Origin of the sequence: Acinetobacter brisouisimilis, from assembly GCF_000368265.1 — a bacterium.
In the GTDB taxonomy this organism is placed as follows: Bacteria; Pseudomonadota; Gammaproteobacteria; order Pseudomonadales; family Moraxellaceae; genus Acinetobacter.
Window position 1 is genome coordinate 2,091,495 of sequence record NZ_KB851219.1, and the last position, 57,671, is coordinate 2,149,165.

A 57,671-nucleotide genomic window follows, 5' to 3' on the forward strand; every position below is an offset into this window, starting at 1 on the left:
CTGACCCTGATGACCTGATCCGTATGGGTGCTAGCCAACAGGATGTGAGTGGATTAAATTTCTTTGTACGTCGCACGGGCGCAAGTAGTGGCGTGATTGTCATCACTTCATCTCAACCCATGACCAATAAAAATATCAACCTGATTGTAAAAGTCCAAGATGCCGATGGGGCACATTTACAACAAATTCAAAAAAATCTGGGTGGAAATAATCCCCCTAAAGCACTCATAGCCAAAGCAGGCCCGATTAAAGCCTCAACTCAAGAGCAAGTCTTGGTTCCAAAACAGATTGTCAGTGAAAAAGATATTGCACTTAACTTACCTGAGAGCAGACACTACACAACAACAATTGCTCCAGCAAATAATCCACCAGCACCTAGTCATCTTTTAGCAATCAGTGTTGCTGCGCCACCAAGCCTAACCACAGCAACACCAAACAACCGAACTAGCATAGCAACAAAACCGACAACAACGACTGCCGCACCTGCCAAACCTGTAACGACAGCTGCATCTGCCGCCAAGCCTGCTGCAACAGTATCTTCACCTCAGCCACTGCAAAAGCACAGTCAACCACAAGCTACACCAGCAACAGCTCAAACATCGGTAGAGACCAAAAAACAAATACCTGTTGTACACCGAACTCCTGTAAAACCTGCACCTGTTGCCACAACTAAAGAAGCTGCGAAGAACAATCACTATGTGGTGCAGCGTCAGGATTCTTTATGGAGTATTGCAGCACGGATTTCCGAGCAAAGCCATCAGCCGATTGGCGAAGTGATGAAACATATTAAAGCACTGAATGAACATGCCTTTGTTGGTGGAAATATCAATCGCTTAAGAGAAGGAACCAACCTGAACCTAAGTAATGCACCTCTCCCTACTCATACAGCGAACACGACAAAAACAACCTCAGCAGGAAAATATGCGACGAAATATCGCCTAGACCAAGCAGAAATGAGACTCGTGACCGAAAATACAGATACATCTTCGAGTAAAATGGGAGGTAATAGTCAAAATGCCCAGAAAACTGCGCCTGAATTATCATTAAAAGTTATGACAATTCGTAAAAAAACCGTTACATTACAAAAAAATGTAGTTCAATTGGATTTGGCTCTGCAACAAAAAGACCATCAAATTCAATTATTAAATGCTCGACTTGCGCAATTACAGCAACAGTTGCAACAGCAACAAAAAGCCAACAAGCCAAGTCATTAATGAGAACTGTTTTTAGCCTGAACACATTGTTGCGAATGCAAGGATAAAAAAATGTTGCTATATATCATTCCATTTGTTCTATTACTCGTTGTAGCCATTGTGCTTAAAAAACGAGGCTCGGGGCAACAAGATACTGATTCTAGTCGATCAAAAAGAAAATTTGAGTCGAGAAAGAAAGCAAAAGCACGTTATGGTACGGCAACAACAGATATAACTGACACACAGGACATACTTTCTGTTGAAACAACACCAAAAGAACTTGATCCTGATTTACGTCGCCAAATTGAAAACCTGATTCGTGATAAAAACTTTAGTACAGCTGAAGCAATCATTAATCAGGCACTCAATGCAGATAATGCACAACACGATTTGTATTTGTTACTGCTACAAATTCATATTGAGCAAAATGATCAGTTTTCTATTAATCAGCTATTATCTCATTTACGTTCACTGAATTTACATGATGTTGTACGAGAAGCAGAAAACCGTATTGCAGAAAAAAAAGAGCAAGCAAGAACAGATTCAATTCAGTTCACACCTATTCAACTTCCAGATGAAGCGCCTGCTACTGCTGTAGTTGAACCTGAAAAACCAGCAACTCCTCAAGTAAAAGCAGTTGATTTTGATTTACTTAAAAATGATTTAAGCGATGAAGCACACAGCGAACCTGAACCGACACATAGTAGCTTGTCTTTTGATAAATTAGAACAAGAATTACACAGTGTATCCACGACTGCTCAGGAAACAGCACCTGCTTCAAAAGTAGAAGAACACAAGCCTCTTGAATTTAGCTTTGAAGACTCCAGAAAAACTGAAATTGATGAGCCTGAATCAGCAGCAACCAAGCATGTTCACCTATCTATTGAACCACGCACAATAGAAAGCAAAGGTCCCGAACATTTTGCCCAGAAACTTGATTTTGGTAAAAATGAGGATGTCATTCCTGAAGTTGCTAAAACAGAACATCGTGAAGCAGCCTTCCAGCATCAGCATGAAACACCACATACAACTCAACTTGAACATGTAGAAGAAGTACAAGAAGCACCTGTTCTAGAGTTTAAATTTGACCTTACCAAACCTGCTGTTTCCCAAGAGAAACAGCCAGAACAAGAAGTTAAGCCAATTCAACAGGTTGATATCGCATTTAACTTTGAAGCAGTCAATACTGAAGTTCAAGCTGAACCACAGCCTGTGGTAGAAAAACAGGAAATAGTGTTTAGCTTTGACAAGCCAGATGCTCAGCCCGAAATTGAACCTGAAATAGTCATAGCTCCTACTCCTACAGTTGAAGTTGCAGCAGAGCCTCTCTCTATAACCAGTTTCGATACACTACCAAGCAACACTATAGAATCAACTGTTGCAACTGTAGAAGAACCTGCTCCAGAAACAGCAAAAGCAGCTGTAGATTATGTAGTTCAACAATTCCCTGAATTGGCTGCACTCAGCGATACTAAACTCAACTTATCACTTGCAGAACAGTACATTCGTTTAGGTGCATTTAGCTCGGCACGAGCTTTATTAGAAGATTCACAAGTGCAATATCATGCTGATGAATTAGATCGCGCCAAATATTTATTAAATCAAATAGCATCTTAAAGCAGTTCGTTTTACCATAAGCAGTCGAATTCGGCTGCTTTTTTTATCATGTCTAAAATTGCTTTAATTTATATGGGTGGAACATTCGGCTGTGTAGGTGAACCCTTAAGCCCAATGCCAGAACATGACTTTTTACCTTGCCTGCATGGCTATTTGCCAGACAATTTGGCAATAGAATGCTTTGCTGCTCCTGAGATTAAGGACAGTAGCGCCTATACAGCAGTAGACTGGCTCAAACTGGTACAGTTTATTCAACAATTACAACAACAAAACTTCCAGCATTTTGTCGTAATTCACGGCACGGATACTTTAAGTTATGCCAGTGCAGTGTTGGCACGTATGCTCGCCAAATCTTGCCATGTGATTATTACAGGCAGTCAATTCCCGTTACTCACGGTAGATGGCTCAACGATTCGTGAACAGACCGATGCCCGAGACAACCTGTGGTTTGCACTTGAGCATATTTTGAGTGTCGATACAGGCGTATATTTAGCATTCCATCAACAACTATTTCATGGTCGTACAGCACTAAAAGCTCATACCACTGAACTCAATGCCTTTCAGGGTATTGCATCAACACAAACAATCATGCAACAGCAGCAGGCCACACACGTTACCGATACGATGCTACAACGTGCGCAAAACCTCAATATTTTTAACTGGATGATGCAGCCGATTGGATTGGAACAGCTCGAACATAACCTTCAGCATGTACTTAGACAGGCACCCGACTTTTTAATTTTACAAGGCTTTGGAACTGGGAACTTAGTGACCAATTCCACCATTATTGAGCTCTTTCAACAACTCAAACAAAATAACTGTTTGCCTGTACTGACTACACAGGTCACTGCAGGTGGTATTGATCAGCGCTATGCAGTCAGTGCATGGGTCAAAGAAGCACAAATTGCAGTGTCTGATTGTCTAGGTCACGCTGATCTTTATGCCAAATTGCTAGCGCTTTATTTGCAGCATGAACAGGCAGGCGACTGGTTGAAGCACTGGCATGAATAATACAAAAATGACTTCACAACGTTATGCGATCGGTATTGAGTTTTGTGGTACGGCTTATCGGGGTTGGCAAACACAACAAGCAGGCGTTGCCAGTGTGCAAGAAACCCTTGAGCGTGTCTTAAGTAAAATCGCCAATCATCCTGTTATTGTACACGGTGCTGGACGTACCGACGCAGGTGTACATGCGACCAATATGGTGGCACATTTTGACAGCACAGCGGATCGTGCTGATCGTGGTTGGATCATGGGGGCAAATAGTCAGCTCCCTAAAGACATCTCGATTCAGTGGATTAAACGCATGGATTCAGACTTTCATGCACGATTCAAGGCAATTGCCCGCCGTTATCGCTATGTGGTGTATAACGCCCCTCGTCGTCCTGCATTACTGCACAAGCAGGTAACACATATTCATCAATCTCTAAATGTTGCCAAAATGGTCGAAGCAGCACAAAAGTTTGAAGGGACGCATAACTTTGAAACTTTTCGCGCTGCGGCCTGTCAATCCAATCAGCCTGTACGGCACGTCAAACATTGCCGTCTGACCCAGCATGGCGCTTTTCTGATTCTGGATATTCAGGCAGATGGTTTCTTGTATCATATGGTGCGCAACATTGTGGGTTGCTTACTTGAAATTGGGCAGGAGCTCTACCCTGTGGAACACATTGATGTGATGTTCGCCGCAGAAGACCGCAAAGCTGCGGGCATTACCGCCCCTGCGGATGGTTTGTATTTTATTCAGGCGTATTATCCTGAGCAATTTGATTTACCCAAAGTTGCTTTAGGCCCTCAGTGGCTCAACTGGGCAGAGTGACAAACAGTTCAGTCACGCTGTTTACGTTTGCGGTATTCAATCGGAGTTTCATTGGTCCAGCGTTTAAATGCCCGATAAAATGTACTTGGCTCGGCAAAACCTGTCAAGTACACAATTTTCTCAATGCTTTCATGCGTATTTGCCAACAGTTTCTTCGCAAGCCGACAGCGATAAGCTGATAATATCTGCTGAAAACTGGTTTGTGCATCATTAAGCAAGGTGCGCAAACGGCGTGGTGTAATTTGTAACTGTGCAGCCACACTTTCGAGTGTGGTTTCCCCTTGCTCTAAAGTTGCACCAATGGCACGGCGTACTTCATCCACCAGATCGTAACGCGCCAATTCCTGTAATTTTTCATTTGCCAGTTGTTCATGTAGTTGTAACAAGTCAGGATCGGCTTGCCATAGCGGATGTTTTAAAATCGCAGGGTCAAAATACAGCCGGGTTTCTTTTTGCCCAAGGCTGACAGGACATTCATAGACCCGAAAATATTCTTCTGGCGCAGCTCCTTCCTGAAAATTAAAATCAATAAAAATCGGTTGAAATTGCCCTTCAGTCAAGAATTTGAAAAAGCGTAAAACCCCAGACACAGCACACTCAGAAAAATGTCGATTCAGCAGCCGATTGGGGCGGGCTTGTGTTCCATTAGTCAAATAACAACGTCCATTTTCACAGACCAATTGCGCTTGAAAAGCATCACTAATTAAACGTTGATAGGCAAGTGCGCGTTGTAGCCCTTCACCAAAATTTTCGCTACTCATAAACAGATGTTCGATCACTTGCCCACGGTAGAGTGGTAAATGCTCACCTAGATGCAACCCGATATCAGGGTCTTGACTCACTTGTTCAGCAGCAAGCCAAAATGCATTTTGTGCACTGACTGGCGTACGCTGATTGGTTTCTAACTGGCTCATGGCAACACCAGCCTGTGTCAGAATTTGCTCTGTTGACAATCCTGCCCGCCTTAATGCCTGATAACCAAGCCGCAATACCACAGAAGCATCCGTTTGCTGACCCACACTTTCACCTTATTTTTATTCCTGTATCGCCAGATTCAGGGTACTGAGGATTGACCAAACTGACAACCAACCAGTCCTCTTTTTCAGGAAAAAAGTGTAGACGCATGATTCACTTTTGTTACTTTTAACTTTGTTGTTTTTAGCTACGCTTTATTTGCCTTTATATTGTTTTATTACTTAAATTTGTCTATAATTTGCCCCTTGTTATTTTATTCTTTTAGGTAGGCTATGGCCAATAAAGAGGAACTAATTGAGTTCGAAGGCGTTGTCACCGAAACGCTTCCTAATACCATGTTCCGTGTGCGTTTAGAGAACGGTCATGAAGTGATTGCTCATATTTCAGGCAAAATGCGTAAGCATTACATCCGTATTTTAACGGGTGACCATGTTAAAGTTGAAATGACTCCATATGATTTGACCAAAGGTCGCATCACTTACCGTGCACGTTAAGTATTAGCTGAAGCAAAAAAGCCACAACAATGTGGCTTTTTTTATATGTATTTTTAAAGACAATATTTTGGATTGTGAAAACCGTTCAATTTACGATCTGCCTTCAGCGTGTTAAAACCCGCTATATTGCAAGCTATGTCGATGACTCAAGATTCTATTCTAAGGATGAGCTTTTACAGCCAATTGCCTTGCACTCGCCTAGACGCTCTCGTAGCCATGAATTACGTTCCTGAGTTTTACGTAGCTGGCATACGGTATAAATTACCGTTCCGACATTGGACTCACCTGAACAGCTTTGATCACGATCCTTGATCCAAACCAGTTGTGAATGTTTTAAAATATTTTTTTGCTGAGTACTGAGTTTACTCTGCAATTCCTGATAATTCTTGTTTAACTCATTATCTGCATTCACATACATTTTATTATTACAATGCACTGCATCATAACTATTACGCACGTGGCCACAATTGTCGGCATGTGCCGCCCATGATAAACCTGCGAGTAAAACGCCTAAAGTCAGTTTAGTTTTCATGATTTTCCCTTCACTTTGTTATATAAACTCTAATTTTTTTATGTTTTATATCGCAAAAAAGCGCAATCCCGAAGATCGCGCTTTTTATTTTTAAATTTATAAGCTTAAGCTAAAACAGCAACAACTGCTTCACCCATTGCTTTTGTGCCGACTTTATTCATACCTTCAGACATAATATCTGCTGTACGCAAGCCTTGATCCAGAACTTGACCCACCGCATCTTCAATGGCTTTAGCAGCAGCTTCTTCACGGAAGGTATAACGTAACATCATCGCAACTGAAAGAATGGTTGCCAATGGGTTAGCCAAATCTTTTCCTGCGATATCTGGTGCTGAACCATGACATGGTTCGTACATGCCTTTACCATTTTCATCCAATGATGCAGATGGCAACATACCAATTGAACCTGTCAACATTGCAGCTTCATCAGACAAGATATCACCAAACAGGTTGCCTGTTACAATCACATCAAACTGTTTTGGTGCACGTACCAATTGCATGGCAGCATTATCAACATACATGTGTGAAAGCTGGATTTCTGGGTATTCTGCATCTTTGAGTGCAGTCACAGTTTGTTTCCAAAGCTCAGTCACTTCAAGGACATTGGCTTTATCCACCGAACAGACTTTACCACCACGCAAGTTTGCTAATTCAAAAGCAACTTTAGCAATACGTTTGATTTCAGACTCTGAATAAACGTCAGTGTTATAACCTTGTTTTTCGCCATTTTCCAGTTCACGAATCCCGCGTGGCTGACCAAAATAGATCCCGCCAGTCAATTCACGAACAATAAGAATATCCAGACCCGCCACGATTTCAGGTTTCAAGCTTGAAGCACCTGCCAATTGTGGATACAAAATCGCTGGACGCAAGTTTGCAAATAGGTTCAGTTCACTACGGATTTTAAGCAAACCACGTTCTGGGCGAATTGAACGTTCAATGCTGTCCCATTTTGGTCCACCAACTGCACCAAGTAAAATTGCATCGGCTTTTTGTGCCTGAGCGCTGGTTACGGCTGGATACGGTTCGCCATGTGCATCAATCGCGGCACCACCAAGCAAGCCATGTTCCCAAGTTAAACCCAAATTGAATTTTGTATTGACTGTATTCAGTACAGTTTCTGCTGCTGCGACAATCTCAGGTCCGATCCCATCGCCCGCTAAAATTAAAATATGTTTAGACATACACTATTCCATTTATTCCCACGACTGTCGTTTTTTAAACAGCCCAGTTAAAATTTTTGTTCAACAAATTCGCCTAAACCTGTCAGCACATTGTAGGGCTTACAAAAACGGCGAATTGGACGTTGATCTTGTAATAACACCACACATAGCGGATCGGGTGCTGAGACACTCAGCAAACTCCCCGCTTGTTTGGTGCGGTTTCGGTACATCTTGAAGGTATAGCTTGTGTTCGGTTTAAAATGATGAATTACACTGATTCGCTCTGCACGATCCATCGAAATTGGATAAAAGCGAATAACCACTTCATGCTGTCGATCAGGTACGGTTAAAAACAAGGCATTGTTATAGCCTGTAGTTTTACTATTTAAACGCACATAGCCTTTTTTAATGGCTTCGTAATTCACCAAATGTGTGGTGTCATCCACAATCTGAATGCTATCAAAACGTTCAAATTCACAATTGACTGTTCCTGTACAGTACAGTTTGACATTGGCAGGTCTTTGCTCAGGGGCAATAAACTTGATTGCCATCGTATCGACCGCCTGATGCGTATGTTGACATGCGCTCAGCAACACCGCACAAAAACCCCAGAAAGCACTTCGACCGATGTTTTTTAGCATTTGAATGGCCCAACCTTTTGCCGATCAGCAGATTGAATTACATAAAATAATTCGATATGTTAGCAATAGTTGAGCCTTCGCGCCATGCTTCATGTCACGACTCAGCCGTGTAAATCTTGAAAAACCCAAGGACGCGCCTGTTTGGTTTTTGCTTCATATTCACGGATCAAGTCAGCATCTTGTAAAGTCAAACCAATATCATCAAAACCATTTAACAAACAGTGTTTGCGAAATGGGTCAATTTCAAAAGTAAACGCTTGACCTGACGGCGTACGCACTTCTTGTGCTGCCAAATCAACGGTTAACTGATAACCTTCTGTTGCCGCACATTCTTGGAAAAGCTGCTCAACAATTTCTTCAGGCAAAATGACGGGTAACATGCCATTTTTAAAGCAGTTGTTGAAGAAAATATCGGCAAAGCTTGGTGCAATCACGGTACGGAAACCATATTCGCTCAATGCCCAAGGTGCATGTTCACGGCTTGAACCACAACCAAAGTTGGTACGCGCAATTAAAATGCTTGCACCTTGATAACGCGGCTGGTTCAACACGAAGTCTGGGTTTTTAGGGCGTTTGCTGATGTCTTGTCCCAAATAACCTTCATCTAAATAACGAAGCTCATCGAACAAGTTATCACCAAACCCTGTACGTTTAATCGATTTCAAAAACTGTTTTGGAATGATCAAGTCGGTATCGACATTGGCACGGTCTAAAGGTGCAACGATACCCTGTTCAACTGTATACGCTTTCATATGCGACTCCCTTAGAATGTACGAACATCAACGAAATGACCCGCAATCGCTGCTGCTGCTGCCATCGCTGGGCTAACCAAATGGGTACGCCCGCCATTGCCCTGACGACCTTCAAAGTTACGATTTGAAGTTGAAGCACAGTGCTCGCCGGGTTGCAATTTGTCAGCATTCATTGCCAAACACATTGAGCAACCTGGTTCACGCCATTCAAAGCCTGCTTCAACAAAGATTTTGTCCAAACCTTCCGCTTCGGCTTGCTGTTTAACCAGACCAGAACCCGGCACGATCATGGCTTGCTTAATGCTTGCTGCAACTTTACGACCTTTGATGACTTCTGCCGCAGCACGAATGTCTTCAATACGTGAGTTGGTACATGAACCAATGAATACGCGATCCAACTGAATATCAGCCAAAGCCTGACCTGCAGTTAAACCCATGTACTGGTAAGCACGTATCCAGTCTTTACGCTGTACGTCATCTTTCGCTTGTTCTAATGTTGGAACTGCTTGTGATACAGCAACCACCATTTCAGGAGAAGTACCCCAAGACACTTGCGGCTCAATCTCTTCGCCTTTTAACACGATAACGGTATCAAACTGTGCATCATCATCGGAATGTAAAGTATTCCAGTAAGCTACTGCTTTATCCCAATCTGCGCCTTTAGGTGCATACGGACGATCTTTCACATATTCAATAGTTTTGTCATCAACAGCAACCATGCCCACGCGCGCACCAGCCTCGATAGCCATGTTACAGACAGTCATACGACCTTCAATCGACATGTCACGGAAGACCTGACCGCCAAACTCAATCGCATGGCCTGTACCGCCTGCTGTACCGATTTTTCCGATAATCGCTAACACGACATCTTTTGAGGTCACGCCTTTGCCCAACTGACCATCGACACGCACCAACATGTTTTTCATTTTCTTTTGAACCAAGCATTGGGTCGCCAATACATGTTCAACTTCTGATGTGCCGATACCATGTGCCAAACAACCAAATGCGCCATGAGTTGCAGTATGCGAGTCACCACAGACTACAGTCATACCTGGCAAAGTCAAACCTTGCTCTGGCCCAACGACATGTGCAATACCTTGGCGGATGTCATTAATGTCAAACTCGACAATGTTAAATGTCTTACAGTTGTCATCGAGGGTTTGTACCTGAATACGAGAAGTATCGTCTTCAATCCCTGCAACGCCCCGTTCACGCTCTTTTTTTGAGGTTGGTACGTTATGGTCAGGCGTTGCCACATTGGCACTTAAACGCCACGGCTGACGACCTGCAAGTTGTAAACCTTCAAATGCTTGTGGTGAGGTCACTTCATGCAATAAATGACGGTCGATGTAAATTAAACTCGAACCATCATCACGTTGCTTCACCAAATGGTCATCCCACAACTTGTCATATAATGTCTTGCCTGCCATGTCGACGCGCTCCATTGGACATTGGGTAATTAAATCTTCTATTTTCATTATAGGCACTGTTTTACATAAATCTAATTTATCATTTTTATAGATCAATAAACTTTTTGGAATAAGTCAATCTCTACTATGATAGCGGCTACTACAATTTGAACATTATCAACAATCATCATGCCCATGCTGCAAATTCAATCTCAACACATATGGACATATTCTATTTTCATGATGAAAGGTCTCTATCGATGAGTGCTGTAGAATACAGGCTATAGCAGTCCTGCATAACATAGGCAACCTATCAAGCAGCATTTTAGCCATACCGAACACGAGTGATGCAGAATATGCCACAGCTACAATCGAACAAGTTTCCTATTTGCCTTGTTTTAGCATACTATAAGTAAAAATATATACGCGGCTTTCTATAATTCTAAAATCATGCTGAAATAAAAATACTCTATATTTTTCTTAAATATAAAACCACGTATTCCTTAGGAAATCGCATATGAATCTCGCTGCTTTTGAAGCTTTTATTAAAGTCATGGAAACAGGCTCGATTTCCTTGGCAGCCGATCAACTGTTTATTACCCAACCTGCTGTGACCAAACGTATTCACTGTTTAGAAGAGTATTTTGGGGTGACACTATTTGAATCGGCAGGTCGTGGCATTCAGCCAACGCACACTGCGTATGCACTGTTGCCCAAAGTCAAAACCTGGCTGAATGAGCTCGGGGAAATGCACCATACCCTCAGCCATCAGCAAAGCAAAGTACAAGGGCGACTCAAAATAGGCACTAGCCATCATATTGGACTACACCATTTACCCCATCACTTAAAGCACTATGTACAGCAATACCCAGATGTCACTCTGGATGTGTATTTTGTCGACTCGGAACAGGCACATGAGCAGGTACTCGCAGGCGATTTGGAGCTGGCTTTTTTAACCTTACCACCACAACTGGATGAACGCTTGCATTACCAACCCATCTGGAATGATCCTTTGGTATTTGTGGCGGCGCCCTTTCATCCATTGGCGCATAAGCAGCAGCTCACACTCGAAGATTTAATGCGCTATCCAAGCCTGCTGCCTGCGGCAAAAACCTATACCAGTCAAATTACTCTTGCTGCATTTGAGAAACAAGGGCTTAAACCCAAAGTCAGCATGAGTAACAATCCATTAGAATCTATCCGCATGCTGGTTTCGATTGGGCTAGGCTGGTCAGTATTGCCACTAACCTTGGTCAATCAGGATTTACAACGACTCTCTTTGGAAATTGACATGCAGCGCCAATTGGGTCTAGTCTGGCATCCAGCACGCACGCAGTCACGCGCCATGCAGGCACTGATTGAAATGATGCAAAAACCATAATTTTTTCAAATCACACCATGTATTTGGGTCATAAATTTATGAAAAATTATCTTTTACTCAAAGCGCAAAAAATCATGAAAGTATGCCTTTTCAGCGTGGCGTGTGTTTTTCTACTTATTTTAATGTTGATAAAACCGATGCGAGTAGCATTGGCTCACGAGCTCCCATTTTTATCTTGTCAGGGAAATGTCTGTGTTGATGACCCGCAGCAGCAAGACAAAGCTCAAAAACTATATAATCAGGCAATACAAGAAACACAACGTCAGGTGGGTAACTTTCATTCTCGCCCGACCATGGTGTTTTGTTCTATAGGAAAGTGTGCAGAAACTTTTGGAATGGAAAAGGCTGCCGCCAAAGCTGTCGGGAACTTAGGCACCGTCATTGCTCCACGAGGTTGGCAAGAATTTTATATTGTCCACGAACTGATTCACGACAGACAAGCCGAAGAATGGGGTAACCTTGCGATGCTGACCAAGCCCAAATGGTTAATCGAAGGGATGGCCTATACGCTAAGCAACGATCCACGCCCGAAACTTTCTCCACCTTTTGAACAATGGCGTATTGAATTTAAAAGCTGGTATCGATATCACCATCAAGATTTATGGCAAGCCAGTAAGCGCATTAAATCAGACTAATATTGCTTAATCAGTCTGATTGTAGCTCATTCTCACTTGTTCCAACTCGATTGGATACTTTCTAATTTAGATTGACCAGTCCTGAATTTCCCAAGCCTGTTCTTTTGCAAGTTTTTCCAAACGGTCATCTGGATTAACTGCAATAGCATGGGTGGCATATTCAAGCAAGAAACGGTCATTGATTGAATCTGAGTATGCCCAAGACTCATCTACCTCACGACCATCTAACCACTGCGCTAAACGAACCAATTTACCTTGCTGATAACATGCTGTACCTGCGACTTTGCCTGTGTATTGTCCGTCTTTAACTTCAGCATTGGTGGCTATAATTTCAGTGATGCCAAACTCATGAAAAATCGGAGCCGTAATAAAATCGCTGGTTGCCGTAATCCCGACAATCGCATGCCCTAAATCTTTATGCTTCTGAATCGCATCAAATCCTTTTTGACGCATTTGTGGGCGAATGACTTTTTGCATAAACAACTGATGCAAATCAGTTAAATACTGATTTGAATGTTTGGTCAAAAACTGAAATACGAATTCATTGTATGCAATCGGGTCAAGCTGCCCTGCCTTGTAGTCATCATAAAACTTATCATTCATTTGGCGATGATGCACGGGATCAACCAAGCCTTCATTCACTAAAAACTCACCCCAAGAGTGGTCTGAGTCGGTATTTAACAGGGTATGATCAAGATCAAATAAAGCCAATTTCATGGAAATTCTCGTTAAAACTGAAAATTAAAGCAAAAAAATGTAAATCAGTTGCCGCTAATGCAAAGAAATTCGTTAAGATCATAGCAATTTTTAACAATATTCTGAGGTCTTTTTTTGTGTTGGATGCACAAATTTTGCCATCCCCGAAATAAAGACAATAAGATCTAACAAATTTAGGTAGCCAAATGATCGACTCTGAAGGTTTCCGACCCAATGTCGGGATCATTTTGGCAAACGAATATGGACAAGTGTTATGGGCAAAACGCATTGGGCACAATGCATGGCAGTTTCCGCAAGGTGGTATCCAGACTGGAGAATCTCCTGAACAAGCGTTATACCGTGAGCTAAGAGAAGAAGTTGGCTTATTGCCAGAACACGTCCAAATCATTGCGCAAACCAAAGGCTGGTTGCGTTACCGTTTGCCACATCGATACATTCGCGCGGGCACAGACCCTGTGTGTATCGGTCAAAAACAGAAATGGTTTTTATTAAAGCTGACTGCATCAGCCCACAATATTCAGTTGGATCTCGCCGACCCACCTGAGTTTGATGAATGGCAATGGGTCAGTTATTGGTATCCATTAGGACAAGTCATCAACTTTAAACGAGATGTTTACCGAAAAGCCATGACTGAATTATGTAGCCAGTTACCCCACTAAAAAATAATTGAAAAAAGAATTTTTTAGTGAATGCTTTTCTCGTGGGTGGCTGCTATAAATAAATTAATAATTACTGATTATATAAATTGTTTTGGGAGTATGTAGTTATGTCGAACATGCAATTAGACACGCTCCGACGCATTGTCCAAGAGGTCAATGCAGCCGTGAGTTTGCATGAGTCATTAGACATTATGGTCAATCAGATTTCTGTGGCTATGGATGTCGATGTGTGTTCGATTTATTTACTTGATGAACGTAACCAACGCTATGTCCTTATGGCAACTAAAGGCTTAAATCCCGAATCTGTTGGCAGTGTATCATTACAGGTCGGCGAAGGTCTGGTCGGTCTGGTTGGACAACGCGAAGAGATCGTGAACCTTGACAATGCGGCACAGCATGAGCGTTACGCGTATTTCCCCGAAACAGGCGAAGAAATTTATAATTCGTTTTTAGGTGTTCCTGTCATGTATCGCCGCAAGGTGATGGGTGTACTGGTGGTACAAAATGTAGAATCACAAGATTTTAGTGAAGCTGCTGAGTCTTTCTTGGTCACCCTATGCGCGCAGCTTTCAGGCGTAATTGCCCATGCACATGCGGTCGGGAACATTGACGTTTTTCGTAAGCCGAGTAATATTTCCAATTACAAAACCTTTCAAGGCGTCGCAGGTGCAGGTGGTGTGGCTTTAGGTCGTGCCATTATTTTGTATCCTGCGGCAGATTTATCCTCTGTGCCTGAGCGTGAAGCTGAGAACATTCCCGATGAACTCAAACTCCTTGATCATGCCGTTGCCAATGTTCGCAGTGAAATTCAGTCACTTGATGAAAAAATGCAAGATTCACTCATGTCGGAAGAACGTGCGCTGTTTAGTGTGTTCTTACGCATGCTGGATGAAAATGCCTTACCTGCCGAAATTAAAGAACTGATTCGCGATGGAAACTGGGCACAAGGCGCGGTCAAAAAAGTCATCGACAAACATATTGCCTTGTTTGCGCAAATGGAAGATGACTATTTGCGTGAACGGGTGTCCGACCTTAAAGACTTAGGGCGACGTATTTTAGCCTCATTGCAAGAAGCCGATGCTGGTCATCGCGAACTCAGCTCAGACAGTATTTTAATTGGTGATGAAATCAGTACCGCAGCACTGGTTGAACTACCAATGGATAAAATCGCTGCAATTGTGACAAGTGAAGGTGCTGCAAATTCACATATGGTCATTGTCGCGCGTGCTTTAGGTATTCCAACTGTTGTCGGTGTCACAGAATTACCGATCAATACCATTGATGATGTCGAGATGATTGTTGACGCTTATCAGGGACGGGTTTTTGTCAATCCACCACGTCGCCTGCGTCAGCGTTACAAAGAAATTCAAAAAGAAGAAGAGCAGATCGCCAAAGATCTGAAACAGTACGAGACCAAGGAGACCATTACTCCTGATGGTGTTCCTGTTCTGTTATTTGTCAACACAGGTCTGATGATTGATGTGGTTCGTGGCGTACAGCGTGGTGCTAAAGGTGTCGGACTGTATCGCTCTGAAATTCCATTTATGCTACGTGATCGCTTTCCTGGTGAAGAAGAGCAACGGGCCATTTATCGGCAGCAACTCAGCCACTTTGCCAATAAACCTGTCATCATGCGTACCCTCGACATTGGCGCAGATAAAGACCTGCCTTACTTCAGCATAGATGAAGAAAACTCGGCACTGGGTTGGCGCGGGCTGCGTTTTACCCTTGACCATCCTGAAATTTTCTCGGCGCAAATTCGTGCCATGCTCAAAGCCAGTATCGGCTTAAATAACCTGCATATTTTACTGCCAATGGTCACCAGTGTCAGTGAAGTTGAAGAAGTGTTGTACTTACTCGAGCGCGACTGGGTCGCAGTTCAGGAAGAAGAGCAGGTCAAAATTAACAAGCCCAAAATTGGGATTATGGTAGAAGTACCAAGTGTCCTCTTGCAAATTGATGAGTTTGCACCACTGGTGGATTTCTTCTCAGTCGGTTCAAATGATTTGATTCAGTATTTACTCGCTGTTGACCGCAACAACCCGCATGTCTCAAGTGTATATTCACATTTTCACCCTGCAATTTTACGAGCACTATGTCGTTTGGTTAAAGAGTGTCACAAGTACGAAAAACCGATCAGTATTTGTGGGGAAATGGCGGGAGACCCTTTATCAGCGATTTTGCTGATGGCGATGGGCTTCAATACCTTGTCGATGAGCTCAAGTAATATTTTGCGGGTACGTAAAGCGATTTGTCATGTGCCGATGAGTGATGCACAGGAATTATTAGATCATGTTTTACAACTGAATAATCCGTTACTGATCAAGAGCTGGCTCGAATATTATTTTAGAAATCATGGTCTAGCAGATATGGTTAAAACTAACCGTTTGGTCAATGTCTAATTTTTAGCAAAACTGCATGTCAAACAGGCATAAAAAAGGGCGATAATCTTCAGAATATCGCCCTTTTTTGTGTTTGCTATAGCCTCGTTTCGCATTTTTCTTTCGATCGACAAACACTTGACTCTGATTGAACTCATGCATGTGTTTTGCCACCAGATTATTAATCACAACTTCTGGCAGTTGCTTGCGTTTTGCCATTCAATTTACCTCTATGACTCTACTTTTTTCGCGCTTTTCGGGCTAAATTTAACACAAATTTCCCGTAGCATTGTAAATAATTACTTCCCTACAATGTGCCTGAAAAAACTTCAGATGATCCATAAAAAATGCCAGTGACGATCACTGGCATTTTTCACAAAAAACAATTCAGGCTTATTTTTTCACATCAAAACGGTCGGCATTCATGACTTTATTCCACGCTGCAATAAAGTCATGCACAAATTTTTCCTTGTTATCGTCTTGTGCATAAACTTCTGCATAAGAACGCAAAATCGAATTTGAGCCAAACACTAAATCAACGCGGGTGGCTGTCCATTTGACTGCACCAGTTTTACGATCGCGAATTTCGTACAGGTTTTTGCCTACAGGTTTCCATGTATTTTCCATATCGGTCAAATTCACAAAGAAATCATTGCTCAAAACCCCGACACGATCAGTAAACACGCCTTCTTTCGCACCCGCATAGTTGGTTCCAAGCACGCGCATACCACCGATCAACACCGTCATTTCAGGGGCAGTCAATCCCATCAACTGGGTACGATCCAGCAACATTTCCTCAGGTTGAACCGCATATTCCTGTTTTAACCAGTTACGGTAGCCATCGTGTTTCGGCTCTAAATCGGCAAATGAATACTCATCAGTCTGTTCTTGAGTCGCATCACCACGCCCTGGGATAAATGGCACTTTGACAGCAAAACCCGCCTCTTGTGCAGCTTTTTCAACTGCCGCCGTACCACCTAAAACGATCAGATCGGCGATGCTGACTTTTTTGCTCAAACTCTCCTGAATTTCTTCGAGTTTTGCCAAGACTTTGTGTAATCGTTCTAGTTCATTGCCAACCCAGTCTTTTTGTGGTGACAAACGGATGCGTGCACCATTGGCACCACCACGAAAATCAGAGCCACGATAAGTTCGTGCGCTGTCCCATGCGGTATTAATTAATTCACTGCGAGTTAAACCACTGTTGAGTAATTGAGCTTTTAACTCATCAATTTCGGCTTCAGTTAAAGTGTAATCAACACTTGGTACAGGGTCTTGCCAGATTAAATCTTCTGCTGGCACATCTGTACCCAGATAACGAGTTTTCGGCCCCATGTCGCGGTGGGTCAATTTGAACCATGCCCGTGCAAAGACTTCAGCAAAATAAGCAGGATCATGATAAAAGCGTTCTGCAATTTTACGGTATTCAGAATCCATTTTGAGTGCCATGTCGGCATCGGTCATAATCGGATTGCGGCGCACATTCGGGTTATGGGCATCAACAGGCTTATCTTCTTCTTTAATATTGATCGGTTCCCATTGATGAGCACCCGCTGGGCTTTTACGTTGCTCCCAATCATAGGTAAACAGTAGATAAAAGAATTCATTATCCCATTTGGTTGGATGGGTTGTCCAAGCGCCTTCTATCCCACTGACCATGGTATTGCAGCCATTGCCTGTGCCTTCTGGGTTGTGCCAGCCTAACCCCTGAAATTCGACGTCAGCAGCTTCAGTATTGGCGCCTAACAGTTCAGCTTTACCATTCCCATGTGCTTTACCCACCGTATGTCCACCTGCGGTTAGAGCCACGGTTTCTTCGTCATTCATTGCCATACGGTCAAACGTAGTGCGCATGTCCTGTGCGGTTTTTAAAGGATCAGGATGACCATCTACCCCTTCTGGATTGACATAAATCAAGCCCATCTGTACCGCAGCCAGTGGATTTTCCAATGTGGTACGGTCTTGATCATCGTCATAACGGTTTTTGGTGGCATCCAGCCATTTACGCTCTTCGCCCCAATAAATGTCTTTTTCAGGGTGCCAGATATCTAAACGACCACCGCCAAAGCCAAAGGTTTTTAGGCCCGCAACTTCATAGGCAACCGTTCCTGCGAGAACAATCAGATCACCCCAAGAAATTTTATTGCCATATTTTCTTTTGATCGGCCAAAGTAACCGACGACCTTTATCGGTATTGACGTTATCAGGCCAACTATTCAATGGAGCAAAGCGCTGGTTGCCTGTGTTGGCACCACCACGTCCATCCTGCTTGCGATAAGTTCCCGCCAGATGCCATGCGGTACGCACCATCATGCCGATGTAACTACCATAATCGGAAGGCCACCAATCCTGACTGCTATTGATTAAATCTCTTAAATCTTTTTTTACTGCTTCAAGATCAAGCTGTGCAAAAGCTGCAGCATAATCAAAATCAGGATCCATCGGATTGGTTTTTTTATCGTGCTGAGAAAGGATGTCTAAATTGAGTGAATTTGGCCACCAATCTGTATTTGAGCTGGCTAACGATGTATTTGCACCGTGTGCAAATGGGCACTTCCCTGTTGAAGCTTGTGATTTCTTATCCATTTCTAATCTCCGAATTCAATAACCTAGTTTGATTATTGTTTCAATGTTTTTAGCTATTCTACGTTTATCAAGATAGCGGTTTTTTTATTCCAGCTAAAGCTGATTTAACTAATCAAAACAATCGAAATCTTCTATTTAAACCAAACAAATAAAATCAGATATAAATGCTAGTTTTTTGACACATGATTTCAATTTTTTAGTGCTTGACTTTTTTAGGCATGCAACATTCTGCATCTTTCTTTCTAAGAAACTCTCAACAACAAAACTCGTTTTTATAGATTATTTTTGATAAATTTAAAGCATTAAAAGCTAAAATAAATTAGGTAGAAAAATGCAATATGACGTCGAGAAAATCATCCAACAACATGACATCATTCTATTCGATGCCATCTGCGTACTTTGTAATGGCTGGGCAAAATTCCTGATTCGTTATGACCGTCAATCTAAATTTAAATTAGCCTCGGTGCAGTCACCATTAGGTCAGGCGATATTAAAATATTATGGCATGTCGACCGAAGATTATTCGACTATGCTTGTGGTCTGCGATGGGCAACGCTATGTTGAGTCCTCAGCATTTCTTAAAGTTATGCAACAACTAGGGCTTCCTTTTTATCTGACTAATATCGGTTATCTTATCCCAAGATTTATCAGAGATTTTTTATATCGACGTGTCGCACTAAACCGTTACCACTTATTTGGCACAACCTCATCATCCTGTTTATTGCCAAGTCAAGAAAATCGTTCGCACTTTTTGGAACATGCTGTTCATGATGCTTAAATTTGTTGCTCAGCACCCCAAGCAGTTTATTCAGCTGATACTGGCATTTCTTTGGGTCTATCAGGGCTTATTACCAAAACTATTGTTCCCTTCAGCATTTGATATTCAGGTTTGGCAATTTTTAGGTCTAGAAGCTCATCCTGCCACCTTATTTACTCGTCTTTCAGGCTGTGGAGAAATTCTGTTTGGTTGCGCTTTTTTATTTTGGCAGCGCAACCATTATCTACATTATCTGAGTATTTTTGGCTTACTGGGCTTGTTGATCTTAAGTGCTATTATTAACCCTGATCAACTGATTGCTGGCTTTAATCCTGTGATCATGAACAGTGCGATGGCTGCTTTATCTTTACTAGCACTACAAACTTACAACCCTGAATCTACTAAACCGTTAAACGCTTCCCTTCACGAATACAATAAAATGGATTCATCAGTTTAGATGAATGTTTAATGGTATGCTCAAGGGCGGCTTCAGGCTCATCACGCTGTTCATCGGTGAGCTGAAAAGTTCGATAATGAATGGCTAAAGAGCGCTGTGCTTGCAAATCCGTATGTGCCTTTAACGCGTCTTGTGGATTCATATGCATATAATGCAAAACATGTTGCGGGGCATATGCACCTATTGGCAAGAGTGCAATACGTGGTGCGCCAAAACGAGCATGGATCTGTTTAAAATGTCCTGAGTAGCCTGTATCTCCTGCAAAAAAACAATACTGTTTACGCAACTTTAAACAAAATCCCCCCCACAAAGCACGATTCTGATCACGCAAACCTCGCCCTGAGCCATGCTGAGCGGGCGTGTAAACAATCTCGAAATCATCCAGTTGCACCGACTGCCACCAGTCAAGTTCAATCACATGAAAAGATTTTGGCAAATACCAAGCATTGCCCAGTCCAGTATAAATCGGCATATTAAAACGTTTATGCAGCCAATTTAGCGTGGCTAAATCCATATGGTCATAATGATTATGACTCAACAATACTGCATGAATATGCGGTAATTGCTCCAAAGCAATCCCAGCAGGGCAAACCCGACGTGGCCCAGAACCTTGTTTAGGGCTAGCAAACTCAGCCCAAACGGGATCTGTCAGGAAATTATACGGGCCTATTTGAATCAGCACCGTCGCATGCCCAACAAACCAGACTTTCCACTGGTTCATATCTGCATTAGGTTGGTTATGTGGCAACTCACGAGTAGCCGAGCTGAATTGTTGAAATTCATGATCACGGTTAACACTCCAAGTTAATGCACGGCGCGTTGCTAGCCATTTGAATAGACTAAACTTAATCCCTTGTGGTTGTGGTGCTTGATTATGAAATTGTCCTGCATGAAACTGTGGCGACTCAAAATCCAGCTTCGGCTGCAAGAAAGTATGCTGCCAACAATTTTGAGTTGGCAATTCATAGTGCAATGCTGTCGTTCTATCCATAGGGCTTATAATATAAAAAATGAATCTGTCTGCTGTGCCACATTGTCAATATATCCTCTACCCGATACAGAGGAAACAGGTTTGAGAGAATTGTTGAAAATTTATTCTGCCCTAGATCATATACAGGGTTTAAATCAATTTTTCTTTTTATTTTTGTATTGTTTTCTACACTTCAAACGCAGCACTTTCGATTATACTGCTAGGCCATAGACAAAAGTGCTTGAGAATTGGATTGGTTAATGGAACTACGCCATCTTCGATATTTTATTACCGTTGCAGAAGAACTTAATTTTAGTAAAGCAGCATTGAAACTGTACACTGCCCAACCCTCATTAAGCCAGCAAATCAAAGACTTAGAAGACGAAATTGGTGTCAAACTTCTCAATCGTACCAAACGTAAAGTCGAACTCACCGAGGAAGGTGCTATCTTTCTGGAACAAGCGCGCTTAACCATTGCTCAGGCAGAAAAAGCCGTTCGGCTGGCACGTGAAGCACATTTATCCAAACAGCAGATTTTAAAAATTGGTTTCATTACCACGGCTGAAGTTCGAGTTTTTCCTAAAATCTTGCCCAATTTACGTATGCTCTACCCAAATATTAAAGTCGATTTACAGATTCTCAACGGGAATGACCAGTATCGGGCTTTAAAAAAAGGCGATCTGGATATCGTATTCTCTCGTCAGTCTTTTGATGATCCCGAGATTGCAAACTTTGTCGTTTTACAAGATACGCTGGCGCTATTTTTAGCAAAACAGCATCCACTTGCAGCGCTGGAAACCATTCCACTACAGGCGCTCAATGATGTGAACTTGATTATGTCCAAAGCCAGTGCTTACGGCATCATGAATCAGGCCATTCTAGCATTTTTCAAACAGCACAATATTCAACCGCATATTGAAGAAAAAACTGAAAATATGGTGGAAAATATTGCCGAAATTGAACAGGGAATGAGTTGTTCAATCTTGCCACAATATCTTGACCCATTTATCAAACTCGATCACGTTGCAGTCCGTCAACTCGAATGTGATTTACCAACACTTGACCTGTATGTTAGTCACCGCAAACATAATAACAATGCGGCTGTTGAAAAGTTCCTCTCGGTTCTTGCCCAGCAATTTGACTTAGCAATGAATTAAAAAAAATGGGCTAAAATCAAATTTAGCCCATTTTGCCCCTTCTCTTTAAACTTGTGTCTTTAGTTCATGGCTGAGCCTGCGGATGCTTCACCCATAAGTGCCAAAAACTTTTGATAACTTGGTCTTTGTTTTACACTGTCTAAATAGCGCATTATTGATGGATGAGATTGCAACGTCCCGATTTTTAATTGCCAAAATAGTGATGCAGCAACCAGAATATCTGCTGTAGTAAACTGTGAACCACATAAAAACGGCGCTGCTTCATCCAAGCCCTGAATCAGCGCATGATAAGCATCTTGATCATCACCATAGCTCACAAACATTTTTTGATCTAGCTGGATGTGTAAACCTCGCATTTTATCTACAGTTAAAGATTCCCACGGGCCAGAGATAAAAAACAACCAACGGTAATACACGCCTCGTTTTGGATCATTCAATGCAGGAGCTAATTGTTTTTCCACAAATTTATCAGTCAAATATGCACAGATAGCGCCAAGTTCATAGATCACGACAGCATCATCTACAAGTGTCGGGACTTTACCAAATGGATTGATTTTTAAATATTCGGGTGCTTTCATGGTGGTGTTATAGGCAAGCTCAATACGCTCATATTCAACCCCTAGTTCCAAGAATAACCACTCGACCACGACACCACGTGATTGCTGATTGGTATACAGTTTAAGTGCCATTTCTATATTTCCTTGTTTATTGGTCTTATTCAAATATAGAGGACGAGATTGTCAGTTTTTGTCAGGAGTCGAATAATGTTTTTCCTGTTCCCACCATTGGCGAAATAGCTGCTGTTTAAACTGAGGATAGACGTCCTGACTCAAAACTAACTGCCGTACCCGATCAACCCTAAAATTACGAAATGCTTGTCGCAATTCACACCAAGCAGCAACCACAATTTTGTCGTTAAAATATCCCATCGCAAACGGCCATAAGGTTCTGATACTTTCGTTTTTTTGTTCATCGATATACGTTACCGAAATTTTGACTTGCTGCCGAATCGCCATCCGAATTTGTTCTAATATTTGCATATCGACAGGTAGCCACACATTAAAAGCCCTTAATGTTGTTTGCTCCATAAAATGCTGTCGATGTTTGGGCAATACTGCATCTAATTTCGCTAAAACCGCATTTGAGGCCAATTGTAATGATTGATCAGGTACGCTCTTCAACCAATACAATGCAAGAAAAATAGCTTCAATTTCTGTCTCATCCAATGTCATGGGCGGCAATAAAAAATCTTCTTTTAATTGAAAGCCCAATCCTGCGGCAGCTTCAATTCGCACACCTTGCGCTCTTAAAGTTTCAATATCACGATACACACTACGCACGCTAATCTGTAAGTGTTCAGCAAGGGTTTGCGCAGTGACAGGGTGTCGATATTCTCTTAAGCGCTGTAAAAGGTTCAGCAAACGAATGGAACGACTCATTATTTTCCTATTGTTATTATGAATAATGAGGAATCACCGTTCCCCATTATCTATGAAATCATTTCAATGCTTTTAATCAATGCGTGTTGAATAAAATGATGGCTTCACCCATTTTCTAGGCAAAATCCACCAAATAATGATGCAAAGCCGTGACATCATCGGCAATCATTAACGGTTTATATTGTTGTAATACATCTACCGAATGCACACCATAACTGACGCCCACACGCGGCATTTCGAGATTTTGCGCCATCTGCAAATCATAGCTTGAATCCCCAACCATAATTGCCTGTTCAGGAGCAATGCCTGTATAAGATAAAATTTCCTGTAGCATTTGAGGGTGCGGCTTAGACTGCGTCTCACTAGCAGCACGGGTGATATCGAACAAGTCCTGACTCTGGGTTTTTGCCAACACCCGATCTAAACCACGACGACTTTTCCCCGTTGCAACAGCCAATTTAAAACCACGCTGCTTCAAATCATGCAGCATGTCACTGACCCCATCGAACCACTGATCAGCTTGCGAATGTGCCACATAATGCTCTGCATAACTGTCCAAAATCGCAGAATGCAATTCGGGTACGTCAGGAAACAGGGTTTGCATGACCTCCGGTAATCCCAAGCCAATAATGCTTTTTGCAGCATCATCACTGAGTAGTTGCTGATGCTGCTGAGCTGCGAATTGTAAACTTGCCACAATTTGCCCAACCGAATTAAATAACGTGCCGTCCCAATCAAAAATGACCAATTGTTTTTGCACATTAAGCTCCTTTCGCCAATTCTTTAAGCAATTGCTGCATATCCTCTGGCAATTCAGCTTCAATCACAGGGTAATTTGGAATTTCTAATCGCATGGCATGTAGACACAAACGACGTGCTTCAGGGCCATTATAAGGCGTGGTATGTCCGTATTTATCGTCTCCAACCAACGGATGCCCAATGCTCTGACCATGCACACGAATCTGGTGAGTACGTCCAGATAAAGGCGATGCATGCACCAAAGTCGCCTGTTTAAAACGCTGTGCCACTTTCCACACAGTTTGGCTTGGTTTGCCTTCTTTTGAAACGCGCACACGACGCTCGCCATTGGCCAGCTCATAACGTAACAATGGCGCATCAATCAGTTGTTTATCGAGACTGACTTGCCCTTTGACAATCGCAGCATAAGTTTTTTGAATTTTATGCTCACGCAATAAATCCTGTAAATGCTTCAACGTACTACGTTTTTTACTGATCATCACCAAACCTGAAGTATCACGGTCAATGCGATGAATCAGCTCCAGATATTTTTTACCTGTTGCCGTGCGTAAAGCCTCAATCAGCCCATACGCCATGCCACTACCGCCATGCACCGCAATCCCTGAAGGCTTGTTCACGACCAATAAACCTTCATCTTCATATACCACACGGCTGAGCAGACTTTGTGCAACACCATCACTGACGGGAACATCGCTTTCTTGTTTTTGTTCATAGCGAATCGGCGCAACTCGAACTTGATCACCAATTTCTAGGCGGGTTTCAGCTTTAATACGTTTTTTATTGACTCGAACCTGACTTTCACGGATTAAACGGTAAATACGGCTTTTCGGCACACCTTTGAGTCGTGTAAATAAAAAATTGTCAACACGTTGCCCTGCTTGATGCTCAGTTACCTCAAACCAGGTCACACTTTGCCATTCTTGGTTGGTATTCATACAACTCGTTGAACCTTAAAATACTAGAATATGATTGAAAAATGATCGAATAAACTATTCTTTTCACAATAAACTTAAGCTTAGCCCATAGGCAGATGCCACAAGGTTTGATATAGTCAGCGCACGGATACCACCGTAAGTGAGTAAAATTGTCTACCATTTCAAAATAATGAAAGGTAGATCTCAGCTGAAACTCGGAAAGGTCCCAAAAGAATATGCCGCGCCGAAGGCTTATTATATCGGCAAAATTGTAGGCTGTTGCGTTAATTTGTACTTTATGCACGCAAAACAGCCTACCCCAAAAAATATGTCGCTAGTCTAGGCTAGTTATTAAACGTAAACTGAAACACATCAGACAAGTCTCCTGATGTCAAACTCAGGTCTCAGCGTTCGATGTATTGGATCTGTATGGCATGGCACGGATACGATGAACATTCCGTATACCAAGTGTTCCAAAACACCACCTGCTGCATACAGATAAAGTTTTTACATCCAATACACCGTCTGAGAACCCGTGAATCTTCAGGTGATTTTAGTCGATTAAGGATTAATGCAGTTTTGCATATTTATATGAATGAATCAGACTCCAACCCTTAAGTTGGCATAAGCGAGTGCGTGTGAACTCTACGTCACTCTTAAGATTCTTCATCATAAATACGCCACTGCAACAGACTTGTCGTTGTGCTTCAACGATTAGGTATTACACCCATGAAACGCATGTTGATCAATGCAACACATGCCGAAGAAGTTCGTGTTGCACTCATTACTGGTCATCGTTTATACGATTTTGACCTCGAAAACCGTACCCGTGAACAAAAAAAATCAAATATCTATAAAGGTCATGTCACCCGCGTAGAACCATCGCTTGAAGCTGTATTTGTTGAATACGGTGCAGGTCGTCAAGGTTTCCTGTCTATGCGCGAAATCGCACGCAGTTACCTCAATAGTGACCCACGTGAAAACAACAACATTCGCGAACTGATCAGTGAAGGTACTGAACTCTTAGTTCAAGTAGAAAAAGAAGAACGTGGCAACAAAGGTGCCGCTCTTTCTACCTATATTTCACTGGCAGGTCGTTATTTGGTTCTCATGCCAAACAACCCAAAAGGTGGTGGCATTAGCCGTCAAATTTCAGGTTCTGTGCGTGAAGAACTTAAAGAAAGACTAGCTTCACTCAATGTACCACGTGGCATGAGTGTAATCGTGCGTACTGCTGGTATTGGCCGCAGCCAAGAAGAATTGCAACTGGACTTACAACACCTACTGGATCTTTGGGCGCAAATTCAAAGCACTGCCAGTTCTGGCCCATCACCAATGTTAGTCCATCAAGAAGCGGGTGTTGTGACCCGTGCGATTCGCGATTACTTGCGTGATGATGTTGCGGAAATTTTAATTGATAGCGAACAAGCCTTTAACGAAGCATATAACTTTGTTAAAGCAGTTATGCCACGCCAACTCGATAAGTTAAAAACTTATACTTTAAATGAACCATTATTCGCACACTTCGGTATTGAAAGCCAAATTCAAACCGCTTACGAGCGTGAAGTGAAGTTACCGTCTGGTGGTTCGATTGTGATTGACCAAACTGAAGCCTTAGTGTCGATCGACATTAACTCAGCAAAATCAACTCGCGGTCACGATGTTGAAGAAACCGCATTAAATACCAACGTTGAAGCGGCTGAAGAAATTGCACGTCAGCTACGCTTGCGTGATATTGGCGGTTTAGTGGTCATTGACTTTATCGACATGACCAAAGACCGTAACCAGCGTGTAGTTGAAGCAAAACTTCGTGAAGCGACTCAAAGTGACCGCGCGCGTATCCAGTTTGGACAGTTGTCACGTTTTGGCTTAATGGAAATGAGCCGTCAGCGTTTACGCCCATCTCTAGAAGAAGCAACTGGTTACGTTTGCCCACGCTGTCACGGTACAGGTATGGTACGTGACTTACGCTCTCTTTCACTCTCTATCATGCGTAAAATTGAAGAGATTGCGTTACGTGAGCGCCATGGTGAAGTTCAGGTTGAAGTGCCTGTCGAAATTGCAGCGTTCTTGCTCAATGAAAAACGTCACAGCCTCGTTTATCTTGAACAGACTTCAAATGTGCGCGTTACTGTATTGCCTCATCCGCATTTAGAAACTCCACATTATGAAATTCAGTACAATCCTGAAGGCTTTGCACCGACGAGCTACGAGCGTACTGAAGCGACCCGCTCAAGTGAAAAAGAACTGGGTTATGAATCTTCTGACTGGCATTTGGAAGATGAACATCCTGCGCCAACTCAAGCGATTGAAAGCAAAAAGCACACCGCAACTGTTCAGAATATTGCCGAAGTTGTGCAACAACCTGCACCCGTTGTACAGAAAAACCTTCATGCCAATAGCCCATGTGCATGGCTAGAAAACCTGTTTGTTCAAAAACAGGCTCAAACTACTGATCAATCACGCTCTGCAAATAATGCTGCAGCAGCAATTGAACAGATGGTCAATAATGGCGCTGTTAGCCGTGGTCAATTTGGTCAAATACAGACAGCTCCTGTAACCACAATGACAGAACCAGTAACTGAAGTTGTTGCACCGACCAATAATAATGCTTATCTTTCATCACCTTCTGTGGTTTCAACAAATAAACCAGAAAAACGTGAATTCATCGAGAAGGAAGATAAAGGACCTCGCAGTAATAACAATAATAAAAAACAACGTAACAAGCATAAAGAACCTCGTGAACAGCAAGTTGCTGATCAGAACCTGAATCAAAATCAGGTTCATGAAGAAGTTGTACAGTTGTCACGTCAGGAAATGCGCGACCTAAAACGTCAACAAAAACGTCAGCAACAAGAGCAGAATTTTACTGAACAAACTACCAGTGAACCTGCTGCTGCCGTTCCGCGTCGTGACCGTAACCAACAACGCCCACAACGTCCAAATCGCCAGCGCGATACAAGCGTTTTGAACGTGGAACCAGCAACCGTAAATAACACCCCTGCTGTAGCTGCTACGACTCCAACTGAAGTTAAAGTCAATCTGGTTGATGTACCTCGTACACAAGAAACAGCAACGGCTTTGCTCGTTAATGTTGAACAGGAAACACGCGAAATTGTGGCATTACATGCCCAACAAGCGCGACCAGCACCTGCACAAAAGGCAGCGGTTGTTGCTGTATCTGAACAACCTGCACCTGTTCAGGCCGCTCAAGTAGAGCAACCTGTACCTGCTGTAGCCAATATTGCCACTCCTGAAGAAAAGACGCCTGAAAGCAAGCCGACTGCTCCAGCAGAAGTAAAACGTGCCAGCAACGATCCACGTATGCGCCGTCGCCAACAACGTGAAGCAAAAGCCAACGCTGCTCCGACAATCAAGCTCAACCCAAGCCAAGTTCCGGCATTGGCTCAGTACAACGTAGGCAGCTTGATTCGTCAGGTGTACGGTGAAGATTGTACGGTGCTGATTGAACAGTTTGGTCTTGTACCAACCTTCAACCGTGCATTGCTCAAATTTACTGAACAATATGTCAGTAGCTTAGCTGAGCAACAACCGACTCAAGTAGAAGCTGAGAAAAAACCTGTTACTCGTGATGTTGAGTTACCAAGTAAGGTTACTTCGGAAGCTGAGCCTGTAGACGTTTTGCCGCTTATTCCACCAAAAGCACCACAAGTTCGTGTTGCCAATGATCCACGTGAGCGTCGCCGTTTGGCAAAACAAGCCGCAGAACTGGCAAAAGTTCAGCATTTGCAAGAACAGCCAGAAGTTACGGCTAGCGTCACAGCCGAAGTGGTTGAAGCTGTAGAGCCTACAGTGATCGAAGCGGCAGTCGCTGTTGTAGAGACACCAGCATCTGTAGAAGAAACAGTTGAAACCGTCACCGCTGCTCCAGCAAACGAAGAAGTAGTCGTTCAAGAAGAAACTACTGTAGCAACGGCTGAGGTTGAAGCTGTTGAAGCTGTTGAAGCTGTTGAAGCTGTTGAAGCTGTTGAAGCTGTTGAAGCTGTTGAAGCTGTTGAAGCTAAAGCTGATGATGAAACAGAAGAAAACGCAACCAAACAGAGTAAAGACAAAGCGGCAGCTCGCCCACGTCGCCCACGTGGTCGCCCACCGAAAAAAGTGACTCCAACCACACCGACAGAATAAGTTTTCATTGTTTAAACCGCTTCCTTCGAGAAGCGGTTTTTACGTTAAGGCGTCGACTGTACGCTCCTTTCCATCTGCCGCAAACGTAGGAACATTATGAAACAATCTTCTACAGATATGATCGGATTGCGTGACATCTTCCACAAAATCCCTCAAATCGCACCTAAATTGCCACATATTCTTGCTGGGTTAAAACAGGCCTATCTACATGGTCAAAAAACACCAATAGGTCTGGCGGTTGCCTTTGAAAAAATGGCTCAACATTACCCTGAGCGCCCTGCTATATTATTTGAACAACAATCCCTGAGTTATCAGCAACTCAACCAGTGGGCAAACCAGATCGGGCATTATTTCCTTGCACAAGGTATTCAAAAGGGCGATGTCATTGCCTTAATGTTGAGTAACCGTCCAGAATTTTTCGCCAGCATTTTGGCACTGGCAAAAATTGGTGCAATTGCCGCTCTGGTCAATACGTCGCAATCAGGCAAAGTTCTTAGCCACAGTATTCGGCTGGTACAACCCAAAGCCGTGATCGTAGGAGATGAATATCAACAGGTATTTAATGCTATTCGCCATGAACTACATAGCGATGCTGTTCTATATTGGTTTGCAGATACAGAAACGCGCAAACAACCAGGCACAGCACCTGAAGGTTATCTCAATTTAGCACGCTGTGCCGATGCTTTTCCTGAATTCAATACGACGACAACCAAACATGTCTATGCCAAAGACGGGCTATTTTATATTTATACTTCTGGCACAACAGGCTTACCCAAAGCGGTGATTTTTAACCATGGGCGCTGGGCACTGGCCTATGGAACCTATGGGCATATGCTCAATCTAAATTGCAATGATGTTCTTTATGCACCATTACCCATGTACCATGCCACAGGTATTGTGGTGTGCTGGTGTGGAGTCATTGCTGGCGGTGCGGCACTGGCAACTCGACGTAAATATTCCACCAGTCAGTTTTGGCAAGATGTTGCCAAATTTAATGCTTCTGCACTGGGTTATGTTGGAGAAATCTGTCGCTATTTACTCGATGCTCCCGTTTCTGCACAAGATCGTCAACATCGAGTCAGTAAAATGATTGGTAACGGGATGCGCCCGAATATCTGGCATGAGTTTAAACAACGCTTTGGCGTTAGCGAAATTATGGAAATGTATGCTTCTAGTGAAGGTAACGTCGGATTTAGCAATCTGTTTAACTTTGACAACACGGTCGGCTTCTCACCTACACCCTTTGCGATTGTGCAATATGATCAAGAAAAGAATCAGCCGGTGCGCAACGCTCAAGGTTTTTGCCAACCTGTACAAAAAGGCGAAGTAGGTTTATTGATTGGAAAAATTACCAAACGCTCTCCATTTGATGGTTATACCGACGCCAACAAAAACCATGCCGTGATTTTGCAAAATGTATTTAAAACAGGTGATGCGTATTTTAATACAGGTGATTTGATGCGCAATTTGGGCTTTCGTCATGCTCAGTTTGTTGACCGCTTGGGCGATACGTTCCGCTGGAAAGGTGAAAATGTCTCAACAGCAGAAGTCGAAGGGATCTTATGTGAACACCCATTGATTCATGATGCTGTAGTGTATGGAGTCGAAATTCCTCAAACTAATGGGCGTGCAGGGATGGCAAGTATTACCTTGAGTGCAGGAACGGTTTTGGCAGAAGTTGATTTGGCTAAACTTTGGCAAGATTTTAAACAGGTTCTGCCTGCTTACGCCGTACCTGTGTTTTTACGCATTCATGAACAGCTTGAGACCACCAGCACTTTTAAATATCCGAAACAAAAATTAAAAAACCAAGGTTTTGATTTACAACAATCTGATGATCCGATTCTAGTTAACTTGCCAAATAGCCAGACCTACTGTGTGCTCACTCCTGAAATTTTTGCCAACATTCAACAATATCACTATCGTTTTTAGCTTATTTTTTAGCTAAAACATGCAATTTTGAGGGTTTTGTAAACAATTGATTCATTTTCTTGCAAAATCCTCTTGCCATCGTTGAAGATCTTGCTACAATACGCTCCATCAAGACGATATGGGTCGTTAGCTCAGTTGGTAGAGCAGCGGACTTTTAATCCGTTGGTCCCGCGTTCGAGTCGCGGACGACCCACCAAGATTCTAAAAAATCCTTTCTTTTTGAGAGGATTTTTTTTGCCTAAAATTCTTTAAATCTATTTTTATTCACTCAATCCAAATTGAAATTTGAGATCAATTACTGACACGTAACAAATAATAATTCTTTAAAGTATACGGATGTCCATGCTCAAAGAAATATCTGTTGATTTCAAAATTACGCTGACTATCCATCATAATATTTCTTTTATGATCAATTAGATAATACAAACATAAATGTTCGTTGAAATACACTACAACATATTTTTTATGATCTTCGGTGATCACTTTCCAACGAGCATGCTGATAATTCTGAGTTATGCGAGTATCAGCATAAACTTTACCAAAACTTTTAATCAAACGAAAAACTGATCCGTCGTCCATTAAGTTAATAATATATTCCACCGAACCCTGCTGTCCTGCATCACAATGGGCAATTGGATCTTGGCAAGAGATGGTCGCCATATAGCGTCCAACCATGGATTTTTCTTGGTTATTCAAGACATCATGCACTTCAGGCGGTGGGGTTTGCACAGGCATTACACTCTTCCCCGCTACATCTAAAAGTTTTTGCCCATCAACATCATGCTGTAAAGGTAAACTTGCTCCCCTCGTCTGATGTGAGTGTGTCAATCCATCAGATGGAGAATGAGGACTACAAGCAGCCAGTTGCCAAGCGCATTCAAGAATACATGCTAAATAAGTTATTGCTTTTATATAATAATTTAGCTGTTTCAACATAGGCTTGCCTTAGGAAGAATAAAGAGCTGTTAGGTGATAAAACAACTTCAGGCATTGTAATCAGAACGAGCATCCATTCTGTAAAAAATTACAGAAATTAACCCTTTTTTCTAAGCCTGCAAGTTGGAAAATGTATATTCAATCTCCATATATAAAATAGGACTTTATTAACAGTTTTTGCTAATATTGTGAAATTCTACTGCATAGATATAAACAGGAGACTGGCATGAGCAGCTCAGGGCTATACCGTTCAAGCAAACAACAAATCATTGCTGGTGTTATGGGGGGTATTGCTGAACGTTTTGGCTGGAATGCCAATGTAGTGCGTGTGCTATTTGTTTTAGTTTCTGTAATGAGTGCAGCATTCCCTGGCATCTTGATCTATATTATTTTATGGATTCTCATCCCAAAGCAGAAAAAAATATTTAATCCATCTATGCGTTACCAACAACCCATTCGCACCATACACGAAGAAAAATACCGTTAAATTTTAAAGTTTCACCACGATTTCCCCCCCCGAAAATCGTGGTTTTTTTATGCTTACTGTTTGAGCAACTGCTGCTGTAATGCGGCAATCATATCCGCACGGCTAATCATTCCAACCAAGTGCTGCTGCTCAACCACAGGAATATAATTAAACGAACGCTCAACAAAATACGGAATCAAATCAATCAAGGGTTGCTCAGGCTGCACAGTGACCACTTGGCGCTGCATAATCTGATAAACGAAATCCTCCCAAGGTGCGCGTGAATCTGCTGCGCGCTGAAACCATTCCATCACTTCATAGAGTGCCAAGGTTCCCAGTAATTTACCTGTTGCATCAACCACAGGTAAACTCATGAGGTTGACTTGCTTGAATTTGGCAAGTGCCTGCTGAATTGCATCTTGTGCATGTAGGGTAATCAGGTCACGACTCATGATATCGCGGCAGACATACGCCTGCGGTGAGCGTTGCTGGGCATGCTGTTGTGCCTGCAAGATAATGTCTTCTAACTGGTACTGACTGATATCTAGCAGTTCTGTCTGGTGTGCCAGAACATCTTGAATATCTTGCGGTTGAATGCCGACTTTTTGTGTTGGTGTCGGATCTTTACTTCGGGTATTGAGCTGTGCGGTCTGTGGATAGTGACGCCCGATACAACGGTTAAAAACGATTGCTATACCCAGCAGCAACAAAGAATTTAATAAAACAGGATAAGCAATAAATTTAAATCCCAAGTGATGTACAGATGCTCCACCCAGTACAGCAGTCATGGCAACAGCACCACTCGGTGGGTGTAATGAATCCGTACTCATCATCACAAAAATTGCCAAAGCAACTGCCAGACTAAATGCCACCGTTGTTTCAGGAATGTATTGTGCACACAGCACCCCAATCAAGGCTGCGAGAGTATTCCCAACCACAATATTCCATGGCTGTGCCAATGGGCTGGAAGGTACGGCAAACAACAATACCGACGATGCTCCCATTGGTGCGATATACCATGCGTTAAATTCGCCTAGTATCCACCAGCTTAGCCATGAAGAAACTGCTAATCCCAGCAATGCACCAAGCGCACAGAACATACGCTCTTTGACAGGCAAGAGTTTAAAATTCGGTTTGAGCCACTCCAGATTGAAATGCATATTTTCCTATCCACGAACTTGCATGAGCCCCATATTATAGAAGCCCAAACTTAAAGATGTATTTATTTTATATTTTATGAATATCAGTAAATCTGTTGATTGGCTGAAGGAAATATAGCGCCATTTAGCAGCTATTTGTCATACTGATCATTTCATTGAGCATCGGCAATTTTGCATAGAAGTCTTTGCCACTCACCTACAAAATCCTTATACTTAGGGACAATTTTTCTCATAATTCGTGGATGCTACATGAGTCGCGCCATCTCGCATATTGATACTTTTCAAGGCTTAATTCTTGCCTTACAAAATTACTGGGCCGAGCAAGGCTGTGTTGTTTTACAACCTTATGACATGGAAGTTGGCGCAGGAACATTCCACACGGCAACCTTCTTACGCGCCCTAGGTCCTGAAACATGGAACGCGGCTTACGTACAGCCATCTCGCCGTCCGAAAGATGGTCGTTATGGTGAAAACCCAAACCGCTTACAACATTATTATCAGTTCCAAGTCGTACTGAAGCCAAACCCAGACAACATTCAACAATTGTATCTGGACTCGCTCAAAGCGATTGGCATTGACACCCTCACCCACGACATTCGCTTTGTCGAAGACAACTGGGAATCTCCAACCCTTGGTGCTTGGGGCTTAGGCTGGGAAGTCTGGCTCAACGGCATGGAAGTGACTCAGTTTACTTACTTCCAGCAAGTCGGCGGGATTGAATGTTACCCTGTGACGGGCGAAATCACTTATGGTCTTGAACGCCTTGCGATGTACTTGCAAGGGGTTGACTCGGTTTATGACTTGGTTTGGACAAAAGGTCCATTTGGCACAGTGACTTATGGTGATGTGTTCCATCAAAATGAAGTGGAACAATCGACCTATAACTTTGAATACGCGCCTGTTGAAAAACTGTTTGAATTCTTCGATTTTTACGAATCTGAAGCCAACCGTCTGATTGAAGCTGAGCTGCCATTACCTGCGTATGAGCAAGTGATGAAAGCATCACACACCTTCAACTTGCTGGACGCACGTGGTGCAATTTCGGTGACTGAACGTCAGCGTTACATTTTACGTGTGCGTGCGTTAGCGCGTGCCATCGCACAAAGTTATGTCCAAGCGCGTGCCAAGTTGGGCTTCCCAATGGCAGAGCCGCATTTACGTGATGAAGTCTTGGCACAGTTACAAGCACAAGCCGAAGCAGAAGCTGCAAAAACGGAGAACAAATAATGACTCAACATACTGTTTTATTTGAACTCGGCTGTGAAGAACTTCCACCAAAAAGCTTAAAAGCCTTGCGTGATGCCCTACAGGCAGAAACGGTTAAAGGTTTACAAGAAGCAGGTTTAAACTTTGCTTCAATCGAAGCCTATGCTGCACCACGTCGTTTAGCCTTAAAAATTGTCAATGTCGATGGCGCACAGGCCGACTCGCAAAAACGCTTTGATGGCCCTGCTGTCCAAGCGGCTTATGATGCAGAAGGCAAACCAACCAAAGCTCTTGAAGGCTTTATGCGTGGTCAAGGCATTAGCGCTGAGCAAGTATCGACTTTCCAAGCAGGTAAAGTTGAAAAAGTGTGTTATTACAAAGACATTCACGGTCAAAGTCTGGATGTCCTTTTACCGCAAATTTTGCAAACTGCTTTGGATCGTTTACCGATTGCGAAACGTATGCGTTCAGCAGCAAGCCGTACCGAATTTGTTCGCCCTGTAAAATGGGTCGTATTGCTCAAAGATGATCAGGTTATTCCAGCGACCATTCAAGATCACCAAGCAGGTAACTTGAGTTACGGTCATCGTTTCCATGCACCTGAAGCGATTACTTTGGCAAATGCAGACGAATATTTACCAAAATTAAAAGCAGCGCATGTTGTGGCTTCTTTTGAAGAGCGCCAAGCAATCATCGATCAACAAGTCAAAGCACTTGCAGATGAAGTCAATGCGATTGCCATTGTGCCTGCTGACCTTCGTGACGAAGTCACGGCGTTAGTGGAATGGCCTGTTGCACTTCGTGCAAGCTTCGAAGAACGCTTCCTTGCTGTACCTCAAGAAGCCTTGATTACTACCATGCAGGACAACCAAAAATATTTCTGCTTGGTCAACAGTGACAATAAGCTTCAACCTTACTTCATTACTGTTTCAAATATTGAGTCCAAAGATCCGGCTCAAATCATTGAAGGCAATGAAAAAGTGGTACGCCCGCGTTTGAGCGATGCTGAATTCTTCTTCTTGCAAGATCAAAAACAACCACTTGCATCTCGTAAAGAAAAATTAGCCAACATGGTGTTCCAAGCGGAGTTGGGTACACTTTGGAACAAATCGGAGCGTATCGCCAAGTTAGCTGTTGCACTTACACCAATCACTGGTGCAAATGCTCAAGATGCTGAAAAAGCTGCGCTTCTTGCAAAATGTGACTTAACTTCAGAATTGGTCGGTGAATTTCCTGAGCTTCAAGGGATTGCAGGCACTTACTATGCCCGTATTGAAGGCGAAAATGATGAAGTTGCAGAAGCGCTAGGCGAGCAGTATTTGCCAAAATTCGCAGGGGATGTTTTACCAAAAACCAAAACAGGTACGACGATTGCGCTTGCTGACCGTTTAGATACGCTGGTTGGTATTTTTGGTATCGGACAAGCACCTACAGGTTCTAAAGACCCGTTTGCCCTTCGTCGTTCAGCGATTGGTATCTTACGTTTAATCATTGAAAATGAATTGGACGTAACCATCGAAGAATTGGTCAATCTTGCACTTCAAGGTTATGGCGAGATTGTCAAAGATCACGACAAGACTTTGGCAGATGCAGTTGCTTTCCTTGAAGGTCGTTACCGTGCCAAGTACGAAGACCAAGGCGTTGCTGTAGATGTACTGCAAGCAGTTCAAGCGTTATCACCAAAATCACCACTAGATTTTGACAAACGTGTCAATGCGGTAAACCACTTCCGTGCATTACCTGAAGCTGCGGCACTGGCTGCTGCCAACAAACGTGTTGCCAACATTCTTGCTAAAGAAGCAACACCTGAAGGGGCTGTGGTTGAAGCAAAACTGGTTGAAGATGCTGAAAAAGCATTATTTGCCGAGCTTCAAGCCGTTACTCCTGTTGTTGAACCATTACTTGCAGCAAAAGACTACACAACTGCACTGTCTAAGCTTGCAGCACTTCGTGCGCCAATTGATGCTTTCTTTGATGGTGTCATGGTGATGGCAGATGATGCTGAACTTAAAGCCAACCGCTTACGTTTATTGGCACAGTTGCGTCATTTGTTTACTGCTGTGGCGGATGTGAGTGTGTTGCAGCACTAAAGTTTGATTTTCTTGAAGTTTAAAGAAAACCCCGCTATAAAATGAGTGGGGTTTTTATTCATAAACTATGAATTTATGAGAATACTGAGCTACATTTTTATCGTCAACAAGAATCCCTAAGCTTAATTTTGGTCTCGTTAGACCTACATAGAATTTAGCACGTGTTGCATCTGCTAATTGATGATTCGGATCTATCAACCATTTCAGCATATCTTGCGTTGGATATAACAATACACGATCAAATGTCAAACCTTTTGCCACACCCATATTCATACATGAAAAACTTGGATCTACTTTTGTTGATACAGTTAGTCGTAGTTGTGTCGGGAAAAATTGATTTAAATAATTCGCAATCTTACTTTTTGGAACTATAAAAATCCCTAAATGTTCACTCTTATCTACACAGCAATTACATGGTTCTGTTGGACTAAAATTCTGATAAAGCAATGAAGATATTTCGCAAATAATTTTTTCATTTCTATGGGAATACTTTAAAGTTTTTTCATCAAGTTCACATAGATTTTTCCAAAATTTTAAGTAGAACTCTTTAACACCACCATTATTATAAGGCTTATATTTAGGTAAATTATTTGTGGAATAAGTACATTGTCGTGGGTCGCCAACTAAAATTACATTTTCTACTGCTTTTAAAATATTGGTAACTATATCAAAATCATATCCTGATAAATCTTGAATTTCATCAACGTAAATATGCTTGTAAATCCTACCAAGTCTATTAAAAATTAAATCATTATTTTTCTCGTGTGTTTTAACTATGAATTTAGCAACTTTATCTGAGAAGATTTTCCAATCTTTTGTAAAGTAATGAGAAAAGCTTTTTTCTAGAGTTCTAGGTGCAGACTGCCCTCCTTCTATGTACATAAATCCAATATTTAATGAATGTAATTGCTTAGTAAAAACACATTGATATGGTCTAAAACAGTCATTTAATAAAAAGTCGAACCATGTTTTAACTTCTATATAAGGGGGAATAAAACCATACTTTTTTATCAACTTCTTTTTAATTTCATTATGATTTTCAATCGTAAACGTCGTTATTAATACCTTTCCATCAACCACATCATGAGCTCGATTGATTAAATATGTAGTTTTTCCCGCTCCTGCCGCCGCAATCATAAGTTTTTTCATGATTTACACCATTCAACAACATCTTTAATATATTTTGGATATTCTAAAAATTCATTCGAATTGAATAGCTTTAATGCCCAATCAGTTTTTGCACCGATCATAAATTTTTTTATAGCATCAAAATTTTGCTCACCATCATAATCTATAACTGTACATAACTTAGAGAAATCTCCATTATTAGCATCAATAAACTGAGGTTCTAAAGTATTCAGCTTATCTCTAGGATCTGCACTAATTTTTATATGAGAAATACCATCATAATCTCGATATTTATTAATAATTTTCTCCTGAAATTTACCATCATTATCAGTAATTACAGCAACAGGCTTCTTAACTAACTTAGCTATTTCTAAAAAACGTTTAAAGACTAATCCTGCAACACTAATAACATCTATACCATCTTCAATAGGTAACCTCCCCATATTCTGCTGCATATAAAGCTTTTGAAATACCAACTCATCTGATGGGCCTTCAACAAGTACAGCTTTTTTACAAAGAATAAGTCTGAGTGTGTTGTAACCAGCTAATTTTTGAAAATACTCATAAGTATCAGATGGTAAATCCCTAAAAAACTTAGTTTTCTTATTATCTATTAAAATTAAATTTTCTAGACCTAATTTATTTGCAACAAAACTACTATGTGTTGTAATAATAATTTGTTTACCCTCTCCCTTTTCTTTTATTTGCTTTACTAGAGAGTTCAATTTTGTATGAGATAAATGATTCTCGGGCTCTTCTATTAAAATTAAATTAGATTCTTCAGTTTTCTTATTTGCTAAAGCTAAATTAGTCTTAACTATGCACTGCTCTCCTTTCCCAATCTGATCAAAAGGAATATTATTAAAATTTGTTGTAAGCTGACTTTCCCATGAATTATTAGAGCTTAAATCAACTGTAATAGATAACTGCTTATCCGAAATTGGTATATGGCCTGTGATCTTATTATTAAGATCAATTATATTTTCGTCCTCATTAAAACGCTCTTTTAGTTTTCTATAAGATAGTGAAAGCCCTATCTGCTCTTGCTTATTAAGCCCATCTTTTATAATTTTTGAAAGATATAGATCTGAGCCATTTTTCACCTTAGAGGTTGCAGACTCAATTAATACAGATTTGATTGGAACAATCCTGCTAATCATAGTTTTTCTAGCAAATGACTGCCATTGAATATGGAAATATTCGATAGGAATCGATGTTTGTTCTTCTTCTAATTGAAGTAAATTTTGATATAAGTCAGCATAGGCATCATCAAGTTTGATTTCAAATCTAACCCCTTGTACCTTAGGATTATGCTCTGAATTTAAAGAACCTTCAAATTCAGTCAATTTATCATTATGCTGAAAATATACTTCAATTAATAACTCAGGTAACTCTGTAGCTTTATCTATTTTTATCTTTGTTAAATATTCTTCTACTATTTCATAATTAAATAAATATTGGTGAAAATCGTGTTTTAAGTACTTTCCATCTAACATTCCCGATAGACATAAATGTACAGCTTCTAGAATTGTGGATTTCCCAGCTTCATTATCGCCAACAAGAATATTGAGTCCATCATTAAATTCTATGACTGTACGATCTTTAAAACTCTTATAATTTTGAAGTACTAATTTTTTTATTTTCATTGGTTACTCTTTACCATATAAAACATAAAGCTAATATAATCTATAACTTAAATATTATGGCAATCATTTTCTTATCTTCTTATTTCAAGAATCTACATAATAAAAATTTCCAATCGTTATCATATCGTATGAGTTTCTTCTCTTTCCCACCTATTTGTGCAATCTCATCCTAAAATGCTGACTATCAACAGGATGAGATCTTGCGATGCCTTTAAGCCCAATCAAACTATTTTTATTGAGTAGTTGCCTTGTTGCAGCACCGTCAGTTTTTGCAATAACCGAAACTCAACCCAGCACTCCCAATGCGCCACTGCCTGATAACCCAAGTTTAGGGCGTGTGATTTTATATAAAACAGGACAAACCATGCAGCGTATTGGCAATGCCACACAGCGCGGTGCAGACAAAGCCTCAGATAAAATTCAGCAAAAATGGGACAATACTAAAGAATTTGGCGCAGAAAAAACCCAAGCCGTGCAGGAAAAAGCCAGTGATGTACAACAAACTGCCGAGAAAAAATGGCAACAAGCCAAAGACGTGGTGACAGGAAACCGTAACGATACATCTCCTGTCCCGATTGAACAAAAACCTTTAAGCCAACCCACCAGTAATTAATTGACTTGGCGAATGATTTTTCCAGAGATAAAGCCCTGCGCATTTTCAGTGAGTTGCTGCACAATGCGCTGACGGGCTTGCACACTGCCCCATGCCGAATGCGGGGTAATAATCAGATTGGGGATCATTGTATCCAACAAGAGATTACCCAGCTTAGGTGGCTCAACGGTTAAAACATCGGTTGCAGCACCTGCCAGTTTGCCGTGCTGTAAGGCATGTGCCAATGCTGCTTCATTGACAATACCACCACGTGCAGTGTTGACCAAAAATGCACTCGGTTTCATCAACGCCAGTTCTTTTTCAGCAATTAAATCTTTGGTGCTGTCATTCAGCGGACAATGCAAAGTCAGTACATCGACTTGTGGTAAAAGTTCTTCGAGTGACAAACGTCCTGCATGTTGACGATTCGGCAGATTCCCGACCAAGATCTTCATTCCCAACGCCTGTGCCAAACGAGCAACTTCCTGCCCCAGTTCGCCATAGCCGAGCACACCTAAGGTTTTACCCGACAATTCCACAATTGGAAAATCTAAAAAGCAGAACTGTTCTGCCCGTTGCCAGCGCCCCTGCTGCACTGCCTGATGGTATTTCAACACATTGGTGGCCAATGCCAACATCAGTGTCAGTGTGTGCTGTGCCACCGATGCAGTGCCATAGCCCTGACAGTTACACACCACAATGCCCTGCGCTTGTGCTGCTTTTAAATCGACATTGTTGGTGCCCGTGGCAGAAATTAAAATCAGTTTCAGTTTTGGCAGTTGCTGAATCGTTTCGGCAGTTAAAACCACTTTATTTACGATTGCAACTTCAGCATCGGCAAGGCGCGGCAAGACCTGCTCAGGCGTAGTTGCCTCATATAATTGCAACGCTGCAAAAGCAGCATCTAATGGAGTAAAGTCCAAGTCATTTTGATCTAAACTGGCATAATCTAAAAATACTGCTTTTAAACCTGTCATGCGTCATCCTTTATTGTGTTTTTTAGAAAAAATCATCCAACCTGAATGCAGTGAAAATTTTTACTCAACATTAACGCTTTTAGTGACCTTGACCAATTGATTTCACATAAAAAAAGCAGAAAAACGGGTAGTTTTTCTGCCGAATAAGTCTATATATTCAAGACTATGCCAATATAAATTTCTCTTCATCAAGCAACGGCGGCTCAACAAAATAACAAATACCCAAACTATCACAGCGCATATTTTGCTCTTTATAGCTCAACACATAATACTCAGGGTATTTCTTCACCACGATTGGGCTCATATCCATCGACAAGGCATCGTCTTCTTTGAACAATTTCATGACACGACGATCATTCATTCCGACAATATAACGCTCATTGTTCAGTTCAATTTTGACAATACAACTCGATTTAATCAGCAATGGAATCAAATATTTATAATTCAGATGAATTGCTTCTTCAGGGTAACTTTCAATCTTGTTGCTAATAATATTAAACACCAGAAAATTACCATAGCAGTCTTGCAACTGAGTCGGATGATTATCTTGTGGCAGATTGACCTTAATCCCGAGTTTTTGCAAATCCTGCTCAGTGACCTGACGGCGGCTCAACATAATTCGGGTAATAAGTTGCTTTAAGTTAGCATCGAGGTATTGATCCTCAAGCTGCAAATCATTACTACGTAAAATCCGTCCGAGCGCGGCACTATGGCGCGATAATAAGTTGTTAATCACTGTGCGATAGTAGAATTTGCTCTTTTTCTTGACCGTACGCATTTGTTGGTAAAAATAGTTTTTATTCCATGGATGACGAATAAAATCATTCAGCAAACTTGAGCTCGCCAAAACCGACAGCGCCTCATGCCCTGTAAATGGCAAGTGCAAAGTATGTAGCTGTGGCAAGATATGTTTGATTTTTAAATAATGTTCGCGGTCATTGGCATAGTATGGGTCATACACCACAATGTATTCACTGTTTGAGCAGACATCTTGCGTGGTGATATGCATGTCCTGATGCAAGCTTTCATCAAAAAACTCAGTATAACGGCGATCTTCAATTTCCTGCGGGTCAATGCTGTACTGCGGCACAAAAGCAATCACACGGTTCATTTTCAATAATTTAGAATATTTAATTGCCGCATAGCCCCCCATTGAACCACCATAACCGACCACTGTTTCAAACTGGTCCAGAATGGGTTGTACCGCGCTCATCATCGCCTGCATACTCGCCACAGGAAACCATGATTTAATTTTTGGCATTACGCCAATCACGTTATATTCATACTTCGCCAACGACTTTTCTGCATTAATCGTTAAGCCTTTGGCGCGAGTAATTAAATCTCCAAACGAAAAAATCAGTTCTTTGGAATTTCCTTTTAGAAAAATAACCCGGATTTGTTCGTCTTCAAAAATAATTTGCTTATCCATTCACGCACCGAAAATAAAAATTAGCGACTGCCAAAATGCAATCAAAAAAGAAGGGACTGGCGAATGCCTATTGTATAAAGGCAATAGAGATTAAACAGGGCAAAATATGACATCTTGCCACGCCGCGGTCAGATTTTTGTATTTTAAAACCAATCTGCTACATCCCAAAATGGATTTTGTTAAAAAGTCATTAAATTCATGTTTTAGCACAATTTCGCAACACAATTCATATAAATTCAATGAAATTAATTAAGCTGTCACAATGCTGCGCTTGAATATTGGATTATTCCAATTGAGGGAAAATTGGGCAATGTATTATGTAAAAACAACAGCTGGGCAAGAAGCATTACAACAACGCTCTAAACAACTTTCAGCCAAACAACGTCAGTTATTATTTCTCATGGGTACGGATGATTTTGATAAATTACCCGCCGCCAGCCGCCAACGCCTATTTCAGCCAGAGGTTATTGATCATTTACTGGAGCTGGGTTTTATTACCAATTTAGCGCCAGAAACAGAAACAGAAACAGAAACAGAAACAGAAACAGAAACAGAAACAGAAACCATTGCTGCAGCTATCCCCACTGTCAATGTGCTTTCTCAAGTCTTGCAGCGCTATTCTCAGCCCCGAGCTAAACCAACATTAGCCGAAGAAATTGCCGAAGAAGAGCAGCAGGCAGCGTTCAAGCTTGATACGACTCCTCCACCCGATCTGGATACTGCACTCAACTTTCCTGCCATTAAAGGCTTGATGATTGATACTCTACGACAATACGGTGGGCTGTTGGCAAGAGGCTTAATTGAGAAAATCGACAAGTGTGAAAATACCAGTGAACTAAAACGCTGCCATATGGCATGGGTGACACTATTGCAGGAAACCCGTTTGCCTGCCAAGCAACTGCATAGCCAAGTAAAACACTTACAGAAATTTTATCATTTGCATGAAACAGAAACTCACCAGTAGTTGAGCCTGTACACAAAGTCATTTACAGTAAAATAAAATTAAGATCTGCTAGGTGACGCGATGCGAGGCTGGGTAAAATTAGGCAGTGTGCTGTACTGTTGTGTGTCTTTGAACGCTTGTATTGTTGTGCCCGAACACACCCGACAGGTCGAATCGACTACACGGTTTTTTGTGGATAGCAATGCCCATGACACACAGGTCGAAATCAGTCGTCCACAAGTCATTATTATGCAAAACCCTGACTATGATTATCGACCACATCATCCAGAATATCATGTGCCGCCAAACTGCCATTTACAATCCAATGGGCGGTCTATGGGCCCTATCCCGATGGTCTGCGATTAAAATTCCTCATACACCGCAGGATCCTGATTTCTCAGGCGACCATTGCTGCGCGTCAGCGCGTTGATCTGCTGCATTTGCTCGTCACTGAGTTCAAACTGAAAAATCGCTTTGTTGGCAAGCTGGTTTTCATCGCTACTGGCTTTGGGAATTGGAATCACGCCAAGCTGAATCTGCCATCTTAAAATCACCTGTGCTACAGATTTGCCAATTTGCTGGGCAATGTCTTGCAATACTGCATCTTGAAATACATCGCGCGCGCGTCCTAACGGGCTCCACGCCATAGTTAAAATGCCATGTTGCTGATGATATGCACATTGCTCGGCTTGATTAAAATACGGATGTAACTCAATCTGGTTAATTACAGGTACAATCCCTGTTTCCTTTTTTAACACTTCAATATGTTCAGGCAAGAAGTTACTCACGCCAATCGACTTAATCTGCCCTTTTTTTTGGGCATCAATCAAGGCTTGCCAAGCTTCCACATATAACCCCTGATTTGGGTTCGGCCAGTGAATTAAATATAAATCAAAATAGTTGAGCCGCGCCCGATACAGTGACTCTTCGATGGTTACCATCGCCTTGTCATATGCATGGTGGCGACCTGGTAACTTGGAGGTAATAAACAGTTCATCACGCTGCAGTCCCGAAAGATGAACCGCTTGCCCCACTGCCCCTTCATTTTCATAGTTAAATGCCGAATCCAGCATACGGTAACCATGTGCCAAAGCACGCTGCATGGTCTGAACGCCTATATGTCCATTCAGACTATAGGTTCCAAAACCCAAGGCAGGAATTACATAATCGTCATGCAAGGTCAAATTCGGAATATGTTCAGATCGATTCATGTGCTGTTTTTCTCTCTGGCTATGCTTTAAGCATTATGGCGCAGCACCGTTGTTGAAATCGGTTAAATTGTATAAATAATGCTACTTTCACCCTGATATAGCAGGAAGTTTTTATAATAAACCAAATAAATTCAAGGAATGAGATCATGTCAACTATTCATCCTGCCGCGGCGCAGGGCTTTAGTTCTGGTGCAGCTTTATATCAGCAAACCCGCCCAAGTTATCCTTTACAAATTGTCTCTTGGCTACGCAGTGAGCTGGAGCTGAGCAGTCAGTCGCAGGTGATTGATCTTGCTGCAGGTACAGGGAAATTTACCCAATACCTCAAACAGGTCACCCCGCATATTGTTGCCGTTGAACCCGTTACTGAAATGCAGCAACAACTCAAGGCAGCTTATCCTGACGTCACCACTTTGACTGCCTACAGCGACCAAATTCCACTGGAGTCGGCAAAATATGACGCCGTTCTGGCTGCACAGGCTTTTCACTGGTTTGCCAACCATGAAACCCTTGCTGAAGTTCACCGTCTGCTCAAGCCACATGGGCATTTTGGACTGGTCTGGAACCAGCGTGATACCAGTGTGCCGTGGGTCAAAGCGATTGCGGATATTTTATTACCACTAGAAAACGATACGCCACGCTATCATAGTGGTGAATGGAAAAAGGCCTTTCAAAATCAGCCATGGTTTAAACTTGGTAGCGAGCAGCATTTTATCCATTTGCATCATGGTAGGGTCGAGCAAGTGGTCAGTAAGCGTTTACTTTCCACCAGTTTTATTGCCATGATGCCAGCCGAGCAACAGCAGCAACTCAAACAACAGTTTGAGCAGGTGGTTTTTGACTATTTGGGCAAACGCCCTGATGATGAAATTCATTTTCCATATTTAACTTATGCGTATGATTTTATTAAAATATAATAAAATCATACGGTTTGGATTTTGGTAACTTTATGATGCAATGCTTTTCTCGTTCCCTCCTACTCGCATTCATGCTTGCAGGCAGTCTGAGCCTTGCGGCATGTCAGAAACAGCCTGAACAGAGCAGTTCGGCAACAACAGCATCTTCAGCAGCGACGCATACTGTCAGTGAAGCTACCATTCCACAGAATATTAGGCCGTTTGCTGCAACACCTGATGATGCCCATGACATTCAGCAACTCGACAACTTTAACCGTGCTTTTCATGACATGACGCAAGACATGCGTACAGAACTAGAACAACTCAAACAGCAGAATCAACTGACTGCTGAATTTGTCCAACAACGCAAGCATGACCAGATCCATTCGGCATTAAACATGCTCAAGGACTTGGATCTGAAGACGGAACAGGGTCGCTATATTCAGGGCATGATGTACGATTACTGGGATCAGCGGCAGCATCAAAAAGCCACTGAGAAAGTCGATAAAACCCCAGTCATTCAAGCCACTCAACAACTTGAATACTGGAAATCCCATACAGCCAATGCCAATCCTGCATCATAAAAAAGCATGGCAAATACCATGCTTTTTTATTTTTTGAGCTTTATTTTACAATGCTTTACGCTCAATCCACTGAATTGAATGTACCCGAAATAACTCACAAGCCCCATCACCCACATCAGTATTGGTCAATGATGAACGCCAGACCAGATTGCGGTCTTTAACCTCAACCAGCTCACCTTGTAAACGCACCAAATCACCACGCTGGACTTGCTTGATCTGTTTGGCAATGTCAGGGTTCGCAGGAATAATGTGCATATTGGACACCATTTGCATGGCTTGCTCTGCTGACACAGGTAAGGTTTTCATTTTCCAGTTGAGAAAGCGGTCATACTGACGCACGCTAATTTGTTTAGCAAAATATGGATCAGCAAACATGCCCCAACTCACCGCATAATCAATCGGGGAAAATTTTGCCTGTTCATCCTGACTATAGCTTTTGGTGCTTAAAATTCGAAAGTCACCCCGAAAGGCTTTCAGCGGCGAAATGGACTGCCATGTCACCTCAGGTGCCAAGCCATTGGCAATGTTGTATTCTGCACCTGAATTTGAAGCAAAACTATGACTTGTAAGCAGCGCCAATCCTAAACCACATGCGAAAAATTTTAGGGCTTGCATAGCGACTCCTCATCTCATCAAAAATCAATCTCATTCTAGAATTTTAGAATGTTCATCTTGATCAAATGCAGCTAAATGGTAACGACTACACGCAAAAGCGTAGTAATTTTGTCATCTCGTTTTCTAGTCCTCAAATTCGACCCGAATGGTTTCAAAGCGAATTCGGCCTTTTTTAATCGCATCGGCAATCGCCTGTTGTCCTTTGGTCAGGCGCGCATTGCCACTTTTAATATCGATAAGCACGACTTCAATCTCATCGGCACGCCCATCTCCATCGCGAAAAGCGTTATAACCATTAAATACAACATAGTCGACAGGATCTCCCAGAAATTTGGCATCGCTGGGTAAATATTCAAATTCAGGGAAAATCGGGGCGAACTGCTCCGCCATTCTTCCCTTTAAAATCGCACGGCTACTGTTGACACTGCGTGACTGAGCTAAGCGTAATTCTTTCTGATGTTTGCGTTTTAGCTCTGAAATCTGGACTTCATATTCCGCTTGAATTTTGCCATTCCTCAGGTTCGACAATAATGCATAAGTCAAAATAACGCCAATGCCTAAACCAATGACCATAGCAATCCAAATGGGCATACGATGCTTCCTGTGTCTAAATTGACGCATTTAAACAGGCTTAGGACTTTTTGTCATGTCATAAGCGTAATCAGGGAAAAAGTGCTAAAGTAATCAAGCCTATATTTTTTATATAAAAGACATGAAAACGATATTAATTGCTAACCAAAAAGGCGGATGCGGAAAAACCAATACAGCCATTACGCTTGCCAGTGCTCTTGCAGCAAAAAATTACCGCGTTGCACTCGCCGATGCTGACAATCAAAAATCGAGCTTACAATGGTTAAAACAACGTCCTGAACATAGTATCTCTCCTATTCAGTCGCTAGACTGGCGCAATGAAAAATCAATTGGCGATATGCCAAAAAATCTTGAATATTTAATTATTGATGCACCAGGTGCATTGTCAGGTGAGCATGCTGAACAACTCATCAGCGAAAGCCATGCGATTATTATTCCGATACAGCCTTCATTTTTCGACATTGACAGTACACGCCGTTTTCTCAAGCATTTACAAGAAATTAAACGCATACGTAAAGGTAAAGTTGAGTTGCTTTTACTGGCAAACCGCGTCAAAGCTCATAGCGCCAGCTCTAAAGATATTCAGGATTTTTTTAGTAAAATCGAGCAACAACCGATTGCATGGATTTCTGAGCGCAGTGCTTATGGGCAACTTGCCATGCAAGGTTTGAGTGTTTTTGATAAACAACAGAAAATCTATCAGACTATTCAAAAACAATGGCAGCCACTACTCAACGCCATTATTGACGACCCGACTGCATGGTTTTAAAGTCTGTAAAGTAGATCAATTTGCCGCCACGTGTTTTTCAGTTAATATACGAATATTAAAAAAACCTTAATTTTGAGATGCACGTGCAAAAATCTGCTCCTATTTTATTACATCGTATTTTATTGTTCGGATTGTTTTTTATCCTGCTGTATTTAAGCTTCAGTGTTCTTAAGTATTTTATTGTGCCCGTAGTTTGGGCCATCATTATTGCGTATATGACTTGGCCAATTTACCGCTGGATATTGAGAAAATGCGGTGAGCAACGCCCTAACCTCAGTGCAACCCTCATGTTATTGCTGATTATTTTGGTGATTGGCGTGCCTTTTGTATTTGCAATTTTTATTTTACAAAATGAGGGGCAACAGTTATTTACTGAAGTTCAAAAACAATTATTTTCTGGACATCTGAGCTTACCTGCACTTATTACAGGTCTTCCAATTATTGGCCATGACATTCAACGTATACTGGACGAGATAAATAGCAATCCGTACGCTTTACGACAAAATATTACGCTGTGGTTGCAAAGCCACCTAAACTACGGTCGCCTTGTTCTGGGTGAAATTAGCCGTAATCTGGTGAAATTATTTTTTGCACTGTTTTCCATATTTTTCTTTTATCGTGATGGCATTACCTTACTCAATCAGGTTAGACATGCCTTGGAAAAGGTCGTTGGCCCCCGTATTCATCATTATTTAAAAACGATTTCCAAAACCACACGCGCTGTGGTGTACGGCATTGGTTTAACTGCAATTGCGCAAGCAGTTTTGGCAGGCCTGAGCTATTTTATCGCGGGTGTTCCAAACCCGATGCTCTTAACCATTGTCACTTTTGTGTTGGCACTGATTCCATTTGGTACCCCCATCTCTTATATCGCTGTCAGCTTGTGGTTATTTTCACAAGGACAGATTTTTGCAGCGATTGGCGTATTAACTTGGGGAGTTTGTATTGTCAGTACTTCTGACAATGTGATTCGTCCTCTGGTGATTTCAGGGGCGACCCAAGTTCCATTTTTATTGATTATGTTTGGCGTTCTAGGTGGCATTGCCAGTTTTGGTCTCATTGGGCTGTTTATTGGCCCTGTCGTTCTGGCGATTTTACTGGCAATCTGGCGGGAGTGGATTCATGAGCAACAAATGGAAAGTTCGACTTCAACATCAGAGTGATGCCATGCATTTACTGATATCGGTATAACAAATTCATACATGTGCTAACCGATTACGAACAATGTCTCAATTTTTGTTTGCTTGAATAAAAGACGTAAAAAAATAAAACAGGATAATAATCACATGCGTCATTTTATTCAGCTCACAGGCTTGTGCCTTCTCGGTTCAGTTTTACTCACGGGTTGCCAGTCTTGGTCTTCAAAACACACCTCACAGCAGCAAGTGACGATGAATGCTGTGACTGCACAGGGAATTGCCGAGAAAATCGGAACTGTGACGTTACAGGATTCTGCTCGAGGTTTAGTCATTACCACCCATTTATCCAAACTGCCTTCAGGCATGCATGGTTTTCATGTTCATGAAAAAGGATCATGTGACCCTGCGATGAAAGATGGCAAGATGGGTGCCGCTCTTGCTGCGGGTGGACATTTTAACCCTCAACAAGTCGCTCATCATGGCACGCCCCTCACAGGACATTTGGGCGATTTACCTGTACTTCAGGTCGATGCCAATGGAAATGCCAATCAAAAACTACTTGCACCCCGCCTAAAACTCAGTGATGTTCACGGCTTGGCAATTATGGTTCATGCAGGTGGTGATAACTATTCGGACTCTCCAAAACCATTTGGTGGTGGCGGTGAACGGATTGCATGTGGGCTGATTCCATAAAGCACGCAGTGTAATTGACAAGAACTTGAAAAAAGTCCAGTCTAAATACTGACATAATCACCTAAAAATCAATAACGTGAATAGCTTTTATACCCTGCTTCAGCGTTACCTGAGCAATGCATTGATCATGTATTGCTTACAAATGTTTATTGTGCTGACTGGCACCACACTCGGTTTATATTATTTGCACTTGGGACAATTTATTGTCCCAGTGACCCTAGGAACAATTGCAGCAGCCCTAACCGATTTCGATGATCGGCTCAGTATTCGCTTGCGTAATTTACTCTATGTTTGTGTGCTGTTTTTTATCACCAGCACCATTTTAGAGTTGTTACACCCCTACCCTATTTTCTTTATTTTGTATTTATCGTTGTCCAGTGCAGGTTTTATTTTACTGGGCGGCTTGGGGCAGCGTTACGCTACCATTTCGCTTGGAACAGTGTTGCTGTCCATTTATACCATGTTTGGTTTGGGCGAAGTACACGTCTGGTACTGGCAACCTAGCTGCTTTGTTTTAGGTGCGATCTGGTACAGTTGTGCAGCGATTATTTTTTACCTGCTCAAACCGACACTGGTGGTACAGGACTATCTCTCGACCAGTTTCCAACAGATTGCTCAGTTACTTCAACTCAAATCCAAGCTCTTCGACCCCGACCATCAGCACTTGGTTGAACAACTGCTGTTTGATTTATCTGTACAAAATGCAGCTGTCGTACAAAGTTTAAATCAGACCAAAACCGCTCTACTGACACGCCTGAAAGCCTCACGTGCCAATAAAAATACCATTTACTGGTTACATCTCTACTTTCTGGCGCAGGATATTCACGAACAGGCAACCTCCAATTATTTACATTACGAACAGATCCAAGCCAATTTTAGCCGTAGCGATTTAATTTTTCGTATTCAAAAAAATATCCGCATGAATGCGCTCGCCTGCGAGCAAATTGCGCAGTGTGTACTGAATCGGCAACCCTATGTGGTCAATCCTGAGCATAGTTTGGCACTTCAGCATTTAGAACAATCTATGCACGACTGGGTACAACTCAATCCAGAAAATCTGGAAGTGAAAAATTTACAGCTCATTTTAAATAATTTGCATAACCTGCATCAGCAACTTTTAGCACTGAATCATTTGCCACAGCACACGACCACACTCGATGACAATCTGAATTTACTCGATGATGATATTCAAGGCTGGCATGATCTCGTTTTAAAACTTAAACAACATCTGAGTCCCCAATCTGCCTTGTTTCGCCATGCGGTACGCATCGCAGTCGTATTTCTGGTGGGTTATGCAATTTCTTTATTACCTTTTGCCAGAAATGGTTACTGGATTTTACTTACCAGTTTATTTGTCTGCCAAATCAGTTACTTTGCCACCAAGTCACGCCTAAAAATGCGGACTCTAGGTACACTACTAGGCGTGTTATGTGGTATTCCCATTTTATATTTTGTTCCCAGTATTGAAGGACAACTGCTGCTGACCGTCATTTGTGGCGTGCTGTTCTTCTATTTGCGCGTCAAAAAATATTCGATGGCCACCCTTATGGCAACCTTGATGGTGCTACTGATTTTTAATATTAAAGGGTCAGGCTATGAAATTATTTTACCGCGAATTATTGATACCCTGCTCGGTTGCGGGATTGCATGGTTAGCAGTCAGTCTGATTTGGCCTGACTGGAATTTCCGAAATATTTCCAACAATATTAAAAACTTAACCCAAGCCACATTGGCGTATCTGGATGCCGTAGTTGAGCAGTATCAGCAAGGTAAAAGTAACAGTATGCATTATCGTAGAGCTCGGCGTTTTGCACACAATAAACAGATCGAGCTGTCTGCCATGATTTCCAGCCTGAGTGCTGAACCACATCCCAATCCGACCCTGATTCATCATGCCTTTCGTTATCTGGTTTATAGCCATAGTCAGCTCAGTTATATTTCAGCGCTGGGGAGTCACCGCGAACAGGTACAAGATCCACAGATTCTCGAATTAATGCATTGGTGTCAGCAGACTTTAAATGCTGTACTACTTCAACAACAGCCTCTAGCTGAAATTCAGATTCAGGAAAAATTGCAAGAAATTAAAAAACTTAGTCAGCAAGCAAACTTATCTGATCATTTGTTATTAATCTTAAAACAGATCAGTTTATTATTAGAAACTCTGCCTGAGTTACTCCACTTACGCCAGCAGTTACTCATACAAGAGATTAAGTAAGACCTCTCAGGCGTGCGCTTGAAGACAATGCCACGCCTGACTTAATTATTTTAATCAATATAACTACAAGCCCTCACTAAAACAGACCTTCCTGCTGGCGCTGATCAAGTAATTGTTTTAGGACTTTCCTCGGATAAAAAAACCATAGACTCAACAACAGTACACAACTTCCAGAAAATGCAATCAGATGGAATTGGGTATAAAGCCAGCGTACAGCTTCAATCACCACAAAAAAGCTCAGCATCAGCAGCATAGAAACCGCAGCTGCAACTGTGCCTTTCGATACATTTGAAGACATTAAGGCAAAACGATACATGACTGAAAAACTGATGCCCTCACCAAAACTGATTAAGGTCATACCAATAAGCAGTAACGCGAGCGCATACTGCGGCAACCAAACGGCACTTAGCAAAAATAAAGCACCACATAACATGATCGGTACGCCCATAAAAACCGTTCGCCCCAATGCAAAACGATCAATCACTTTAATTAATAACGCATTTCCTGCGATCAGCCCTAAAAACACAGGAAATTGTGATAGTCCATAAGCCAGACTGCTCAGTTTAAGTTCATCGACCAACATCACAGGTGACAGCGCAATCCATAACATCAGTGGAATATTCACCAAAGGTAAAGCCAGACTTAGCCCTAAAAATTGTGAGTTACGATATACACGCTTAAAATCATCGAACAAATATACAAAAGGCTGGCGTGTGATGCTCCGCTGTTGTCGTGGCATTTGGCTATTTAAACCAAACCAGCTCAGTGCAGCTAAAATGGCAATGGCTATAAATCCCCAATGCCATGATACATAATCAATCAAAAATGCACCCAGCACAGGCCCAAGCAGGGGCGCCAGCAAAGAAATATTGGCCATAAGCGCCATGACTTTAATTGCATCACGCTCAGCAAAATTTTCCTGAATCGCCGCATAACCCACTGCCGAAATCACCGTGAGACCAATGCCTTGCAGAAAGCGCAGGGCTAAAAACTGCTGTATATTTTGGGTCAATAAAATCAGCAGACAACACACACTAAAAAATAATACACCTGTCAGCAGCACTCGCCTTCGTCCAAGGCGATCAGAGAGTGGGCCAAGCAGCCAGGCTACACATCCTCCTCCCAATAAATAAAATGACATTGACGAAGGCGCCCAAGTGGCACTGACAGAAAAATCTTGGGTGATTGCCAGCATGGCTGGCTGAATCAGATCATTTCCAATGTAAACCGAGAACTCAAACAGTACGAGTGCTAACGGAAACATCAGGGTTGAACGATTCAATGTTTTTGGGATGGGTTGCATCGTTTTTCTTCAATCAAGAACCGCGCCAAACGTTGGAGCAGCAGACAAAAATATAGAGAGAGGTTTCAAGCAAAATAAAAAATACAGCGTATGTATATAAAATAAGCAGCAGTTTAGATGTTATTAAGTCATACCATAACACTTTTTATAGCAATGACCGAATGATTACAGTGCATACAATGCAGTGTCATATATTTTTTAGGCTGAATAAAAACCTGTCATTTTATAGGTTCGCGCATCACACTTTATCAGGTTCAATACACACAATGATTCACACCTTCCTCGAAAATTAACCACAAAAATTTCGGGTGAAAGTATTTTTCCATATGCTTGATTTTTAACAGAACCTTAATCTTAAACTTGCAGATTTAAAATTAAATTTTCATTAAAAACTTAAAACAATATTAATTTTTAAAATTTATTTTGCAACAAAATAATTAAGAAACCGTTCTATTTTAATATTTTTCACTGTAACAAAAGTGACATATTTCAGTCACTTTGCTGTCACACAGTCACATTAAATTAACACTCAATTTAGTTCATTCTCATCTTCCAACCTTAATGAACTTAAGGTGGAAATACCTTCCATACAGGGAATATCTATGACTTACTTCTCTAAAAAAATATTTGGCGCTTTAGTAGCCTCTGCGACGCTTGCGATTAGCGTAGCGCATGCAGGTGAAATTACGGGTGCAGGTTCTACATTCGTATATCCTGTGCTTTCAAAATGGTCAGCAACTTATCACGCTAAAACAGGCAATAAAATCAACTACCAATCTATCGGTTCTGGTGGTGGTATTGCTCAAATTAAAGCAGGCACTGTAACTTTTGGTGCATCAGACATGCCATTAACTCCTGCTGAGTTAAATGCTGCTGGTTTAAAACAATTCCCAATTATTATTGGTGGTGTTGTTCCAGTTGTGAACATTGATGGTGTACGTCCAGGCGCTTTACGTTTGACTGGTCCTGTTCTAGCAGACATTTTCTTGGGTAAAGTAACCAAGTGGAATGATCCAGCAATCCAACATTTGAACCCTTCTTTGCACCTTCCTGACCAACGTATTTCTGTTGTTCACCGCTCTGACGGTTCTGGTACAACTTTCAACTGGGCAAACTATCTATCAAAAGTAAGCCCAACTTGGAAATCTAAAATTGGTGAAGGTACATCTATCTCTTGGCCTACAGGTATTGGCGGCAAAGGTAACGAAGGTGTTGCTGCTTATGTGAAGCAAATCAAAGGTTCTATTGGTTACGTTGAACTTGCATACGCTTTACAAAACCGCATGAGCTACACAGCAATGCAAAACAAAGCAGGTCACTTTGTACAACCAAACACTGCAACTTTCCAAGCAGCAGCAGCGGGTACAAGCTGGAGCAAATCACCTGATTTTTATAATGTAATTACCAATGCATCTGGTGCTAACTCTTGGCCAATCACTGCAACTACATTTGTAATCATGCATAAGCAACCAAAATCTGCTCAAGCAAGCAAAGATGCTCTAGACTTCTTCAAATGGTCACTTGAGCACGGTCAAGCGAATGCACGTTCTTTGGACTACATTCCTTTACCTGCAAACCTAACTAAACAAATTGAAGGTTACTGGATTAAAAACATTAACGTTAAGTAATCTGGACATCGCCTCTTTTTTTAAATCCAACAGAATTCGTTTTGTTGGATTTATCTCTATTTCTTAATTAAAGATTTTCAATGATGAAACTAGATAGAACAATGAACCTGAATAGTCAGACAGACTCAAAAGATCAGCGTAATGATCGACTGTTTCACTATGTGGTCAAAAGCTGTGCCATCTTTGTGCTTCTGATTATGCTTGCTGCATCTTTTTCCATGATTTGGAGTGGCAAAGAAGCTTTTCAAACCTTTGGATTTTCATTTATCTGGAACAGTTCTTGGGATCCGATTGAGAAAAATTTTGGTGCTCTTGTTCCCATTTATGGCACATTAGTCACCTCTCTGATTGCGATGTTGATTGCCGTTCCTGTCAGTTTTGGTATCGCTATTTTTATTACCAACATTGCACCGAAGTGGATCCGTACACCAATTGCAACAGCAATTGAGCTACTCGCAGGTATTCCTTCTATCATTTATGGTATGTGGGGTTTATTTGTTTTTGTTCCATTTATGGCGGATCACATTTACCCTTGGGTCAATGACCATATGGGTACATGGCCACTTATCGGCCCATTGTTTCAAGGGCCACCAATTGGTTTAGGCATGCTCACCGCAGGTATTGTACTGAGCATCATGATTATTCCTTTTGTTTCTTCTATTATGCGTGAAGTGTTTGCAACCGTGCCAACACCACTGATTGAATCTGCTTATGCTGTCGGCAATACCACTTGGGAAGTCATTTGGGATATTGTTTTACCTTATACACGCTCAGCAGTACTCGGTGGTATCTTCCTTGGTTTAGGTCGCGCCTTAGGTGAAACAATGGCTGTGACATTCGTATTAGGTAATGCTCATCAGCTTAGTTTGTCATTGCTTGAACCAGGCAACTCGATTTCGGCAACCATTGCCAATGAATTTACCGAAGCAGATTCTAGTATTTACTTGTCTTCACTGCTTGCTCTAGGCTTTATTTTATTTGTCGTAACATTTATTGTGCTCGCGATTGCACGTTTCATGTTAGGGCGTCTATCACGCCGTGAAGGAGCGTAATCATGTCAACTGCGCTTTGGAAAACCCGTCAAGTTAAAAATTTTCTTGCAAAAGCCCTATCCTTATTCACTGCTGTATTTGGATTGTTCTGGTTAGTTTGGATTTTGTGGACCACCTTGAAAAATGGTCTACCTGCTTTGCATTTAAATCTACTCACTCAAATGACACCTCCTCCTGGTGAAACAGGTGGATTACTCAATGCCATTTTTGGCAGTATTTTTATGAGTGCAATTGCAGTTTTGATTGGTACGCCTGTCGGCATTGCAGCAGGAACTTACCTGTCTGAATACGCACGCGAAACCAAACTTGGTTTTTGTATTCGTTTTATTAATGACATTTTGCTTTCAACGCCTTCTATTGTGATTGGTCTGTTTGTATATGAACTTATGGTTCGACAAATGGGGCATTTCTCTGCCATCGCAGGCGCAGTAGCATTGGCATTTTTAGTTCTGCCTGTTGTAGTACGTACAACCGATGAGATGCTGCAACTGGTTCCAAACACCCTACGTGAAGCTGCACAGGCTCTAGGTATTCCACGCTGGAAGATTGTCCAGCAGGTACTTTACCGTGCTGCCATGTCAGGGATTGTTACAGGCATCTTGCTGGCACTTGCCCGTATTCTGGGTGAAACAGCACCACTACTCTTTACTGCGCTCAACAACCAATATTGGTCAACTAATCTATTACAACCAATGGCAAACGTGCCTGTAGTGATTTTCCAATATGCGATGAGTCCTTATGATGACTGGCATGCACTCGCATGGGCTGGCGCACTCCTCATGACCTTTTTTGTCCTTGTGCTTGGCATTGTGTCTCGCACAATCTTAATCAAAAAGGATAAATAAAATGAATACAACATCTCCATCTCTATCGAACAACTTGCAAGATGCGCAACGCGCACAGCATACACCATC

General features: G+C 41.9%; 54 protein-coding genes and 1 tRNA gene (2 of these 55 cut by a window edge). 31 read left to right on the forward strand and 24 right to left on the reverse strand.

Going from position 1 to position 57,671, the window contains the following annotated elements; genetic code table 11:
* The 4 genes in view from F975_RS13645 to truA are tightly spaced (at most 51 nt apart) and all read left to right on the forward strand, a layout consistent with a single transcriptional unit that may run on beyond the window.
* Positions 1–1,214, forward strand: partial view of a FimV/HubP-related protein gene (locus F975_RS13645; RefSeq protein ID WP_004754313.1) — the 3' portion only. The gene continues 172 nt to the left of window position 1, outside the view; the window shows 1,214 of its 1,386 coding nt (coding positions 173–1,386); its start codon lies beyond the left edge, outside the window; it ends in the stop codon at positions 1,212–1,214.
* Positions 1,215–1,265: 51 nt separating this feature from the next.
* Complete coding sequence (locus F975_RS13650) at positions 1,266–2,810, forward strand: hypothetical protein (protein WP_004754315.1); 1,545 nt, start codon at positions 1,266–1,268, stop codon at positions 2,808–2,810.
* Between the two features lie 48 nt (positions 2,811–2,858).
* Positions 2,859–3,821 carry an asparaginase domain-containing protein gene (locus F975_RS13655; protein ID WP_004754317.1) on the forward strand — a complete coding sequence of 321 codons (963 nt, stop codon included), beginning with the start codon at positions 2,859–2,861 and terminating at the stop codon, positions 3,819–3,821.
* Between the two features lie 7 nt (positions 3,822–3,828).
* The gene (gene truA, locus F975_RS13660) at positions 3,829–4,632 is read left to right on the forward strand and encodes a tRNA pseudouridine(38-40) synthase TruA (RefSeq protein ID WP_171063189.1); all 804 of its coding nucleotides are present in this window, start codon (positions 3,829–3,831) and stop codon (positions 4,630–4,632) included.
* An 8-nt stretch (positions 4,633–4,640) separates the two neighbouring features.
* On the opposite strand, the gene F975_RS13665 is transcribed toward truA, so the two are convergent.
* Positions 4,641–5,651: an AraC family transcriptional regulator gene (locus tag F975_RS13665; RefSeq protein WP_004754321.1), complete on the reverse strand. Its 1,011-nt coding sequence runs from the start codon at positions 5,649–5,651 to the stop codon at positions 4,641–4,643.
* Between the two features lie 228 nt (positions 5,652–5,879).
* Between F975_RS13665 and infA the strand changes: the two genes are divergently transcribed.
* Positions 5,880–6,101 (forward strand): translation initiation factor IF-1, encoded by a 222-nt coding sequence (gene infA / locus F975_RS13670; protein ID WP_004754324.1) that lies wholly within the window; start codon positions 5,880–5,882, stop codon positions 6,099–6,101.
* A 154-nt stretch (positions 6,102–6,255) separates the two neighbouring features.
* Here infA and F975_RS13675 read toward each other — a convergent pair whose 3' ends face one another.
* From F975_RS13675 to leuC, 5 genes are all read right to left on the reverse strand, one after another.
* Entirely contained in the window at positions 6,256–6,633 is a 378-nt protein-coding gene (locus F975_RS13675) for a lysozyme inhibitor LprI family protein (RefSeq protein ID WP_004754325.1), read from the reverse strand.
* 104 nt (positions 6,634–6,737) lie between these two features.
* Positions 6,738–7,817, reverse strand: a complete 1,080-nt coding sequence (leuB, locus tag F975_RS13680; RefSeq protein ID WP_004754328.1) for a 3-isopropylmalate dehydrogenase — start codon at positions 7,815–7,817, stop codon at positions 6,738–6,740.
* Positions 7,818–7,864: 47 nt separating this feature from the next.
* Complete coding sequence (locus tag F975_RS13685) at positions 7,865–8,437, reverse strand: hypothetical protein (protein WP_004754329.1); 573 nt, start codon at positions 8,435–8,437, stop codon at positions 7,865–7,867.
* A gap of 101 nt (positions 8,438–8,538) precedes the next feature.
* The gene (gene leuD / locus F975_RS13690) at positions 8,539–9,189 is read right to left on the reverse strand and encodes a 3-isopropylmalate dehydratase small subunit (protein WP_004754332.1); all 651 of its coding nucleotides are present in this window, start codon (positions 9,187–9,189) and stop codon (positions 8,539–8,541) included.
* Positions 9,190–9,200: 11 nt separating this feature from the next.
* Positions 9,201–10,619: a 3-isopropylmalate dehydratase large subunit gene (leuC, locus tag F975_RS13695; protein ID WP_004754333.1), complete on the reverse strand. Its 1,419-nt coding sequence runs from the start codon at positions 10,617–10,619 to the stop codon at positions 9,201–9,203.
* 496 nt (positions 10,620–11,115) lie between these two features.
* Here leuC and F975_RS13700 point away from each other — a divergent pair, with 496 nt between their 5' ends.
* Positions 11,116–11,979, forward strand: a complete 864-nt coding sequence (locus tag F975_RS13700; protein ID WP_004754335.1) for a LysR family transcriptional regulator — start codon at positions 11,116–11,118, stop codon at positions 11,977–11,979.
* A gap of 38 nt (positions 11,980–12,017) precedes the next feature.
* Entirely contained in the window at positions 12,018–12,614 is a 597-nt protein-coding gene (locus F975_RS13705; RefSeq protein WP_034426364.1) for a membrane protein, read from the forward strand.
* A gap of 66 nt (positions 12,615–12,680) precedes the next feature.
* Here the strand turns inward: F975_RS13705 and F975_RS13710 are convergent, their stop codons facing one another.
* Entirely contained in the window at positions 12,681–13,331 is a 651-nt protein-coding gene (locus tag F975_RS13710) for an HAD family hydrolase (RefSeq protein WP_004754338.1), read from the reverse strand.
* 185 nt (positions 13,332–13,516) lie between these two features.
* Here F975_RS13710 and F975_RS13715 point away from each other — a divergent pair, with 185 nt between their 5' ends.
* Together F975_RS13715 and ptsP are read left to right on the forward strand one after the other, a co-directional pair.
* Positions 13,517–13,990: an RNA pyrophosphohydrolase gene (locus tag F975_RS13715; protein ID WP_004754341.1), complete on the forward strand. Its 474-nt coding sequence runs from the start codon at positions 13,517–13,519 to the stop codon at positions 13,988–13,990.
* A gap of 107 nt (positions 13,991–14,097) precedes the next feature.
* The gene (gene ptsP, locus F975_RS13720) at positions 14,098–16,392 is read left to right on the forward strand and encodes a phosphoenolpyruvate--protein phosphotransferase (protein ID WP_004754342.1); all 2,295 of its coding nucleotides are present in this window, start codon (positions 14,098–14,100) and stop codon (positions 16,390–16,392) included.
* A gap of 3 nt (positions 16,393–16,395) precedes the next feature.
* Here the strand turns inward: ptsP and F975_RS13725 are convergent, their stop codons facing one another.
* A complete protein-coding gene (locus F975_RS13725) occupies positions 16,396–16,590 on the reverse strand; it encodes a DUF7230 family protein (protein ID WP_004754345.1) in 195 nt (64 codons plus the stop codon).
* A gap of 174 nt (positions 16,591–16,764) precedes the next feature.
* Entirely contained in the window at positions 16,765–18,957 is a 2,193-nt protein-coding gene (gene katG / locus F975_RS13730) for a catalase/peroxidase HPI (protein ID WP_004754348.1), read from the reverse strand.
* Between the two features lie 331 nt (positions 18,958–19,288).
* Here katG and F975_RS13735 point away from each other — a divergent pair, with 331 nt between their 5' ends.
* Together F975_RS13735 and F975_RS13740 are read left to right on the forward strand one after the other, a co-directional pair.
* Entirely contained in the window at positions 19,289–19,735 is a 447-nt protein-coding gene (locus F975_RS13735) for a thiol-disulfide oxidoreductase DCC family protein (protein ID WP_004754349.1), read from the forward strand.
* A complete protein-coding gene (locus tag F975_RS13740; RefSeq protein ID WP_004754352.1) occupies positions 19,725–20,171 on the forward strand; it encodes a DoxX-like family protein in 447 nt (148 codons plus the stop codon). The genes F975_RS13735 and F975_RS13740 overlap by 11 nt, the downstream gene beginning before the upstream one ends.
* Here F975_RS13740 and F975_RS13745 read toward each other — a convergent pair.
* The gene (locus tag F975_RS13745; protein ID WP_004754353.1) at positions 20,116–21,162 is read right to left on the reverse strand and encodes an MBL fold metallo-hydrolase; all 1,047 of its coding nucleotides are present in this window, start codon (positions 21,160–21,162) and stop codon (positions 20,116–20,118) included. The genes F975_RS13740 and F975_RS13745 overlap by 56 nt on opposite strands.
* Positions 21,163–21,401: 239 nt before the next feature.
* On the opposite strand from F975_RS13745, the gene F975_RS13750 reads away from it, so the two are divergent.
* On the forward strand, positions 21,402–22,298 hold the full coding sequence (locus tag F975_RS13750) for a LysR substrate-binding domain-containing protein (protein ID WP_004754356.1): 897 nt from the start codon (positions 21,402–21,404) through the stop codon (positions 22,296–22,298).
* 59 nt (positions 22,299–22,357) lie between these two features.
* On the opposite strand, the gene F975_RS13755 is transcribed toward F975_RS13750, so the two are convergent.
* The 4 genes from F975_RS13755 to F975_RS13770 all read right to left on the reverse strand — a co-directional run bounded on the left by F975_RS13755 (position 22,358) and on the right by F975_RS13770 (position 25,431).
* Positions 22,358–22,987, reverse strand: coding sequence for a glutathione S-transferase family protein (locus F975_RS13755; protein WP_004754358.1), 630 nt, complete (start codon positions 22,985–22,987; stop codon positions 22,358–22,360).
* A 51-nt stretch (positions 22,988–23,038) separates the two neighbouring features.
* The gene (locus F975_RS13760) at positions 23,039–23,737 is read right to left on the reverse strand and encodes a helix-turn-helix transcriptional regulator (protein WP_004754359.1); all 699 of its coding nucleotides are present in this window, start codon (positions 23,735–23,737) and stop codon (positions 23,039–23,041) included.
* A 115-nt stretch (positions 23,738–23,852) separates the two neighbouring features.
* Entirely contained in the window at positions 23,853–24,497 is a 645-nt protein-coding gene (locus F975_RS13765) for an HAD family hydrolase (protein ID WP_004754360.1), read from the reverse strand.
* A 1-nt stretch (position 24,498) separates the two neighbouring features.
* Complete coding sequence (locus tag F975_RS13770) at positions 24,499–25,431, reverse strand: RluA family pseudouridine synthase (protein WP_004754363.1); 933 nt, start codon at positions 25,429–25,431, stop codon at positions 24,499–24,501.
* A gap of 708 nt (positions 25,432–26,139) precedes the next feature.
* Between F975_RS13770 and F975_RS13775 the strand changes: the two genes are divergently transcribed.
* From F975_RS13775 to F975_RS13785, 3 genes are all read left to right on the forward strand, one after another.
* Complete coding sequence (locus F975_RS13775) at positions 26,140–29,556, forward strand: Rne/Rng family ribonuclease (protein WP_004754364.1); 3,417 nt, start codon at positions 26,140–26,142, stop codon at positions 29,554–29,556.
* 93 nt (positions 29,557–29,649) lie between these two features.
* Positions 29,650–31,488 (forward strand): long-chain-acyl-CoA synthetase, encoded by a 1,839-nt coding sequence (locus F975_RS13780; protein ID WP_171063191.1) that lies wholly within the window; start codon positions 29,650–29,652, stop codon positions 31,486–31,488.
* 120 nt (positions 31,489–31,608) lie between these two features.
* Positions 31,609–31,684, forward strand: a tRNA-Lys gene (locus F975_RS13785).
* A 95-nt stretch (positions 31,685–31,779) separates the two neighbouring features.
* On the opposite strand, the gene F975_RS13790 is transcribed toward F975_RS13785, so the two are convergent.
* Positions 31,780–32,424: a hypothetical protein gene (locus F975_RS13790; protein ID WP_004754367.1), complete on the reverse strand. Its 645-nt coding sequence runs from the start codon at positions 32,422–32,424 to the stop codon at positions 31,780–31,782.
* 226 nt (positions 32,425–32,650) lie between these two features.
* Here F975_RS13790 and F975_RS13795 point away from each other — a divergent pair, with 226 nt between their 5' ends.
* Positions 32,651–32,911, forward strand: coding sequence for a PspC domain-containing protein (locus F975_RS13795; protein WP_004754369.1), 261 nt, complete (start codon positions 32,651–32,653; stop codon positions 32,909–32,911).
* A 53-nt stretch (positions 32,912–32,964) separates the two neighbouring features.
* Here the strand turns inward: F975_RS13795 and F975_RS13800 are convergent, their stop codons facing one another.
* Complete coding sequence (locus F975_RS13800; protein WP_004754371.1) at positions 32,965–34,050, reverse strand: HPP family protein; 1,086 nt, start codon at positions 34,048–34,050, stop codon at positions 32,965–32,967.
* 249 nt (positions 34,051–34,299) lie between these two features.
* Between F975_RS13800 and glyQ the strand changes: the two genes are divergently transcribed.
* Complete coding sequence (gene glyQ, locus F975_RS13805; protein ID WP_004754373.1) at positions 34,300–35,277, forward strand: glycine--tRNA ligase subunit alpha; 978 nt, start codon at positions 34,300–34,302, stop codon at positions 35,275–35,277.
* Positions 35,277–37,346 (forward strand): glycine--tRNA ligase subunit beta, encoded by a 2,070-nt coding sequence (gene glyS, locus F975_RS13810; RefSeq protein WP_004754375.1) that lies wholly within the window; start codon positions 35,277–35,279, stop codon positions 37,344–37,346. The genes glyQ and glyS overlap by 1 nt, the downstream gene beginning before the upstream one ends.
* A gap of 54 nt (positions 37,347–37,400) precedes the next feature.
* Here glyS and F975_RS13815 read toward each other — a convergent pair whose 3' ends face one another.
* Positions 37,401–38,495, reverse strand: a complete 1,095-nt coding sequence (locus tag F975_RS13815; protein WP_004754376.1) for a UvrD-helicase domain-containing protein — start codon at positions 38,493–38,495, stop codon at positions 37,401–37,403.
* Entirely contained in the window at positions 38,492–40,120 is a 1,629-nt protein-coding gene (locus F975_RS13820; protein ID WP_004754379.1) for an ATP-dependent nuclease, read from the reverse strand. The genes F975_RS13815 and F975_RS13820 overlap by 4 nt, the downstream gene beginning before the upstream one ends.
* Before the next feature lie 205 nt (positions 40,121–40,325).
* Between F975_RS13820 and F975_RS13825 the strand changes: the two genes are divergently transcribed.
* Entirely contained in the window at positions 40,326–40,733 is a 408-nt protein-coding gene (locus F975_RS13825) for a hypothetical protein (protein ID WP_004754380.1), read from the forward strand.
* Here F975_RS13825 and F975_RS13830 read toward each other — a convergent pair.
* Positions 40,730–41,689 carry a 2-hydroxyacid dehydrogenase gene (locus F975_RS13830; RefSeq protein WP_004754383.1) on the reverse strand — a complete coding sequence of 320 codons (960 nt, stop codon included), beginning with the start codon at positions 41,687–41,689 and terminating at the stop codon, positions 40,730–40,732. The genes F975_RS13825 and F975_RS13830 overlap by 4 nt on opposite strands.
* 163 nt (positions 41,690–41,852) lie before the next feature.
* Entirely contained in the window at positions 41,853–43,118 is a 1,266-nt protein-coding gene (locus F975_RS13835) for a hypothetical protein (protein ID WP_004754384.1), read from the reverse strand.
* A gap of 310 nt (positions 43,119–43,428) precedes the next feature.
* Between F975_RS13835 and F975_RS13840 the strand changes: the two genes are divergently transcribed.
* Together F975_RS13840 and F975_RS13845 are read left to right on the forward strand one after the other, a co-directional pair.
* On the forward strand, positions 43,429–44,082 hold the full coding sequence (locus tag F975_RS13840; RefSeq protein ID WP_004754387.1) for a hypothetical protein: 654 nt from the start codon (positions 43,429–43,431) through the stop codon (positions 44,080–44,082).
* Between the two features lie 60 nt (positions 44,083–44,142).
* The gene (locus F975_RS13845; protein ID WP_004754389.1) at positions 44,143–44,427 is read left to right on the forward strand and encodes a hypothetical protein; all 285 of its coding nucleotides are present in this window, start codon (positions 44,143–44,145) and stop codon (positions 44,425–44,427) included.
* On the opposite strand, the gene F975_RS13850 is transcribed toward F975_RS13845, so the two are convergent.
* Positions 44,424–45,272: an aldo/keto reductase gene (locus tag F975_RS13850; RefSeq protein WP_004754392.1), complete on the reverse strand. Its 849-nt coding sequence runs from the start codon at positions 45,270–45,272 to the stop codon at positions 44,424–44,426. The two genes, F975_RS13845 and F975_RS13850, sit on opposite strands and share 4 nt — an antisense overlap.
* A gap of 146 nt (positions 45,273–45,418) precedes the next feature.
* Here F975_RS13850 and F975_RS13855 point away from each other — a divergent pair, with 146 nt between their 5' ends.
* Together F975_RS13855 and F975_RS13860 are read left to right on the forward strand one after the other, a co-directional pair.
* Positions 45,419–46,189 (forward strand): class I SAM-dependent methyltransferase, encoded by a 771-nt coding sequence (locus F975_RS13855; protein ID WP_004754394.1) that lies wholly within the window; start codon positions 45,419–45,421, stop codon positions 46,187–46,189.
* A gap of 32 nt (positions 46,190–46,221) precedes the next feature.
* Positions 46,222–46,752: a hypothetical protein gene (locus tag F975_RS13860; protein ID WP_004754395.1), complete on the forward strand. Its 531-nt coding sequence runs from the start codon at positions 46,222–46,224 to the stop codon at positions 46,750–46,752.
* 45 nt (positions 46,753–46,797) lie between these two features.
* Here the strand turns inward: F975_RS13860 and F975_RS13865 are convergent, their stop codons facing one another.
* Together F975_RS13865 and F975_RS13870 are read right to left on the reverse strand one after the other, a co-directional pair.
* Positions 46,798–47,367 carry a hypothetical protein gene (locus F975_RS13865; RefSeq protein ID WP_004754398.1) on the reverse strand — a complete coding sequence of 190 codons (570 nt, stop codon included), beginning with the start codon at positions 47,365–47,367 and terminating at the stop codon, positions 46,798–46,800.
* A gap of 123 nt (positions 47,368–47,490) precedes the next feature.
* A complete protein-coding gene (locus tag F975_RS13870; RefSeq protein WP_004754401.1) occupies positions 47,491–47,958 on the reverse strand; it encodes a Holliday junction resolvase-like protein in 468 nt (155 codons plus the stop codon).
* A 121-nt stretch (positions 47,959–48,079) separates the two neighbouring features.
* Here F975_RS13870 and F975_RS13875 point away from each other — a divergent pair, with 121 nt between their 5' ends.
* The 4 genes from F975_RS13875 (at position 48,080) to yccS (ending at position 52,774) form a co-directional block, all read left to right on the forward strand.
* Positions 48,080–48,727 carry a ParA family protein gene (locus F975_RS13875; RefSeq protein ID WP_004754403.1) on the forward strand — a complete coding sequence of 216 codons (648 nt, stop codon included), beginning with the start codon at positions 48,080–48,082 and terminating at the stop codon, positions 48,725–48,727.
* A 77-nt stretch (positions 48,728–48,804) separates the two neighbouring features.
* The gene (locus F975_RS13880; RefSeq protein WP_004754404.1) at positions 48,805–49,890 is read left to right on the forward strand and encodes an AI-2E family transporter; all 1,086 of its coding nucleotides are present in this window, start codon (positions 48,805–48,807) and stop codon (positions 49,888–49,890) included.
* A 123-nt stretch (positions 49,891–50,013) separates the two neighbouring features.
* Positions 50,014–50,559, forward strand: coding sequence for a superoxide dismutase family protein (gene sodC / locus F975_RS13885; protein ID WP_004754406.1), 546 nt, complete (start codon positions 50,014–50,016; stop codon positions 50,557–50,559).
* Between the two features lie 76 nt (positions 50,560–50,635).
* Entirely contained in the window at positions 50,636–52,774 is a 2,139-nt protein-coding gene (gene yccS, locus F975_RS13890) for a YccS family putative transporter (RefSeq protein ID WP_081399818.1), read from the forward strand.
* Positions 52,775–52,850: 76 nt separating this feature from the next.
* Here yccS and craA read toward each other — a convergent pair whose 3' ends face one another.
* Positions 52,851–54,077 carry a chloramphenicol efflux MFS transporter CraA gene (craA, locus tag F975_RS13895; RefSeq protein WP_034426083.1) on the reverse strand — a complete coding sequence of 409 codons (1,227 nt, stop codon included), beginning with the start codon at positions 54,075–54,077 and terminating at the stop codon, positions 52,851–52,853.
* A gap of 602 nt (positions 54,078–54,679) precedes the next feature.
* Here craA and pstS point away from each other — a divergent pair.
* From pstS to pstB, 4 genes are all read left to right on the forward strand, one after another.
* A complete protein-coding gene (pstS, locus tag F975_RS13900; protein WP_004754412.1) occupies positions 54,680–55,705 on the forward strand; it encodes a phosphate ABC transporter substrate-binding protein PstS in 1,026 nt (341 codons plus the stop codon).
* 101 nt (positions 55,706–55,806) lie between these two features.
* Positions 55,807–56,757: a phosphate ABC transporter permease subunit PstC gene (gene pstC, locus F975_RS13905; RefSeq protein ID WP_004754413.1), complete on the forward strand. Its 951-nt coding sequence runs from the start codon at positions 55,807–55,809 to the stop codon at positions 56,755–56,757.
* A 2-nt stretch (positions 56,758–56,759) separates the two neighbouring features.
* A complete protein-coding gene (pstA, locus tag F975_RS13910; protein WP_004754415.1) occupies positions 56,760–57,602 on the forward strand; it encodes a phosphate ABC transporter permease PstA in 843 nt (280 codons plus the stop codon).
* Position 57,603: 1 nt separating this feature from the next.
* A protein-coding gene (gene pstB, locus F975_RS13915) for a phosphate ABC transporter ATP-binding protein PstB (RefSeq protein WP_004754417.1) crosses the window boundary here: on the forward strand, positions 57,604–57,671 show its beginning. Its footprint extends 811 nt past the window's final position; only the first 68 of its 879 coding nucleotides appear in the window; the start codon lies at positions 57,604–57,606; its stop codon lies off the right edge, out of view.

Excerpts from the sequence above, each read along its gene's own strand:
- F975_RS13650 (WP_004754315.1), top strand. The coding sequence starts at position 1,266 with ATGTTGCTATATATCATTCCATTTGTTCTATTACTCGTTGTAGCCATT.
- F975_RS13655 (WP_004754317.1), top strand. The coding sequence starts at position 2,859 with ATGTCTAAAATTGCTTTAATTTATATGGGTGGAACATTCGGCTGTGTA.
- truA (WP_171063189.1), top strand. The coding sequence starts at position 3,829 with ATGACTTCACAACGTTATGCGATCGGTATTGAGTTTTGTGGTACGGCT.
- infA (WP_004754324.1), top strand. The coding sequence starts at position 5,880 with ATGGCCAATAAAGAGGAACTAATTGAGTTCGAAGGCGTTGTCACCGAA.
- F975_RS13675 (WP_004754325.1), bottom strand. The coding sequence starts at position 6,633 with ATGAAAACTAAACTGACTTTAGGCGTTTTACTCGCAGGTTTATCATGG.
- leuB (WP_004754328.1), bottom strand. The coding sequence starts at position 7,817 with ATGTCTAAACATATTTTAATTTTAGCGGGCGATGGGATCGGACCTGAG.
- F975_RS13685 (WP_004754329.1), bottom strand. The coding sequence starts at position 8,437 with ATGCTAAAAAACATCGGTCGAAGTGCTTTCTGGGGTTTTTGTGCGGTG.
- leuD (WP_004754332.1), bottom strand. The coding sequence starts at position 9,189 with ATGAAAGCGTATACAGTTGAACAGGGTATCGTTGCACCTTTAGACCGT.
- leuC (WP_004754333.1), bottom strand. The coding sequence starts at position 10,619 with ATGGCAGGCAAGACATTATATGACAAGTTGTGGGATGACCATTTGGTG.
- F975_RS13700 (WP_004754335.1), top strand. The coding sequence starts at position 11,116 with ATGAATCTCGCTGCTTTTGAAGCTTTTATTAAAGTCATGGAAACAGGC.
- F975_RS13705 (WP_034426364.1), top strand. The coding sequence starts at position 12,018 with ATGAAAAATTATCTTTTACTCAAAGCGCAAAAAATCATGAAAGTATGC.
- F975_RS13710 (WP_004754338.1), bottom strand. The coding sequence starts at position 13,331 with ATGAAATTGGCTTTATTTGATCTTGATCATACCCTGTTAAATACCGAC.
- F975_RS13715 (WP_004754341.1), top strand. The coding sequence starts at position 13,517 with ATGATCGACTCTGAAGGTTTCCGACCCAATGTCGGGATCATTTTGGCA.
- ptsP (WP_004754342.1), top strand. The coding sequence starts at position 14,098 with ATGTCGAACATGCAATTAGACACGCTCCGACGCATTGTCCAAGAGGTC.
- F975_RS13725 (WP_004754345.1), bottom strand. The coding sequence starts at position 16,590 with ATGGCAAAACGCAAGCAACTGCCAGAAGTTGTGATTAATAATCTGGTG.
- katG (WP_004754348.1), bottom strand. The coding sequence starts at position 18,957 with ATGGATAAGAAATCACAAGCTTCAACAGGGAAGTGCCCATTTGCACAC.
- F975_RS13735 (WP_004754349.1), top strand. The coding sequence starts at position 19,289 with ATGCAATATGACGTCGAGAAAATCATCCAACAACATGACATCATTCTA.
- F975_RS13740 (WP_004754352.1), top strand. The coding sequence starts at position 19,725 with ATGATGCTTAAATTTGTTGCTCAGCACCCCAAGCAGTTTATTCAGCTG.
- F975_RS13745 (WP_004754353.1), bottom strand. The coding sequence starts at position 21,162 with ATGGATAGAACGACAGCATTGCACTATGAATTGCCAACTCAAAATTGT.
- F975_RS13750 (WP_004754356.1), top strand. The coding sequence starts at position 21,402 with ATGGAACTACGCCATCTTCGATATTTTATTACCGTTGCAGAAGAACTT.
- F975_RS13755 (WP_004754358.1), bottom strand. The coding sequence starts at position 22,987 with ATGGCACTTAAACTGTATACCAATCAGCAATCACGTGGTGTCGTGGTC.
- F975_RS13760 (WP_004754359.1), bottom strand. The coding sequence starts at position 23,737 with ATGAGTCGTTCCATTCGTTTGCTGAACCTTTTACAGCGCTTAAGAGAA.
- F975_RS13770 (WP_004754363.1), bottom strand. The coding sequence starts at position 25,431 with ATGAATACCAACCAAGAATGGCAAAGTGTGACCTGGTTTGAGGTAACT.
- F975_RS13775 (WP_004754364.1), top strand. The coding sequence starts at position 26,140 with ATGAAACGCATGTTGATCAATGCAACACATGCCGAAGAAGTTCGTGTT.
- F975_RS13790 (WP_004754367.1), bottom strand. The coding sequence starts at position 32,424 with ATGTTGAAACAGCTAAATTATTATATAAAAGCAATAACTTATTTAGCA.
- F975_RS13795 (WP_004754369.1), top strand. The coding sequence starts at position 32,651 with ATGAGCAGCTCAGGGCTATACCGTTCAAGCAAACAACAAATCATTGCT.
- F975_RS13800 (WP_004754371.1), bottom strand. The coding sequence starts at position 34,050 with ATGCATTTCAATCTGGAGTGGCTCAAACCGAATTTTAAACTCTTGCCT.
- glyQ (WP_004754373.1), top strand. The coding sequence starts at position 34,300 with ATGAGTCGCGCCATCTCGCATATTGATACTTTTCAAGGCTTAATTCTT.
- glyS (WP_004754375.1), top strand. The coding sequence starts at position 35,277 with ATGACTCAACATACTGTTTTATTTGAACTCGGCTGTGAAGAACTTCCA.
- F975_RS13815 (WP_004754376.1), bottom strand. The coding sequence starts at position 38,495 with ATGAAAAAACTTATGATTGCGGCGGCAGGAGCGGGAAAAACTACATAT.
- F975_RS13820 (WP_004754379.1), bottom strand. The coding sequence starts at position 40,120 with ATGAAAATAAAAAAATTAGTACTTCAAAATTATAAGAGTTTTAAAGAT.
- F975_RS13825 (WP_004754380.1), top strand. The coding sequence starts at position 40,326 with ATGCCTTTAAGCCCAATCAAACTATTTTTATTGAGTAGTTGCCTTGTT.
- F975_RS13830 (WP_004754383.1), bottom strand. The coding sequence starts at position 41,689 with ATGACAGGTTTAAAAGCAGTATTTTTAGATTATGCCAGTTTAGATCAA.
- F975_RS13835 (WP_004754384.1), bottom strand. The coding sequence starts at position 43,118 with ATGGATAAGCAAATTATTTTTGAAGACGAACAAATCCGGGTTATTTTT.
- F975_RS13840 (WP_004754387.1), top strand. The coding sequence starts at position 43,429 with ATGTATTATGTAAAAACAACAGCTGGGCAAGAAGCATTACAACAACGC.
- F975_RS13845 (WP_004754389.1), top strand. The coding sequence starts at position 44,143 with ATGCGAGGCTGGGTAAAATTAGGCAGTGTGCTGTACTGTTGTGTGTCT.
- F975_RS13850 (WP_004754392.1), bottom strand. The coding sequence starts at position 45,272 with ATGAATCGATCTGAACATATTCCGAATTTGACCTTGCATGACGATTAT.
- F975_RS13855 (WP_004754394.1), top strand. The coding sequence starts at position 45,419 with ATGTCAACTATTCATCCTGCCGCGGCGCAGGGCTTTAGTTCTGGTGCA.
- F975_RS13860 (WP_004754395.1), top strand. The coding sequence starts at position 46,222 with ATGATGCAATGCTTTTCTCGTTCCCTCCTACTCGCATTCATGCTTGCA.
- F975_RS13865 (WP_004754398.1), bottom strand. The coding sequence starts at position 47,367 with ATGCAAGCCCTAAAATTTTTCGCATGTGGTTTAGGATTGGCGCTGCTT.
- F975_RS13870 (WP_004754401.1), bottom strand. The coding sequence starts at position 47,958 with ATGCCCATTTGGATTGCTATGGTCATTGGTTTAGGCATTGGCGTTATT.
- F975_RS13875 (WP_004754403.1), top strand. The coding sequence starts at position 48,080 with ATGAAAACGATATTAATTGCTAACCAAAAAGGCGGATGCGGAAAAACC.
- F975_RS13880 (WP_004754404.1), top strand. The coding sequence starts at position 48,805 with ATGCACGTGCAAAAATCTGCTCCTATTTTATTACATCGTATTTTATTG.
- sodC (WP_004754406.1), top strand. The coding sequence starts at position 50,014 with ATGCGTCATTTTATTCAGCTCACAGGCTTGTGCCTTCTCGGTTCAGTT.
- craA (WP_034426083.1), bottom strand. The coding sequence starts at position 54,077 with ATGCAACCCATCCCAAAAACATTGAATCGTTCAACCCTGATGTTTCCG.
- pstS (WP_004754412.1), top strand. The coding sequence starts at position 54,680 with ATGACTTACTTCTCTAAAAAAATATTTGGCGCTTTAGTAGCCTCTGCG.
- pstC (WP_004754413.1), top strand. The coding sequence starts at position 55,807 with ATGAACCTGAATAGTCAGACAGACTCAAAAGATCAGCGTAATGATCGA.
- pstA (WP_004754415.1), top strand. The coding sequence starts at position 56,760 with ATGTCAACTGCGCTTTGGAAAACCCGTCAAGTTAAAAATTTTCTTGCA.